General features: G+C 40.1%; 46 protein-coding genes (2 of these 46 only partly in view). 22 read left to right on the forward strand and 24 right to left on the reverse strand.

Going from position 1 to position 57,671, the window contains the following annotated elements; all coding sequences use genetic code 11:
- The 4 genes from C7972_RS08065 to C7972_RS08085 form a co-directional block, all read left to right on the forward strand.
- Nucleotides 1-176: the 3' portion of a hypothetical protein gene (locus C7972_RS08065; RefSeq protein ID WP_110355703.1), read on the forward strand. Its footprint begins 250 nt before the window's first position; 176 of the gene's 426 nt are visible here — the last part of the coding sequence; its start codon lies off the left edge, out of view; it ends in the stop codon at nucleotides 174-176.
- Nucleotides 177-282: 106 nt separating this feature from the next.
- The gene (locus C7972_RS08070) at nucleotides 283-1,413 is read left to right on the forward strand and encodes an OmpA family protein (protein ID WP_258364795.1); all 1,131 of its coding nucleotides are present in this window, start codon (nucleotides 283-285) and stop codon (nucleotides 1,411-1,413) included.
- Between the two features lie 125 nt (nucleotides 1,414-1,538).
- The gene (locus C7972_RS08075; RefSeq protein ID WP_031442744.1) at nucleotides 1,539-1,730 is read left to right on the forward strand and encodes a cold-shock protein; all 192 of its coding nucleotides are present in this window, start codon (nucleotides 1,539-1,541) and stop codon (nucleotides 1,728-1,730) included.
- Nucleotides 1,731-2,135: 405 nt separating this feature from the next.
- Nucleotides 2,136-2,852, forward strand: coding sequence for a sugar isomerase domain-containing protein (locus C7972_RS08085; protein ID WP_110355837.1), 717 nt, complete (start codon nucleotides 2,136-2,138; stop codon nucleotides 2,850-2,852).
- Between the two features lie 12 nt (nucleotides 2,853-2,864).
- Here the strand turns inward: C7972_RS08085 and C7972_RS08090 are convergent, their stop codons facing one another.
- The 12 genes from C7972_RS08090 to C7972_RS08145 all read right to left on the reverse strand — a co-directional run bounded on the left by C7972_RS08090 (nucleotide 2,865) and on the right by C7972_RS08145 (nucleotide 20,504).
- Nucleotides 2,865-4,142 (reverse strand): Nramp family divalent metal transporter, encoded by a 1,278-nt coding sequence (locus C7972_RS08090; protein ID WP_110355705.1) that lies wholly within the window; start codon nucleotides 4,140-4,142, stop codon nucleotides 2,865-2,867.
- A 3-nt stretch (nucleotides 4,143-4,145) separates the two neighbouring features.
- Nucleotides 4,146-4,814 carry a bifunctional 4-hydroxy-2-oxoglutarate aldolase/2-dehydro-3-deoxy-phosphogluconate aldolase gene (locus C7972_RS08095; RefSeq protein WP_110355706.1) on the reverse strand — a complete coding sequence of 223 codons (669 nt, stop codon included), beginning with the start codon at nucleotides 4,812-4,814 and terminating at the stop codon, nucleotides 4,146-4,148.
- A 6-nt stretch (nucleotides 4,815-4,820) separates the two neighbouring features.
- Nucleotides 4,821-6,044, reverse strand: a complete 1,224-nt coding sequence (locus tag C7972_RS08100) for a 6-phosphofructokinase (RefSeq protein ID WP_110355707.1) — start codon at nucleotides 6,042-6,044, stop codon at nucleotides 4,821-4,823.
- Nucleotides 6,045-6,355: 311 nt separating this feature from the next.
- Complete coding sequence (locus C7972_RS08105; protein ID WP_110355708.1) at nucleotides 6,356-7,120, reverse strand: SDR family NAD(P)-dependent oxidoreductase; 765 nt, start codon at nucleotides 7,118-7,120, stop codon at nucleotides 6,356-6,358.
- 29 nt (nucleotides 7,121-7,149) lie between these two features.
- Nucleotides 7,150-8,433, reverse strand: coding sequence for an MFS transporter (locus tag C7972_RS08110; RefSeq protein WP_110355709.1), 1,284 nt, complete (start codon nucleotides 8,431-8,433; stop codon nucleotides 7,150-7,152).
- A gap of 232 nt (nucleotides 8,434-8,665) precedes the next feature.
- Complete coding sequence (locus tag C7972_RS08115) at nucleotides 8,666-9,373, reverse strand: FadR/GntR family transcriptional regulator (protein ID WP_110355710.1); 708 nt, start codon at nucleotides 9,371-9,373, stop codon at nucleotides 8,666-8,668.
- 207 nt (nucleotides 9,374-9,580) lie between these two features.
- Entirely contained in the window at nucleotides 9,581-10,915 is a 1,335-nt protein-coding gene (locus C7972_RS08120; protein WP_220020880.1) for a RagB/SusD family nutrient uptake outer membrane protein, read from the reverse strand.
- Between the two features lie 10 nt (nucleotides 10,916-10,925).
- A complete protein-coding gene (locus tag C7972_RS08125) occupies nucleotides 10,926-14,108 on the reverse strand; it encodes a TonB-dependent receptor (RefSeq protein WP_110355711.1) in 3,183 nt (1,060 codons plus the stop codon).
- A gap of 463 nt (nucleotides 14,109-14,571) precedes the next feature.
- Nucleotides 14,572-15,324 (reverse strand): SDR family NAD(P)-dependent oxidoreductase, encoded by a 753-nt coding sequence (locus C7972_RS08130; RefSeq protein ID WP_110355712.1) that lies wholly within the window; start codon nucleotides 15,322-15,324, stop codon nucleotides 14,572-14,574.
- 51 nt (nucleotides 15,325-15,375) lie between these two features.
- Nucleotides 15,376-15,750, reverse strand: a complete 375-nt coding sequence (locus tag C7972_RS08135) for a cupin domain-containing protein (protein WP_110355713.1) — start codon at nucleotides 15,748-15,750, stop codon at nucleotides 15,376-15,378.
- Between the two features lie 71 nt (nucleotides 15,751-15,821).
- Nucleotides 15,822-17,876, reverse strand: a complete 2,055-nt coding sequence (locus C7972_RS24290) for a polysaccharide lyase family 7 protein (protein WP_309148919.1) — start codon at nucleotides 17,874-17,876, stop codon at nucleotides 15,822-15,824.
- 318 nt (nucleotides 17,877-18,194) lie between these two features.
- On the reverse strand, nucleotides 18,195-20,504 hold the full coding sequence (locus C7972_RS08145; RefSeq protein ID WP_110355714.1) for a chondroitinase-B domain-containing protein: 2,310 nt from the start codon (nucleotides 20,502-20,504) through the stop codon (nucleotides 18,195-18,197).
- Nucleotides 20,505-20,639: 135 nt separating this feature from the next.
- On the opposite strand from C7972_RS08145, the gene C7972_RS08150 reads away from it, so the two are divergent.
- From C7972_RS08150 to C7972_RS08195, 10 genes are all read left to right on the forward strand, one after another.
- Nucleotides 20,640-21,605: a sugar phosphate isomerase/epimerase gene (locus tag C7972_RS08150; RefSeq protein WP_110355715.1), complete on the forward strand. Its 966-nt coding sequence runs from the start codon at nucleotides 20,640-20,642 to the stop codon at nucleotides 21,603-21,605.
- A 25-nt stretch (nucleotides 21,606-21,630) separates the two neighbouring features.
- Nucleotides 21,631-22,353 carry a ribonuclease activity regulator RraA gene (locus C7972_RS08155; RefSeq protein ID WP_110355716.1) on the forward strand — a complete coding sequence of 241 codons (723 nt, stop codon included), beginning with the start codon at nucleotides 21,631-21,633 and terminating at the stop codon, nucleotides 22,351-22,353.
- Between the two features lie 431 nt (nucleotides 22,354-22,784).
- Complete coding sequence (locus C7972_RS08160; RefSeq protein WP_110355717.1) at nucleotides 22,785-23,816, forward strand: sialidase family protein; 1,032 nt, start codon at nucleotides 22,785-22,787, stop codon at nucleotides 23,814-23,816.
- A gap of 39 nt (nucleotides 23,817-23,855) precedes the next feature.
- Nucleotides 23,856-25,001, forward strand: a complete 1,146-nt coding sequence (locus C7972_RS08165; RefSeq protein WP_110355718.1) for a sialidase family protein — start codon at nucleotides 23,856-23,858, stop codon at nucleotides 24,999-25,001.
- 500 nt (nucleotides 25,002-25,501) lie between these two features.
- Nucleotides 25,502-25,942, forward strand: a complete 441-nt coding sequence (locus tag C7972_RS08170) for a hypothetical protein (RefSeq protein ID WP_146216284.1) — start codon at nucleotides 25,502-25,504, stop codon at nucleotides 25,940-25,942.
- 8 nt (nucleotides 25,943-25,950) lie between these two features.
- Entirely contained in the window at nucleotides 25,951-26,721 is a 771-nt protein-coding gene (locus C7972_RS08175; RefSeq protein WP_146216285.1) for a nucleoside deaminase, read from the forward strand.
- Nucleotides 26,711-28,030 (forward strand): TIR domain-containing protein, encoded by a 1,320-nt coding sequence (locus tag C7972_RS08180; RefSeq protein WP_110355721.1) that lies wholly within the window; start codon nucleotides 26,711-26,713, stop codon nucleotides 28,028-28,030. The genes C7972_RS08175 and C7972_RS08180 overlap by 11 nt, the downstream gene beginning before the upstream one ends.
- Before the next feature lie 47 nt (nucleotides 28,031-28,077).
- Entirely contained in the window at nucleotides 28,078-29,838 is a 1,761-nt protein-coding gene (locus C7972_RS08185; protein WP_110355722.1) for an arylsulfatase, read from the forward strand.
- Nucleotides 29,839-29,973: 135 nt separating this feature from the next.
- Complete coding sequence (locus C7972_RS08190) at nucleotides 29,974-30,576, forward strand: YkgJ family cysteine cluster protein (RefSeq protein WP_309148920.1); 603 nt, start codon at nucleotides 29,974-29,976, stop codon at nucleotides 30,574-30,576.
- Between the two features lie 203 nt (nucleotides 30,577-30,779).
- Nucleotides 30,780-31,649, forward strand: a complete 870-nt coding sequence (locus C7972_RS08195; RefSeq protein ID WP_258364796.1) for an alpha/beta hydrolase family protein — start codon at nucleotides 30,780-30,782, stop codon at nucleotides 31,647-31,649.
- Between the two features lie 62 nt (nucleotides 31,650-31,711).
- Here C7972_RS08195 and C7972_RS08200 read toward each other — a convergent pair whose 3' ends face one another.
- Nucleotides 31,712-33,349 carry an ABC-F family ATP-binding cassette domain-containing protein gene (locus tag C7972_RS08200; protein ID WP_110355724.1) on the reverse strand — a complete coding sequence of 546 codons (1,638 nt, stop codon included), beginning with the start codon at nucleotides 33,347-33,349 and terminating at the stop codon, nucleotides 31,712-31,714.
- A gap of 472 nt (nucleotides 33,350-33,821) precedes the next feature.
- A complete protein-coding gene (locus C7972_RS08205) occupies nucleotides 33,822-34,457 on the reverse strand; it encodes a hypothetical protein (RefSeq protein WP_146216286.1) in 636 nt (211 codons plus the stop codon).
- A 262-nt stretch (nucleotides 34,458-34,719) separates the two neighbouring features.
- On the opposite strand from C7972_RS08205, the gene C7972_RS08210 reads away from it, so the two are divergent.
- Complete coding sequence (locus tag C7972_RS08210; protein WP_110355726.1) at nucleotides 34,720-35,154, forward strand: hypothetical protein; 435 nt, start codon at nucleotides 34,720-34,722, stop codon at nucleotides 35,152-35,154.
- A gap of 86 nt (nucleotides 35,155-35,240) precedes the next feature.
- Here C7972_RS08210 and C7972_RS08215 read toward each other — a convergent pair whose 3' ends face one another.
- On the reverse strand, nucleotides 35,241-35,780 hold the full coding sequence (locus C7972_RS08215) for a DUF2911 domain-containing protein (RefSeq protein WP_110355727.1): 540 nt from the start codon (nucleotides 35,778-35,780) through the stop codon (nucleotides 35,241-35,243).
- 240 nt (nucleotides 35,781-36,020) lie between these two features.
- On the opposite strand from C7972_RS08215, the gene asnB reads away from it, so the two are divergent.
- The 3 genes from asnB (at nucleotide 36,021) to C7972_RS08235 (ending at nucleotide 41,274) form a co-directional block, all read left to right on the forward strand.
- The gene (gene asnB, locus C7972_RS08220) at nucleotides 36,021-37,691 is read left to right on the forward strand and encodes an asparagine synthase B (RefSeq protein ID WP_110355728.1); all 1,671 of its coding nucleotides are present in this window, start codon (nucleotides 36,021-36,023) and stop codon (nucleotides 37,689-37,691) included.
- A gap of 537 nt (nucleotides 37,692-38,228) precedes the next feature.
- The gene (gene gyrB / locus C7972_RS08230; RefSeq protein ID WP_110355730.1) at nucleotides 38,229-40,190 is read left to right on the forward strand and encodes a DNA topoisomerase (ATP-hydrolyzing) subunit B; all 1,962 of its coding nucleotides are present in this window, start codon (nucleotides 38,229-38,231) and stop codon (nucleotides 40,188-40,190) included.
- Nucleotides 40,191-40,263: 73 nt separating this feature from the next.
- A complete protein-coding gene (locus C7972_RS08235; RefSeq protein ID WP_110355731.1) occupies nucleotides 40,264-41,274 on the forward strand; it encodes a DUF6588 family protein in 1,011 nt (336 codons plus the stop codon).
- Between the two features lie 9 nt (nucleotides 41,275-41,283).
- Here the strand turns inward: C7972_RS08235 and C7972_RS08240 are convergent, their stop codons facing one another.
- Nucleotides 41,284-41,658 (reverse strand): hypothetical protein, encoded by a 375-nt coding sequence (locus tag C7972_RS08240; protein ID WP_110355732.1) that lies wholly within the window; start codon nucleotides 41,656-41,658, stop codon nucleotides 41,284-41,286.
- 298 nt (nucleotides 41,659-41,956) lie between these two features.
- Here C7972_RS08240 and mdh point away from each other — a divergent pair, with 298 nt between their 5' ends.
- On the forward strand, nucleotides 41,957-42,883 hold the full coding sequence (gene mdh / locus C7972_RS08245; RefSeq protein ID WP_110355733.1) for a malate dehydrogenase: 927 nt from the start codon (nucleotides 41,957-41,959) through the stop codon (nucleotides 42,881-42,883).
- Between the two features lie 172 nt (nucleotides 42,884-43,055).
- Entirely contained in the window at nucleotides 43,056-46,019 is a 2,964-nt protein-coding gene (secDF, locus tag C7972_RS08250; RefSeq protein ID WP_110355734.1) for a protein translocase subunit SecDF, read from the forward strand.
- 50 nt (nucleotides 46,020-46,069) lie between these two features.
- Here secDF and C7972_RS08255 read toward each other — a convergent pair whose 3' ends face one another.
- The 7 genes from C7972_RS08255 to folE all read right to left on the reverse strand — a co-directional run bounded on the left by C7972_RS08255 (nucleotide 46,070) and on the right by folE (nucleotide 53,877).
- Nucleotides 46,070-47,317, reverse strand: a complete 1,248-nt coding sequence (locus C7972_RS08255; RefSeq protein WP_110355735.1) for an ATP-binding cassette domain-containing protein — start codon at nucleotides 47,315-47,317, stop codon at nucleotides 46,070-46,072.
- 68 nt (nucleotides 47,318-47,385) lie between these two features.
- A complete protein-coding gene (locus C7972_RS08260) occupies nucleotides 47,386-49,569 on the reverse strand; it encodes a carbohydrate binding family 9 domain-containing protein (protein ID WP_110355736.1) in 2,184 nt (727 codons plus the stop codon).
- 109 nt (nucleotides 49,570-49,678) lie between these two features.
- Complete coding sequence (locus C7972_RS08265) at nucleotides 49,679-50,170, reverse strand: DUF192 domain-containing protein (RefSeq protein WP_110355737.1); 492 nt, start codon at nucleotides 50,168-50,170, stop codon at nucleotides 49,679-49,681.
- A gap of 46 nt (nucleotides 50,171-50,216) precedes the next feature.
- Nucleotides 50,217-51,182: a prolipoprotein diacylglyceryl transferase gene (lgt, locus tag C7972_RS08270; RefSeq protein WP_110355738.1), complete on the reverse strand. Its 966-nt coding sequence runs from the start codon at nucleotides 51,180-51,182 to the stop codon at nucleotides 50,217-50,219.
- 183 nt (nucleotides 51,183-51,365) lie between these two features.
- Nucleotides 51,366-51,587, reverse strand: a complete 222-nt coding sequence (gene yidD / locus C7972_RS08275; RefSeq protein WP_110355739.1) for a membrane protein insertion efficiency factor YidD — start codon at nucleotides 51,585-51,587, stop codon at nucleotides 51,366-51,368.
- 112 nt (nucleotides 51,588-51,699) lie between these two features.
- Nucleotides 51,700-53,181: a cysteine--tRNA ligase gene (gene cysS / locus C7972_RS08280; protein WP_110355740.1), complete on the reverse strand. Its 1,482-nt coding sequence runs from the start codon at nucleotides 53,179-53,181 to the stop codon at nucleotides 51,700-51,702.
- Between the two features lie 15 nt (nucleotides 53,182-53,196).
- The gene (folE, locus tag C7972_RS08285; RefSeq protein WP_110355841.1) at nucleotides 53,197-53,877 is read right to left on the reverse strand and encodes a GTP cyclohydrolase I FolE; all 681 of its coding nucleotides are present in this window, start codon (nucleotides 53,875-53,877) and stop codon (nucleotides 53,197-53,199) included.
- A 137-nt stretch (nucleotides 53,878-54,014) separates the two neighbouring features.
- On the opposite strand from folE, the gene C7972_RS08290 reads away from it, so the two are divergent.
- Nucleotides 54,015-55,820 (forward strand): T9SS type B sorting domain-containing protein, encoded by a 1,806-nt coding sequence (locus C7972_RS08290; protein WP_110355741.1) that lies wholly within the window; start codon nucleotides 54,015-54,017, stop codon nucleotides 55,818-55,820.
- Nucleotides 55,821-56,087: 267 nt separating this feature from the next.
- Nucleotides 56,088-57,494, forward strand: coding sequence for a T9SS type B sorting domain-containing protein (locus C7972_RS08295; RefSeq protein WP_258364797.1), 1,407 nt, complete (start codon nucleotides 56,088-56,090; stop codon nucleotides 57,492-57,494).
- A 69-nt stretch (nucleotides 57,495-57,563) separates the two neighbouring features.
- Here C7972_RS08295 and C7972_RS08300 read toward each other — a convergent pair whose 3' ends face one another.
- Nucleotides 57,564-57,671, reverse strand: partial view of an OmpP1/FadL family transporter gene (locus C7972_RS08300; RefSeq protein ID WP_110355742.1) — the end only. Its footprint extends 1,401 nt past the window's final position; the window shows 108 of its 1,509 coding nt (coding positions 1,402-1,509); the start codon falls outside the window, past its right edge; the stop codon is at nucleotides 57,564-57,566.

A 57,671-nucleotide genomic window follows, 5' to 3' on the forward strand; every position in this document is an offset into this window, starting at 1 on the left:
ATAATACCTTGACGGCTTCCGAGGTAAAAGTGAATGGGAATAAAGTAAACTTTGCGGTTTTTATAGAGGGTAGTAAGGTTCAAGTTTCCTTGCAGGTAGAGGACGATGTTATAAAGGGCAATGCCAATTCTATGGAAGGCTCATTCACATTGAAAGGTAAAAGAAATAAATCCTAAAGGTCAAGTAAACAGGTCAGTTGTATATTTGTCATTTATTACAAACATCCCCTTTTATGGGGATGTTTTTTTATTTTTGATAAAATGTACTTAAACTTTTTGCACAGTGGGGATTCCTTTTGCAGGAAGTTTTGCATACAATTTGGTTGGTATGGGGCACTTCATTGTAGGTTGTAGAAATTGGTTGTGGATTTTGTCCGTATTATGCCTTGGAGGGGCCATGTCCCAAAACCTTGTGGAAAATCCCAGTTTTGAATCTTTTTTGGATTGCCCGGATCATTTAGGGAACTTTGGGGAAGATCTAAAATATTGGTCCGTACCCACTTTGGGAACCACGGATTATTTTAACTCCTGTAGCCTTGGCATGGGCATACCCAAGAATTTTATGGGAGAGCAAATGGCAAAATTTGGGGAGGGCTATTCAGGATTCTATATGTATGCCCCCGAAGATTATAGGGAATATATCCAGGGTGGGTTAAAGGAGCCCCTGAAGAAGGGGGTTACCTATACCTTGTACTTTTATGTAAGCTTGGCCGAAAATTCGGATTATGTTGTTCGTGATTTCGATGTGTTATTATCCGCAAGGCCAATTGAGCTTACAATTAAAAAGGGACTTAGTAAATGGCAGCTTTCCAAAATTGAAGGTAATGAATTTACCCTGGTCGAAATTTTGGGCAACCAATTTATTTCTGATGATGCCAAGTGGACCAAGATATCCGCTACCTTCCTTGCCAATGGTGGTGAACAGTTTATAATTATCGGTAATTTTAAGAACAATGCCTCTACAAGGCGACAGCGATTGGCAAAGAAAAAAAATGTAAATGGGGCCTATTATTTCTTGGATATGGTATATGTTGGGGAAGGAATGCCGTCCTATGCCCTGGACGAGGTACATGTATTTGAGAATGTACGTTTTAATTTCGATGAGTTTCAACTAGGGGAAAAAGGTGAGCAGGAAATAAAACGCGTTTACCATTATTTGCAATCCGATAGTACTTTGAACATTGTAATAAATGGATATACAGACAAATTGGGTACCACTTCCTACAATAACACTCTTTCTGTTAAACGTGCAATGGCGGTAGCAAATAGATTGATCCAATTGGGTTTGGCCGTTCAAAGAATTACCTACAACGGTTTTGGAGCAGCGCAACCGTTAGGGAATAATGGGGATGAAGTGGGCAGGGCACGTAATAGAAGGGTGGAGTTTATAATTTCAAAAACCCCTGAAAAGTAAGCTTTTAAAGGGGCAAGCGATTTTTTTTTACAGTGGTTGGTAAAATTGTTGGCTATAAATGATTGTGGTTCAAACTTTTGGAACTATATTTGATTCACAATAAGTAATTAATTTAAATTTTAGTAATGAGTAGAGGAACAGTAAAATTTTTCAACGATGCCAAAGGATTTGGGTTCATCACAGAAGAAGGTTCTAACAAAGAACATTTTGTACACATCTCTGGTTTAATAGACGAAATTCGCGAAGGCGATGAAGTTGAGTTTGAACTAAAAGAAGGAAAAAAAGGATTAAACGCAGTAAACGTTAAAGTTATTTAATATATACTTTTTTAATTTCCTAAGACCTAAGGCCTATCATTTGATAGGCTTTTTTTTGTTCGTGAGACCCGTATTTCAAAAGCCGCGGGCGCATTGGAATACGATAGTCGAACGAACCCCGCCAAAAGGCAGGGTCTTTTGTTCTAATATCCAGATCGTTGGTTGGATTCCTTATAGGAAGCAAGTATTCGGTTAAGGTTTTAATACCAATTATTATGAAGTGAAGTTGTAAATTAACGTTTCCCCATGTGATAGGTGAAGTATTATTTTTGGACCATAGCTGGGCCAAGTTTTTATTCTCTATCTTGGTTTAAGAAACATTAATTGGTATTAGGGGTAAAGGAAAAGGCCAACCTAATATTAATGCCATTGGTTTCCATCCTTAACTTAAATTCTATAGTTCCTATGTTTGAATATTTGGATAAAATAAAATTGCTGATAGACAAAATGGCCATAGACCAGCAGGATCAATTGATCACTGCCTCAAAAATGGTAGCGGAGGTTATTAAGAACGATGGAATAATTCACACTATTGGTACAGGTCATTCCCAAATGATAGGCATGGAAATGTTCGGTAGAGCGTCCAATCTGGCCAATGTAAATGCCATTATGGATGACATGGTACTTATGTCCAGTGGGGCAAGGAGATCGGCCGCAATGGAGCAAATAGGTGGTCTTGCCGAAATTCTTTGGAACAAATATCAATTTAACAAAGGAGATGTATTGATCGTTGTATCGAACTCCGGTAGAAATGCATTGCCATTGGAAATGGCCATGAAGGCCAAGAAGGAAGGTTTAAGGACTATAGCGATCACTTCTTTGGAACAATCAGGAAAGTATGCTTCTAGGCATGAAAGTGGAAAGAAACTGTATCAGATTGCAGATTTGGTTATTGATAATTGTGTTCCGTCAGGGGACGGGGTTATTTCCATTAAAGATCTACTGATCGGTCCGGCTTCATCCGTACTTGGGATGATCATTGTAAACATAATTTCAACCGAAGCCATAAAGATTAATTTGGACAGGGGAGTGGATGTCGCTGTATTTCAAAGTCAGAACATAGATGAGGCGGACAACGAAGCACTTTATCAAAAATATGAATCCCGGGCAAAACATCTTTAGTACCCATTTGGGTTATCTAAAGAAGTCCAAAAGAGCTACGATTCCATTGTAAGAAATGATAATTGAAAAAATTAAGGCGGCATATAATCCTATATTTAGGAATTTACTTGCTTTGTGTTGCCCCATCAGCTTTTTATTGTTGATCAGTAAAATAATTCCAAGTATTACCAAGGGCAGGACAAATACGTTAAATACCTGGGATAAAATCTGCATTTCTATAGGGTTGGCACCAAAAATGGGCACAATAAGTGCAAACAGACATGCAATGGCCGTAATTATCTTAAATTGTTTGGAAGTGGTATCCAATTCCCCGGATTGATAATCGGCCAAAAGAATGGGAGCTATCAATAAACAGGGGAATATAGAAGATAATCCTGCACTTAAAGTTCCAAAGAAGAAAAGGGTCAAGGCGAATTTTCCGGCCACCGGTTCTAAGGTGTTCACCATATCCAAAACTTTGGTCACCGGCTGGCCTTGGTGAAACAAAGCTCCACTAGCTACGGCCATTACCGATGCACTAATTACAAAGACCAGACAGGCGGCTATTATGGAATCTTTTTTTTGCTGCTTTAGATGATTGATATTCCAGCCTTTGCCCTTTACGAATAAAGGTCGCGATAAGAAAGTAGCGGCGGCCATGGTGGTGCCTACAAAGGCGGCCACCATCATTTTACCCCCTTCCACCTTTGGTATGGACGGTATTAACCCTTTAGCGACCTCTATAGGCAAGGGGTAGACCATAAAAAGTGAGATAAAAAAGGATAGTCCCATAATGGTGACGAAAATGACCAATATTTTTTCAAAGAAGGCATACTTTCCTACTAGGAGGAATCCATACATGATTATAATGACCACAATGGCAATTAATAGAACAGACTCATATTGATAGCCCTTCAAATTGGGAAAATAGATAAGGAATATCTCAAATATAATGTTGGCTGAAATCCCTAGTATGCCCATAAGGGAATTCCATTGTCCAAATGAAATACCAATAATTATCATTAGGGCAATAAACTTCCCCCATCTTAGATGCTTTTTAAAAGCAAATAAGGCTGTTTCTCCCGTAACCAGGGCGTAATTACCATAGGAGAACATTAAGATTCCAGAGAAAATGCAACTCAGCATTAAAACCCATAACAATTGCATACCGTAGGTACTTCCTGCAACGATCATGGAGGTTACACTTCCTGTGCCAATAGTGTACCCAATGGCAAATATGCCTGGGCCAAAGGCCAATACCAGAGCCAAAATCTTTTTTAGAATTGATTTTTTAGTGGTCCGGATTTCCATATTTTATTTTCTTAGTTTTCTAATGGACACCAAAGTTTCTCGAACGGTATATTCCAATCCTATAAAATCTTTGTTGTCTAATATTTCCTTACTGATAAGTTGGGAGCCCAGCCCTACACAGGTTACACCAGCATCGAACCACGCTTTTAAATTGGAAGCATCCGTAGTAACTCCTCCTGTGGGCATGATACTTGTCCAAGGTTGTGGGCCTTTTATAGCCTTTACAAAAGAGGGGCCATAGGTAGCGCCGGGAAACAATTTTACGATTTCGCAACCCAATTCCTCGGCCTTGTTAATTTCGGTAAGGGAACCACATCCAGGGGACCAAAGGACCTTTCTTCTATTACAGGCAATCGCAATATCTTCCCTTAGGGACGGGGTTACAATAAAGTTAGCTCCCATTTTCATATATAGTGATGCCGCTGCAGCATCGGTTATGGAACCAACTCCCATCATCATTCCAGGAAGTTCTGTGATGGCAAATTTGTTAAGTGCCGAAAATACTTCGAAAGCGAAGTCGCCCCTAGCGGTAAATTCCATTAATTTAGCGCCCCCGTCGTAGCAAGCTTGCAACACTTTTTTGCCAAGTGCTATATCTGGATTGTAGAATAAGGGGACCATTCCGGTTTCCTTCATTGCTGTTGCTACTTCTATTCTTGAATATTGTGCCATTCTTTGTTACCCTTTGTTTAATATTTTGTTGAAATCATAGTCCGATGGATTGTCCAAATAAGGACTTGCCCGTTCATAATCCTTTTCTTCCAAATAGTGTAGATTTTGAAAACAAAGTCGGATAAATTCGGAATCGATATCAACCAATCGCGGAGCTATTTTTCCATCTTTGTCCTGTAGGTCCGTCAAAAAAAGAGGTGATACCTCTCCCCTCGAATTGGCGGTAACAATGCATCCACTTAGGCCTTCATCGTATAATTTTTTGACTCCCAAACCCAACAGGGTGCATAGGGTTAGGTCAAATCCAATGGGTCGGCAACACCTGAGCTCGTAGCCTAGCTCAACGGGTCTACTTTTAATGTGTATATCCAGTTCTTTCAATTGCCGTTGCACCAGCATATTAAAAATATGGGACTTGCTAACATTGCCCAATTCAGGATGACCGTGGTCATCGTAGGTGAAATTTATACCACAATGCTTGATTTCAGATTCTGGCATTATATGGAAAACACCTTCGCTAATGAGGGCTACACCATAATTTATATTTTCAATTTTTCTTTTGACCATCGAGGAGATAATCAGTCGGACTACCTTATCAAAGGTAATGCTGGTCTTGTTGAACATTTCAGGAATAACCATCATTGGAAAATGGCAGCTTGCCGCGATGCCTAGGGCCAAATGCCCTGCCGACCTTCCCATGGTGGACATTACAAACCAGTTTTCACTGGTACGTGCGTCTTCATAAGTAGTTGTGCCAATTCGCACTCCCTCGTCCTTTGCTGAATGAAAACCAAAAGTGGGATTCCTATCCGGTAAAGGCAGGTCATTGTCAATGGTCTTGGGAACATGAATGTTCGATATTGGAATGTTTTCTTTCTTTAAATAGCCCGTAATTCTATTGGCAGTTGAGGCAGTGTCGTCACCACCTATACTCACCAATAGTTTTACATTGTTTTTGGAAAAAAGGGTAGTGTTCAATTTTTCATTGCCAGGTTTGAACCTACTCATGATCAAAGTGGATCCACCTCGGCTAAAGATTCGATCTGCATGGGGGAAATCGAATTCTTTAATTTTGGGATGCTCTGAAAAGATTCCTTTAAAACCTTCATGTAGTCCAATTACCCTATATCCGTCTTTTAAAAAGATTTTGGCCACAGTGCCGATAACAGCATTGATACCGGGCGCAGGACCTCCTCCGCATATGATTAATATGGATTTTTTTTTGGTCATTTCGATCTTTTTTAGAACAGCGCTACAATTACAGGGACATTTTGACCCCATAATTTTTCAAAATTGAGACTACCCTTTTTAATGTGTATAATGATTAAGTGTTGGCCAAGTGCCCGCAAACTTTAATGACTTCAATTGGATTCCAGTAAAGAAAGAAGTCCCGCTGAAAGCCTGGTACAACCTTAAAACCACAACTGCCGTAGTGCCTTCTTAACTTTTTGAAAGTGTTCCGGCAGTTGCTTTAATTTCAACTCATAATCTATGAATAGTTATCATGGTATTTATAGACGATAAGCCTTGTTGCCGTTCCATTAAATACCTAAGCCCTGTCCTCCACCAATTTGGATGGTTTCGGCTGTAATGAAAGCGGCATCTTTACCAGCTAAAAATGAAATTACGGATGCTACCTCTTCAGGTTGTCCTAATCTTCCCAATAAAATATTGTTTTTCCAAGAAGCAAAAACTTCGGGCTTGGTAGATTTAATTTCGGTATGGAAAGGAGTATCAATGGTTCCTGGTGATACCGCATTTACTCTAATTCCATATTCGGCAAGGTCTTTGGCCAACGCCCTGGTAATGGCATGAACACCTGCTTTGGATGTTCCATAAATCCCTGCTCCGGGTCCACCGGCATTCCAACCCGCAATGGATGTATAATTAATGATGGTAGGTAGATCTCCTTTTTTTAGATAAGGTATGGCAGCTCTTGAAGCAAAGAATACAGAATCCAAGTTCAAGGCCATTACAAATCTGTAAAAATCCGTTGTCATTTCTTCAAACCTGGACCTACCTCCGAGTCCACCTGCATTGTTCACTAGGACATCAATTTTACCGTATTTCTTACCAATTTTATTAATGTTGGCTGTTACTTCGTCTTCCTTTGTAACATCAAATCCGTAATACTCGGCAGTGATACCTTCTGCCGTAAGCTCTTTAATTCTTTTGGCCCCTCCTTCATCATCTATACCGTTCAATACTACTGTGTATCCGTCCTTGCCCAATCTTTTTGCTACTTCGAAACCAATGCCCCCTGTGGCTCCGGTTATTACTGCTACTTTTCCCTTTGAATTACTCATATTCCAATTTTTATATTATTAATTTTAATTTATTCTACTGACTTTATATTATTTGCGAAATAATAGATAGATCCTACTCCAAGAGGTACAAAAATGGCTATGGCCACAAAAATGGGGGTATATGAAACTTTCGCGATAACTGGCACCAAAAAGTTCATGACAATAACTGAAAACACGCCTACCATACCACCTAAACCGGCCAATGACCCTACAGATTTACCGCTAAAAAAGTCGCTGGGCAGGGTTTGGATATTTCCAATGGCAAATTGAAATCCGAACAAGACAATAAATACGATCGCAACAAATTTTTCAGGCGTATCCGCAAATAAAATGGTTGCAATAAGGCCTAGGGCCATAATGACCCCGCCTATGAAAATGGTAGTTTTCCTACCTTTATCAATTGAATTTGTTCTGGAAATTATAACTCCAGAAACGTAGCCGCCTGCAATACTCCCTATGGCCGCACCTACATAAGGAACCCAAGCGAACATTCCAACCTCTTTTACATTAAAGCCATACACGTCAAATAGATATATGGGCATCCAACCTACGAATAGCCACCAGATAGGTTCCAGGAAAAATCTACTTGCAACGATGGCCCAGGATTCTTTATAGGAAAGTATCTCTTTAAGACTTAATCCTTTTTGATCCTCAGTAGCATTTTGATCGGCCAAACTTTGTCCTTCGGAAATATATTTTTGTTCTTCCTCTGTTATCCAAGGATGTTTTTTAGGTCCTGCCTTATTAATTATAAGCCAAGGAATAATCCATAAAAGCCCAATGGCCCCCACTATTATAAAGGTAACTTCCCAACCATAGGCCACAAATAGGAGGGCTATTAGGGGTGGGGCTATAACCGATCCAATGGAGGCACCGGCATTGAACAACCCTTGGGCAATGGCACGTTCTTTTATGGGAAACCATTCTGCATTACTTTTTACGGCACCAGGCCAGTTTCCTGCTTCTGACAATCCTAAAGTAGTTCTGAAAAAGGCCAATGATAAAAACCCTCTCACCGTGGAGTGCAATAAGGTGGATAGACTCCAAATACCTATGCTGATTACATATCCAATTCTGGTACCTACCTTATCGAACAGTTTGCCCGAAAATAATTGCCCCAAGGCATAAGCTACCATAAAAATGTTGAGGATGTAGCTATAGTGATCTTTGGTCAGGCCCAAGGAGTGGGATATGGAACCTTCAACATTTTCATTGCCCCACATAATGGACAAAGCACTTCTGTCTATATAATTAATAACAGTTGCTAAAAAGATAAGACCGATAATGAACCAACGTAATCCTTTAATTTTCATAGTATTTTGCTTTGTTATTATTGTTGCTATCTTATTTATAGGCCATAGAAGGTAAGCGGACGATATATCCGTGCTTTTTAATACTTGAATTAAAGCCGAAAATTTTGGGCGTATTTAATTGGAATTTTATATAACGCCTTCTTTTAGGGTATTGTTCTAAGTATTGGTTCCCTTCAGATTATTTTATAAAAAGTGATAAAAGTGTGCGATTTTACCACTTCTCAAGTTTAAATTAGTTTTTAATATTATAACAATATTGATAGAGCATTTTAAAATGTACTTTCATTTTTTCCTTGGCCAATTGGGGGTCCTGCTTCTTTATGGCCTCATATATATCCCTATGTTCTTGTATACCGATAAATGCAATATTCTTATCACATACATGATATTTGGTGAAATTGGTAATGATTTCCGGAGTTATGGTCAACATAAATGTGTTGATGGTACTGTTGCCACATGCCTTGGCAATTGCCAAGTGGAACAACAGATCTTCCTGTACGGCATTTTCCCCATTTTCCACCTTGGCAGAGTAGGCGTCCAAAGCCTCTTCAATTTGTTTTAAATCTTCATCGGTCCTCCTCAATGAGGCCAGCTTAACTGTCTTTAACTCCAATAATATCCTTGTTTCCACCAAAGATTTGAAATCTGCTTTTTCCAGTCTCAAAATATCGGTGATCATACCATTCATTGCCACGGGGCCAATATCGGCAATAAACGTACCGCTCTGTGGCTTTGATATTAGCAGTCCGTAAAATTCCAAGGTCTGTATAGCCTCCCTTACATTGCTTCTGCTCACTTCAAATTTTTCAGAAAGCTTTCTTTCCGAGGGCAACTTGTCTCCTGGTTCCAAGTTTTTATAATTAATAAAATCCCGGATTTTGGATATAATATCTTTCTGTATTACGTCGTTTTCGTTTTTAGGGAGAATGTCTATTTTCATTTCTATTTTATAAGTTCTAAATTGGTTAACCAAATTGGTTGATCAAAATTACACAAAAACAACAGCCGAAAGAAATTTTAAAAATTACGATTCCAAAATATGGGTTTATTTATTTCAGTTTTAAGAAATTTACCGGCCAGACCTTAAGCTGGTAAATTCCAATTAAAAAACCAACCGTAATACTTGTTTTTATTATCCTACTTATTTTTAGTAACCTTCATTTTGTGTTATAACCCCATCGCTTGCAAGAATTTCCGAGTTTGGTATAGGAAACACATTATAGTCACTGCTGATCGTTTCTCCCATTTCTATATTTACGGTACCCGTTCTCACCAAATCGAACCATCTATGTCCTTCAAGGGCCAACTCCACTCTTCTTTCGTCTGCTATTGCCTGTCTAACGTCGGCTTGCGAGCTTACGGTTCCGGTTAAACTATTTAAACCTGCCCTCGTGCGTATTGGATCCAATAATGGAAGTACAGTTGTTGCAGCAACGTTATTTTCGTTCAGTGCCTCAGCGTACATTAGAATTACATCGGACAATCTAAGGTCTATATAGTCTTGATCCAGGGCCCCGGTATATTTATTACTACCATTCATATTTTCCGTGTCAATGGTAAGCGCCTTTCTTAAATCCGTACCTCCACCGGCGGCACTACTGGCGTCAAAGGCGTCAATTAAGCGAGGATCCAAGGGCGTGAGCGATTTTGTATCGGCCCCGCTAAACCATCCTACAAAGGTGGTGGCAGATCCGTATGCGTTTGGAACCGAGGTTGATAATGGGGTAGCAAAAATGATTTCTGAATTACCATCCACTACCACGTTGGCAAAGTTGCTTTCCAAAGTAATCCCTGCAGCCGCTGCACTATTAACAACAGCTCCAAGCGTTGTTGCAGCTTCGGTAAAATTACCTCTATATAGGTATACTTTTCCGAGAAAAGCCTGAGCTGCTATTTTGGATGCGCGCCCACTGGTCAATCCAGAGTTATCCAATCCAGCTATAGCGTCTTGAAAGTCGGGAATGATTACATTATTGTACACATCTGCAGCTGGTTGCCTTGTTAAAATGGACAAATCGGATGGACTGGGGGCAGGGGATAAATTGACGGTGACATCACCAAAAACCATTACCAATTTGAAGTAGGACAAGGCCCTAAGAAATTTTGCCTCGGCTATCTCAGTGGCATCAGTTGAATTATCAATGACATTGTTGGTACTTAAGATCGCCTTGTATAAATTGCTATAGAAAGGTCTAAAGAATTGCTCTACCAAATCCAAACCACCCAAATCTGCATTGTATGTGTCAAATGCCGTATACGGGCTTTCCAGCATCAACATATTGTCGGCCCTGAAGTCGCCCATCACCCCTAGTGGTGTTGAACCACCGGATTGATAGTAATACGCTGCATTTAAAACGGGTCCAAATTCCTCCAAAGCACTGGATTCAAGTAATAAGGGCGGCGTTTGGTCCAAATCGTTGTCACAGGCTGTTATCAACAACACGGACACTATTGCTAGATATATAGTTTTCATTTTTTTCATGATTTCTTAATTAAAAATTTACATTTATACCCAAGGTAAAACTTCTTACTATAGGGCTTGCACCTTCCTGGTATCCGTAGGTGGTTGGACCCGCATAACCGGAATTTTCAATCTCTACACCTTCAGGGTTGAACGAGGTATAATTATCTGCCATTATATACAACAAATTGGTAGCTGCCAGGTAAATTCTCATAGAACTTAAGCCTATTTTATCGGTTAAATCCGAATTAAGGGTATATCCTAAAGTAAGGTTTCTCAAGGCTGCAAACGAGGCATCTTGGATCCCTGAACCATGTGCATTCCTGGTCTCCTGATAAAACTTGCCACTGGCATCGGCAATACCGTCATCATTGGCATCAAAACTGGATTTTAATCTCCCGCCAAATTGTGATTTCCAGTAAATTGGATCGATATTGTAAAGTTCTGCTCCCTGTGACCCTTGGAATTGGAAGGAGAAATCAAAATTCCTGATGTTCATTGAACTTGAAAGTCCCCAATAAAAATCAGGTGTTGCGGATCCCAACTTTACATAATCTTCCTCATAGGTAATTTCACCATCACCGTTTTGGTCTACAACATACCATTCCCCGCTACCGTATCCAACGCCTCTGGAGGGATCTGACATATGTATCGTTTCAACCTCACCAGTTACTTCATACCCCCACATTTCACCAATTTCACCTCCTACATAGTTTCTAAACTCTGGACCTCTACCACTTGGACCACCGTAAATTTGCCTGGGCAGTTCGGTCAGTTCCCCTAGACTGGTAATTTCCGATTTGGCAGTTGATACATTGGCATTGATATTCCAAGAGAAGTTTTCATTGGAAACTATTTTTGTATTAAGTTCAATTTCCAAACCGGAACTGGTTACATCACCACGATTAAGTTTTATGGCAGGAGTTCCAAGAACTTCTGAAACACTTTGATTGATCAACATATCTTTTACATCAGAGGTATAATAGTCTACACTCAATCTGATACGGTTATTTATAAACCCTGTATCAAGACCATAGTTGGTCTCTTTATTGGTTTGCCACGTTAAATCCGGGTTTGCGATATCCTCAGGAATTAGAAAACCTGTGCCATAAGCGGTGGGTGAGGTACCCAAAATGCTTAATGAATTATATGAACCCAAGAATGAAGCTGTTCCCAAAGAACCAGTACTAAACCTCAGTTTAAATAGGCTAAACGTATCACGATCTCCGAAGAAAGATTCATTGTGAATATTCCAGCCTAAGGATAGTGCTGGGAAAACTGCGTATTTTTCATTGGCTCCAAATCGTGAATCACCGTCCCTCCTAATGGATGCCGAGAGTAGATAACGATCATCAAATGCATAGGCTATTCTTCCAAAAAATCCATTTCTTGATTGGGTTTCATCAATCTCATTGGTTATAACATCTGCAGGGTCGAAAAAATCATAATTTAAAGGCAGGCCAAATGGTACATTTGTTCCATTGTTTACAATTCCCTTGTAATAGGTATTTACAAACTCCATTCCAGCAACGGCAGAGATGTCGTGCTTCTCTGCAAGTACTTTTGCATAACTCAGGGTAGTTGTACTTAATACGGTGGATTTTTTAATATTGGATATGTCCAACTCTGTTTGATTGGAACGTTGTTGACCATCCGATAATATTCCATGGTATTCGTAGGTCTGTGTGTCTTCCAGATCTGCTCCAAAAACTGTTTTTATATTCAGCCCATTTATAATTTCATATTGCAAATAAGAACTTACATTTCCAAAATAGGTCTTTTTCCATCTTCTGGAATTGTCAAACTTAGCGGCAACACCTGCATCTCCTGTTCCTCCAATACCGTTTTGATTTCGGCCGTATTGCCAATCGTGGACTACATCACCGGGTTGCAGGTCATAGATACTTGTAGGGTCCAGACCGATACCTCTATAATCCTGGTCAAACGATCTACCTATGTTATTTCCAGTAAATCCAGAATCGAATAAGGCCTGTCTATTACGATCCAATTGCTGAACGAAATCAATTGAGGCTTGCGTATGGTATATAGGACTAATGCTATATGATCTTAAAAGATCCCTCATTTCCCAAGGAACAATATCTTGTTTTCCATAATAACCATTCATGCTCAACCCGGCCTTTAACTTGGAACCCAAGTTGGCATCTAGGTTCATACGTCCGTTATACCTTTCATAGCCTTGCCCTTTTACGATACCATCGGTTTTTAAGTAACCAATTGAAGCAAAGGCCTTTAGGTTTTCGGACCCGCCGCTCACACTGAAATCATGATTGGTTGTACTACCATTTTTGAAAAGCCAGTCTTCTATACTTACCACATCGGGCGCATTGGCGTATGCATCCAGTCTGTAAGCCAATAACCCTGGGTCGGTTTCGGAAAGATCATAAGCACTGGTCTGTAACTCTTTGGCCCATTCTCCTGCTGTCTTAAGCATTTCGATGTCCTTCACATACTTGCTTGAGGTACTTGCATAGGAATTATAACTAAAATTAACTTTGCCCGATTTTCCTTTTTTGGTAGTTACCAGAATAACACCGTTGGCACCTAAAGAACCATAAATAGCGGCAGAAGCTGCATCTTTTAATACCTCTAGACTTTCTATATCGTTGGGGTTAACGGTGGCCAAATTGCCTGAAATTGGATAACCATCCACAACAATTAGTGGTCCCGAATCACCGGAAACAGAAGAGGCCGCCCTTATTTGGATTTTTGGATCCGCACCAGGTTCTCCACTTTGATTTTGAATCCTCACTCCAGATAACTTACCTGCCAAAGCATCATCCACACGGGCAACTTGAACAGCAGCAACTTCATCTCCACCTACTTTTGCCACCGCTCCGGTTAGGTGCGATTTTTTAATGGTACCATATCCAACTACCACTACCTCATCAAGTTGACTTGCGTCTTCTTGCAGGGTGATATTTAATTGTTCTTGATTTGTAATAGTTATGGATTGGGTAACATATCCCAAAGATGAAAATTGTAATACGTCCCCATTTTTTATCATAATTTGATAATTTCCATCAAAGTCGGTTGCCGTTCCAGTGGTAGTATTGGCAATAATTACGTTCACTCCGGGCACTGGGACCATGGCAGCATCGGTTACCGTTCCGGACAGCGTACGACCATCTTGGGCGAACAGTGCAATATTGAATAACAATACTACTGTTAGAATTAAATTAGTTTTGAATTTCATTAGTGATTTAATTAAGTTAGTAACAAGTGATTAAAAATGGCTCATTGTCCATTGGTTCCTAATTATGTGATTTTTTCACATTAAGTCCTTCAACTTACTTAAACACATTACTGCACTAATATTAAATGAAATTGTTTAGTTTTGCAGTAGATATGCTTATAGTAATATTTGCATGTTTGGGTATTACTTCCCTTCAGAACGAAGTAATCTTTTTACAAAAGGATGGGTGTGCGCCCGTCCTTTTTTTTGTCTAATCCTTTAATCTGTTTTTTAAGTGTTTTTCTATAAGCATGTTCCTATCGTTATTGGTTTTTTGGTAAACCAAACTGGTAAACCAAATTGGTTTACCAAATATATGTTATTTAATTGTTAATTAAAAATTTAATTACAATTTTAGAGTGTTAAAATTTTATATCTGCTAATTGTAGGTTGTAAAAATTGGCAATTTCGTAATTGGTCTCTTTTAAGAAAAGGCGAGTCCACCGTTAATATCGATGTTGGCCCCTGTAATAAAGGAAGTTTCTGAAGATGCAAGGCAAGCCACGGTATTGGCAATTTCCTCTGCCGATCCTTCCCTTCGAAGTGGGGTCATTCCTGCTACTTTCTCCCTTACGTCATCGGTAGTGAAGGTATCATGAAAGGTGGTGGCGATCATACCGGGACAAAGAGCATTTACCCGAATGTTTTTCGGGCCTACCTCTTTGGCCAGTCCCCTTGTAAAGGTCATGATGGCCCCTTTGGAGGTTGCATAGGCTATGGATCCTCCGCCTCCGCCATCCCTACCGGCCTGGGAGGCTATATTTACGATGGAGGCCCCAGATTTCATATGGGGCAACACTGCTTGTGTTACCAAGAAGGTAGAATTAAGATTTAACTTAATAACCTTGTCAAAAAAAGCTTCGTCCATCTCTGCTATTGTTTTTCGGGCAACCAGGCCGCCGGCATTGTTTACCAGTACGTCTATTGTATCACCATAAGTACTTGTCGCTTCCAGCACGAGTCTGTCTACTTCTGATTTTTTGGTCACATCGGCCTTGACTATTATGGCATCCCCTCCGGCCGATTTAATTGCGTTTAGGGTTTCTGTGGCATTGGCCTCATTGCTATAGTAATTTACTACCACCTTGGCACCTTCCTTGGCCAATTTAAGGGAAATGGCCTTTCCAATATCCCTGGTTCCACCTGTAACAATGGCTATTTTTCCTTTTAAATCCATATGTGTTGTTTATGACATAAAGTCTTCCCAAAAAGGGCGTTATATTTATAATTACTGTTTATCTCCAAAATAAGATACCTCCCCACCACTTAAGAAATCTTCTCTTACAGGACTAAATGTGTCAATTAGTATCCCTTCTTCCAAACAAACTGCACTATGCAGTAGATTAGGTTCAATATAAACTCCATCTCCGGCTTCCACAATTTTCTTTTCACCATCAATTTCGAATTCAAATTTACCTGCAACACAATAGGTAGCTTGTGTGTTAAAATGCTGATGCGGGGCACCTAATGCGCCTTTCTCAAATTTCACTTTTACCATCATAATTTGGTTATCGTAACCTAAAAACTTTCTTGACACTCCTCCTCCAAGTTCTTCCCATTTCATTTCTTTTGAGATGATGTACTTTTCACTAAATCGTTTCATTTTTTTATGATTTTAATATGTCTTTACTCTTTTTTAATAGCGATCAACTGCTTTATATGAATCAATAAGATCTACTTTGGAGGTGTACCAGGACCAACTGTTGCTTCCCTAAACCATACTTCCGTATAGCAACCATTTTCATATTGTTGGGCGATATCCCCTCCATAGGTTTCCGCACCTGCAAACCAAACCATGTTGCTTGCCGGACTTTTTCCATTGGTCTGGTTGTACGCACCTTGTTTAAAATAATTCAACTCTCCACTATAGGCAGTGGGACGTTCAGTTCCATCTTGCCCAATAGGGACAAATAAATACTTCATCTGTTCAGGAAAATCCGATTTTTTCACATATTCAGATGATATTAAATTTTTGGTAAAAGTTTTGGTTTCGTGATCTTTGCTTTTGAAGGTTAGATACATGATTCCCTTGTAGACATTTACTTCATAACTGAATTCTTCTCCCAATTCAATTCCATTCCTAGGCTCCGCGGGATAGTCGTTTTTACCTTTTCCAAGCACGGACATATCGTGCCCCCAAACCGCATTGGAAAATTCCCACCTACCAGAATTGTCATCACCTGCTGGATTTATTTCATAATTCCAAAAGACGGAACCTTTAGTGTGACCAGGAAATTTTTTGTAAAATATTTTTAGGGGTTCATTTTCGTGTCCTTCACCACTGTGAATTTGTCCTACAACAGTTGAATAAGAGGCGGCAACTCTGGCATCGCCGGAAATGGAGACCTGCATTACCTTGCAGGTACCTGTTAGCTTACCACCTTCTTCAGGCAGCCATTCCCTTTTTTCGTGTAGCTCGGTTCTGGTATTACTGGAGTTTTTTGAAGTGACACCGGAATTTGGGGTTTTGTAGACTACCCAACGTCTTGTACCGTCAATCACGGTGTAGAAGAAATCCTTATGTTCAAACTCCGTAATATCTTCCACCTCCGTACCGTTGCCCAACAATATTTTAAATTTATCCATAAAAGGAATCACCTCATTTGGATAAACCGTTTTCGTATTTAGGCCGTCATTCGCTTCAAAATAACCAGCATTGGAAATGGCATCATCGCTGATTGTGATATCTGCAGATTTAAACCATACCTCGGCGTAATTGCCATCTGCATATTGTTTTTGTAGATCACCACCATGGGTTTCGGCACCAGAGCACCAGACTTTATTAACCTTAGGGTCTTTTCCGTTCGTTTGGTTGTACGTACCCAATTTAAAAAAGAGGCCCTCACCGGTATACCCTTCCTTACGCTCGAGACCATCCTGACCTATGGGTACAAATAATTTCTTGGTTTGTTCTGGCATGTCTGAAGGATTTGTATATTCAGAGGAAATAAGATTTTTGGTGAATGTTTTGGTTTCATGGCCGTCACTAGTAAATGTTAGATGCATCATACCCTCCTTTATAACCACTTCATAACCGAACTCCTCGCCTAAGGCAATTCCATCTACTGGTTCTGGTGGATAGGTGTTTTCATCAGTTCCAACAACAGAAAAGTCATAGCCCCATATAGGATGGGAATAATCCCACCTTTTTGAATTATCATCACCGGCGGTATTGATTTCGTAATGCCAAAAGACAGAGCCCTTTTCGTGGCCAGGAAATTTTTTATAAAAGATTTTAAGAGGCTCGTTTTCGTGCCCATCTGCACTGTGAATCTGACCAACCACTACTGAATAGGTTGAAGCAACGCGGGCATCGCCCGTAGTGGACACGTTCATTACCTTTAGGGTGGCTTTCAATGTGGCCTCGGTCAGTGGTGACCATTTCTTTAATTGGGCCAATTCGGTTCTGGTATTATTCGAAGTACCATGGGTATTTCCTGCATTTGGAGTTTTGAATACCACCCAATCGCCATGGTCATCACTCTCGGTATAAAAGAAATTTTTGTTTTCATAGTCAATGGCCTGACCCACATTGGAACCGTCACCTAGGATCAAATTCCAATGTTGAAAGAAGGGAATGATGTCGTTTGCACTTGGACCAATCGCTACTTTTTCAGTTTTGTCCGTAAATTTTTGCTTTTTGTTTTCTTTACAGCTAATAAATAGCAAGATGGTACTCATCATGAATAAGTAGGGTACAGAAACCGAATTGAATACTTTAAAGCTCATATTGTATGGGTTATGGTTACTATAAAAACCGAATAAAGTCTATTTTTAACGGCACGGATTATTTCTTCAACAATCTAAACAGAATCTTTTGCCAGATGGTTTTACCCGTACTTCCATGACAACGGAAGCTACTCAAAAACAGGGCGAAAGTGAATTAACAAAAAAAATTGGTTTACCAGATTGGTTTACCAAAAATACGTAAATTTGTCGAACCACCAAATATTTAACAATAAATAGGCTTATTAAATTTCCTATTACTAATAAATGGAGGTGAAACCAATAATTCGGCAAATGTTTTATTTACGTTGGGCGATTGGTTTAATACATCAATTTCATTTGTAAATTCTCCTCAACCCTGATTTCTCCGGAATTGTGGAATTTATTGTCCGAATGCGAATTATTTTTGGCTCCCCAAAGCAAGGCTACTAGTTTAACCGGGTTATTGCTAAAGGTGTTTTTGGAAATATCCACATTTACAATGCCATGGGTGTTAAGTAGAATGCCATTTTTCTCCTGGGCTCCGCAATTGGTGAAGGTACTATTGGTAACCAACAGATTGCCTCCAATGGTAGATTCGTCATAACCCCCGCGATAGTAGTCTATCACATTTCCTTTAACATGCTGGAACCTGCAATTGTTTACGGTTAGATATTCAGCGTTATAATCTCCTTTATCGTTGGTTTCTTCGGATAATTCCAAGCCGTTTTCGCAATTGGATATGGAAGTATTTTTAAAACTTATGTGCTCTGCAAAGGACTCTTTATAGACTTTTAAGACATAATTAAAATCACTGATATCGCAATCGGACACAGTTAACCCAAAATGTGTAAACATATTTTCTTTTAAACTGGCGAATGCATACTGGGAATTGTTTCCTTTTATGGTTATATTTTTAAGGTTTAAAAATCCCTTAGGTCGAAGTTGGAATAGGGGTGATTTATCTTCTCCCAAATAGTTGAGCACCACTTTTGATGTATCCAAAGATTGAATGGTCAGCTTTTTACTGATTATCAGGGATTGCGGTATTTCATGAGTTCCTGCTTCCAGCGAAAGGATATCCCCATTATCCGCTTCATTGATTTTGGATTGAAGACTTTCAGCAGTGCCTACCATTATGGTTTTCGGTTCTCTTGCTTCTGCTTCAGCAGTATACCAGCTTGGACCATATTTGGACCTATCCAATATTTTCGGGTCTTTAAAATCCGTATAGGTGAATGCCCCAATGGAATTGTTGTCAGCTCTTGTATTTCCGACCAAATCCGTGGATATATTTTCAAATTCGAAGCCTTGATAAGGTTCAATAGTTATCTTGGTAGAAGGGATAAAAATATTTTCCCCAATTTTTTTAATATCAAAATTAACGGCCTCCAACCCGTCATAAGCTTTAAATTCCACACCTTGATTATGGATGGCATTGCTTTTAAAGCTAACACCATCGGCCTTATCGTGTTCAACAATCGGTGAAGCATCACCTATTTCATTATAAATTACGTTGTTGGCAATTATGGTCCTAATGGGTCTTGCCGAACGAATTTCCGAAGGAGGTAAAACATCTTCCTGACTTAAATTTTGACCAACTCCGAATTGCCAGGGGGAATCACAATTTACATAGGTATTGTAAGCAACCACTACATCAGTAACCTGATTGTATCTGTTTAAGGGCGATTTTGGAATTCCGTTCATCACGGCCAAGGCACTTCTAAAATTCTTCCCTTTTATATTGTAGAAGTAATTGTTGGTTACCCAATGGCCGGTATTGATTATTCTGATACCTCCTATATTCTCGTTTTTACCATCGCCTATAAAGTAATTGCCCTCAATGATGCAATAATTCCCGTGTCTTGTTACCAAAGACCCCTCGCTTTTGTAGAAGACGTTATTTCTGAATTCATTGAAGTTGGTTTTGCTGGAAATAATTTCGACTTCACCGTTGCACTCTTCAAATAAATTATTGGCAACTCTTGTATAACTTGGGGACATAGAGGAGTAGCTATTGCCAATTTGAATGGTCTCCCCACTAGCACCCCCTTTGGGAGGTCTTGGTCCAAAGTGGTTGTTAATGATTTTGTGGTAATTGTTTATGCTCTCATTGCCTTCCACGTCCACCCTAATAGTTGGCCCGCGATTTGTTTTTCCAGCAATGTAGTTGTTGCTCAAGGTATTGTGCCTTCCCCAGAATTGAACCCACAGATCCGTGTCGTCACGCTGCATTTTATTAAAATCCTCAATAACACAATTGGTAATGGTGCAGTAGTTTCCAATTGTTTGTTCGTCCACTCGAAATTCCAATACAGCTTCACTGGGTGAAAAACCATTCCTAAAGTGCAGACCCTCGACCACTAGATACTCTCCACCAAATTTTAAATCGGATACCCCTTCAATAAAAACTTTACCAGGTGTTTCAGCTTTAATTGTAATGGGCTTATCTTCCGTGCCTTCACCCATAAATTTAATCTGTACATCTCTCCATACACCATTGGCCAGCACAATGTTATCACCGGCCTTTACATTTTTTATGGCTACTGCCAATTCTTCTGGTGTACTTACAATTTTAGTATGCGGATTGGTCTTATCCCCACACGCACCTAAAAAAAATAAAAAGCACAGTATCGTTACTATTCTTGTCATAACTAGAAACTCTAAGGAAACACTAATAATTATTAATTGGTTAACCAATCTGGTTAACCAAAAATACGTATATTTGTTGGACTAACAAATTTTTAACATAAAAACTGGGTAATAATCTATAAAGCAACCTGTAAAATGAAGAAAAGGACAATTTACGAAAGAAGGGATTTTATTAAACTTGCCGCAATGGCTGGTGCCGCCATCCCATTGATGGGATTTGATGAATACATGGTTAACCCTATTTCCAAATGGGGCGGGAATCTGGAGGTACATTTGTTTTCCAAACACCTTCAGTTCCTTAACTATAAGGATATGTCCGAGGCTGCGGCGGAAATGGGCTTTAACGGATTGGATTTGACGGTAAGGCCAGAGGGGCACGTATTGCCAGATCGCGTATCCGAAGATTTACCTAATGCGGTCGAGGCCATGAAAAAGTATGGTCTAAACCCTAGACTGATGACCACCAACGTTATTGATGTTCAAAACAAGGAACACAAATCCGTATTGGAAACGGCCAGCAAAAGTGGTTTTTCCCATTATCGTACTGCTTGGCTAAGTTATCCTGAGAATAGGGGGATACCAGAAAGTCAGGCAATCTATGGCCAACAGTTGAAAAATTTGGAAGTATTGAATAAACAGCTGGGTCTTATTGGTTGTTATCAAAATCATGCAGGCAATCATGTAGGGGCGCCTATATGGGATTTAATGCCAATTCTTCAGGCCACCAAAAACGAAAATATTGGTTGCCAATATGATATAAGACACGCCGTTGTGGAAGGGGGTAGCTGTTGGGAACTTGGATTACGACTTATTGGACCTTTTATTAAGACTATAGTCATTAAAGATTTTAAATGGGGCACAGTGAATGGACAGTGGAAGCCCATCAATACTCCGTTGGGGGAGGGGATGGTAGATTTTGACCGCTACTTTTCATTGCTTAAAAAGTATAACATAAACGTGCCTGTATCCCTGCACTTGGAGTATGGCTTGGGTGGCGCTGAACACGGAGCTGCCAAAATTAGCATTGACAAAAAAGAAGTCTTTGCACAAATGAAAAAGGATTTGACCTTCCTTCAGGAAGCTTGGCAAAGAGCCGAATAATTAGGGAGAACCAAAGAATAACAAAATGGACCACACAACAAATTCTACAAAAGAGAAATTAAGAAAAGTCAGTACCGCCACCATTGCCACCTGTCTTTTTAAAAAAGGATTGAAAAATCAATTTATTCAAGACATTAAACCTTTAAAATTGGCCAAGCCTACTATGGTAGGGGAGGCCTATACCCTGCGTTATATACCGGCACGTGAGGATTTAAATACTATTGAAGTGTTCAAGGACCCTAAACATCTACAGCGGGTAGCGGTGGAAGAGTGCCCTATAGGCGCTATTTTGGTCATTGATAGTAGACAGGATGCCCGCGCCGCTTCCGCGGGTTCCATATTGGTTACCCGATTGATGGTAAGAGGGGTCTCGGGAATTGTAACGGATGGCGGTTTCCGGGATTCGGCTGAAATTGCCGAGTTGCATATTCCCTCATATCACCATAGACCATCGGCCCCCACCAATCTTACCCTGCATCAGGCCATCGCCATTAACGAACCCATTGGATGTGGCGGTGTGGCTGTCTTTCCTGGAGATATTTTAGTGGGGGACGATGATGGGGTTATGGTGGTCCCTGCCGGCATTGCCGATGAGGTTGCCAACGAGTGTTTACAGATGACCTTATTCGAGGAATTCGTGATGGAAAATGTACAAAATGGACGATCAATTGTAGGACTATACCCTTTGGTGGATAATAATATTGCCGAAGAATACGGGAAATGGAAAGTTGATAAACAAGGTCTGTAAACCTATAATGTATATATTTCGTGTTCCCTCCCCTTTTTTTCCATCTTAAAAATTTTTGACAGGTTGCCATTGTGGGATAATTTGTCCAGGAACAAAACAGCCTTATCCACTAGTAGGTTGTGATGTATGATTCTTGGTATTTCCAGAAGTCTATGTTAGGGTATTTAATATTTATCCGTCCCATAAAATCAATTTTTATGTGTAATAATGCCACTTAGGGGATTTCCTTTTAGGTGGTGGAACAATTGAATGGTTTTTTCTTTTTTAATAACGCCTTTATTTTATAAATTAGGAAGTTCATACCGTAGCTAGATGTTAGCTGTCTATGGTCCGTAGCATTTTTCCGATTTAAGTGATAAGGTGTGGGGAAGCGATTTTTACAAACCAACATTTAATTCATTGCAACCTTAATCCAGTCCAAACCCATAAAAATGAAAAATACACTAGTTGGCATTACCATATCACTTTTATTCCTTTTTGTTACGTTTAAGGGCATATCGCAGACCCTACCAAAGGGAATCAAAGTTTCTAAAATTTATTCCGATGAAAATTACAATGCCTTTACATCTTTAATAAGGTTCCATGGAGCCTTTTATTGTGCATTTCGCTCAGGGGAAAGGCATGTGTATGGAAAGGATGGAGTAATAACAATTATAGCCTCCAAAGATGGTAAGGTTTGGAAAGAAATAGATCAAATTGCTCTCAAGGGGTTCGATCTAAGGGATCCCAAATTATCAGTGACCCCGGAAGGGCTCATAATGGCCACTATGGGAGGATCTATTTATGAAGGTAAGACCCTGTTGGGAGGAATACCCCATGTAGCATTCTCCAATCTTAACGGGACCAAATTTTCCCCTCCACAGCCTATTAAATATGATGCCAATCTAAAATCGAAGTTCGATTGGTTATGGAGCTTAACCTGGCATGAGGGTACTGGATATGGGGGCATGTATTCCAGAAAGGAAAATGAGGCAGGTGAATATGGGACGAGCATAAAATTGGTCAAAACCACCAACGGAGTGGATTATCAGTTGGTTGCCGATCTGGGAATTGAAGGGAATCCCAATGAATCCACAATTCGCTTTTTGCCCAATGGCGAAATGTTAATGCTGATAAGACGGGAAAAGGGCAACAAAAGAGCCTATTTGGGGAAAAGTAGCCCTCCATATACCGACTGGAACTTTACCGAATCGCCATACTTTATTGGTGGTCCCGACTTTGTAGCGATAGACGGGGGTAAATTTATTGGAGGGGGAAGGATTAATAGGGAGTATACCGGATTGGTTTCCTTTGGTGAAAATGGAGATTTTAAAGAGGTGTTGAAATTGCCTTCAAATTCCGATAGCAGTTATCCCGGTTTCGTTTTTGAAAATGATATCCTGTACATGAGCTACTACTCTTCACACGAGACCAAAAAAACTTCTATTTATTTTGCTGAAATTCCCTTGGATGAACTTAAATGAATTCTATAGCATAAGTTCATTTTATATAAATGTCCAACAATGAATATGAAATTACTTTTTAGTCCCAAACTTTTCTGGGTATTCCTGCTACTTGCTTCTTCTTGTAAAAGCAATAAGGCTAGCAACAAATTAACGGACTCCAAAGGGCCTGAAACCGTTTTGAGCCTAAAACCTTCGTCGGACAATCCTCGAAACAGTGAAGGGGATTTTATCAGGCTAAAAAATGGGAATTTATTATTTGTATACACCCATTATACACAGGGCACAGGGTCTGATCATGACCCTGCACATCTGGCAAGTAGATATTCCGTGGACAATGGACGTACTTGGAGTATGCAGGATAAGGTGGTGCTACCCAATGAAGGTGGAATGAATGTGATGTCGGTTTCCCTGTTGCGACTTCAAAATGGCGCTATAGCTTTATTTTACCTGAGGAAAAATAGTACAGAGGACTGTATTCCCATGATGCGAATTTCTACGGATGAAGCCAAGAGCTGGAGTTCACCAATTCCTTGTATCACCGATAAAAGCGGATATTTTGTTTTAAACAATGATAGGGTTATTCAATTGCAGGATGGGCGTTTAATGTTTGCTGTGGCCGAACACCCCACAACCGAAGAGGGTTTTAGGGCCAAGGGCAATTTATTTTCTTATTACTCAGATGATGATGGTACTACCTGGACTTCTAGTCAAATGGTTCCAAATACTTCTGAAACTATTACCCAGGAACCTGGCCTTATAGAGATGTCCGATGGCCGTATCATGATGTATATTAGAGCTAGCGGAGGTGTACAACAGTTGTCTTTTTCAACAGATCGAGGGGCAACATGGAGCCCTATAGAGCCTAGTTCCATTTATTCTCCCCTTTCGCCAGCTACCATAGAGAAAATCCCCGGAACTAAGGATTGGGTCATGGTGTGGAACAATAACGATGGTTCCGATGTAACTATAAAAGGTAAAAGAACCCCTTTAACGGTAGCTATTTCCAAGGATGAGGGGAAAACATGGAGCAATATTAAAAATATTGCAACCGATCCTGACGGCTGGTATTGTTATACCGCCTTGTATTTTACAGATCCGCAAAATCTTATTTTGGGTCATTGTGCCGGCAACAGGGTGCAGGGAACAGGGCTGGAGGTGACCAATATTACGACTTTGAATAGGGATTGGATTACTAATCATTAGATATGGGAATAGGGCTTAGTATATTTCCTTTGAATTTTTTTTGGATTAATAGGGAATTAGGTGTTTTAGCTTCCTTTTCATAATGTTTTAAATACTTATCAACGCCATTTACAAGTATGCACGGTCTATTGTTCCCTCGTATTTATTTGTATATGCTATGGTGAAAAGGCCCAACCAAAGCTACGGGACACTATTGTATTTGCCGATTTCCATTTTGACGCGCTAATCAATTATATCATAATGTTTTATAGAGATGCTTATTTGGCGGTTATTAAAATCGGATCTTTTATTGGATTGTTATAGTTAAAAATTTTGCTACTAGTTCTTAAGTATTAAAAATTATTCCAGTAAATGGCATCCGAGAGAAATAGATATTGATAAATAATGAAGTTCGGTTGAAATACAATTTCTTATCTTGTATTGCCAAACCTTAACTAAACTAAAGCCTACCATTTAGGTATAAAAATTTACTTTAATTTTCAGGGATATACATTATGGAAATGGAAAAGCATGACAATTTACACAAGGAATTGGATTTGATACAATCCGTAATAAATAGAATGGCCAACAATTCATTTTTAATCAAAGGATGGGCAATGACCTTAATGTCGGCCTTAGCTGCATTTGGTAAGGATACCATATTGGGTAGTGCTAGCGGTATTTACTATTTATTATTGATGATAGGAATATTAATTCCTTTTTGGTGGTTGGATGCCTACTATTTAAAACAGGAGCGGTTATTTAGACAGATTTATAATACCGCAATCTCCGACCCGAAATCCTTAAATCGAACACAATATGATTTAACGCCTGCCAACATGGGAAGGGACGGAAAAAATGTGCTCAAAGGGATGTGGGCAAAGGCCTTAAGCTGGTTTTATTTTCCATTTATCTTATTACTTTTTGTTGGAATATTATTTAAAGTATTCGGATTGCTTTAAATTTATAAGTGAAACTTAAACATGGATTTAGACAGGTACAATTTAAGATAATGGGCAAAGGCATTCAAAAAAATGATATTGTTAAAGAGGTTGAAAAAGGAAATTCATTAGAAATCCAACAGGAAATAGACGCTATATTTAGTCTTCTGGCTTATGCAATTGTGGCCAAAGATTGGCAACCCGATTCTATTGAGCGTAGTAAAAGAAGAGGTTATAATATTGGTGCCTTGCTGGTAAATGAAAACAATAATCCAGTACATTTTGGTTTAAATTGTATTAATTCTACGGATAACGCTACCCAGCATGGGGAGGTAAGGACTATTATTGGTTATCTGGATAAAACCAAGCGATTTGATTTAACCGATTTTACCATGTATACTACTTTGGAGCCTTGTATTATGTGTGCCGGGATGATGACCATGACTTCTATTAAACGAATAGTCTATGGCCAAAAGGATGTGGTTTATAGTAAAGCCTTTGAAAGATTGGCTTTTGATTCAAGTTCTATTGGTGGATATCCCCCATATCCACGTCAGGTAGAAGTGGATGTCTCAAAAACTGAATTCAGAGAGGCTTTGGATATGGGATATCAAAAATTCCTTAAAGAGGACAAAGAAAAATATTTAGCCAAATATTTAGCTTCCCAAGAGGCAAAAGATATTTTTGAAGAGGCAAAAAACACCTTCCTTCATTATAAGGTGATATTTTCAAGTAATCAAGAAATACTGGAAAAAGCCCAATTATTTTTTAATCAAATTCACATAGGGAATGGAAATTAGGGAGGAATTTAGAAATCAAAGACCCCATCAGGTTTTGCAAAAGGGAACGGTCAAAGAACTTGAACAAAAAATCAGAAATTTTGAACTAGGTAAACCCAGTATTTTCATTGGATCCTCAAGGGAATCTTTGTATATCGCGGAAAAGGTTAAATCGCTTTTTGGAGACACTCTTTTTGAAGTTGATATATGGGATGAAGGAGTTTTTGGAAAAACACCTTCCAGTGAACGGGGCGAAGACCCAGTTACGGGGAGGGCATTGTCCAATGTGGAATGGCTTAAAAACTTTACGGATATCTATGATTATGCGATGTTTTTATTTGTTCCCGAAGACAAGATTGTTAGTGAGACCAGGGTAGTGAAAAATGACCAAGGTAAGGAAATTGTACCTATGACCTTGGGGACCAGACACAATGTGGTATTTGAATTTGGCATGTTCCTAGGGCGTATTGGAGCGAAGAAGACCTTTGTGCTTTTTGATAAAGGAACTACAGATTTTATTAAATTATTTTTTACAGATATAATTGAAAACCTGTTAGATCCATACGACAGTAGTTATTTGGACCCTAGCGCTAATTATATTTCCCTGTATCCTTACGAAAGTGATTCCAGTTTAGGTAGCCAGGGAGCCTCCGCTATTTTGGATCGTAATTTAAAAATAGCAGTTGAAAAAATCAAAAAAGAAATCCTATTGAATCTTGAAACCATAGAAATCACCTTTTTGCCTTCAACTACTTTGGCGATCGGCTATTTCAATAATTTTATAAAGATATTTGTGGAGAATATTAATTTCTTACGAGGGTTCTCTTTATTGGATTCTTTGGAGCAAAAAAACAAACTGGAAGAAATTATGTCAAAGGAAGCTTTGAACAGAGAATTAAGAATAATCAATTCCCTAATTAAGGCCAAAGGGAATATTATGTTGAAAATAGTAATTCCCAATTCTTTGGACGGAGCCGTTCAAAATCAGTTTACACCAAAATTCAATAAAGAAATATTTAAACAGGAAGAAATTTTTGGGGTCAATAGAAATTTAACGATAGATAGGTTGAGAAATTCTGAAAAAGTACTGCATGACAGTTTAATTTTTTATGATGTGCCAACCACAATGAACTCTTCCATAGAGGCTTTGGAAATAATTAATCCCCATAAGGATATCAAAGAGTTGTTGTCTGAAAAAGAGCGTCAAAATTTTAAAAAAGTTCTGGATTTTAAAATTGCGGAATGCGAAAGGAGCTACCCGGAAATAAGAAAGAATGTTGAAATAATTTCATGGAGCCAATTCTTAACGGAAATCGGACAAGTGGGATAATGGAAATTTTTGATTTTCACAATTAACTCAAACTAAAATAGTATTCAATGAAGGTTAAAATTGTATTTATCTTACTGCCAATAGTACTTTTTGTTTCAACTTTTTATGGTTTGGCCCAGTCTAACCAACGCCCCAATGTAATCTTGGTGATTACGGATGATCAAGGGTACGGGGACTTGGGGTTTACTGGAAATCCACATGTAAAAACCCCTGTCATAGACGCCTTGGCACGTGAAAGCGTTAGGTTCAATAGTTTTTACGTTTCCCCGGTTTGTGCACCTACTAGATCCAGTTTGATGACGGGACGTTATTCATTACGGACGGGTATGAGGGACACTTACAATGGGGGAGCCATAATGGCTTCCAATGAGGTTACCATTGCCGAGATGTTGAAGCAGGCAAATTACACGACCGGTGCTTTTGGTAAATGGCATTTAGGGGATAATTATCCAAGTAGGCCCAGTGACCAAGGTTTTGACGAGTCCGTGATTCATCTTTCGGGAGGAATGGGGCAGGTGGGTGATATTACTACATATTTTAAAGGGGATAGAAGTTATTTTGATCCTGTCCTTTGGCACAACAACCAGCAGGAATCCTATGATGGCTATTGCTCCGATGTTTTTACCGATCAAGCCATCAATTTTATTGAAAAAAATAAGGAAACCCCTTTTTTCTGCTATTTGGCGTTTAATGCCCCGCATACCCCCTTACAGGTACCGGATTCCTATTATCAAAAGTATAAGGACATAGACCCTACTGCTGGGTTTGGAAAGGACGGAAGGCCTTTTTCGGAAATGAGCGAAAAGGATAAGGAGGATGCTAGAAAGGTCTACGCCATGGTAAATAATATAGATGATAACCTCGGGAAACTTTTTAAGAAACTGAATGCCTTGGGACTGTCGGAAAATACACTTGTAATATTTATGACCGATAACGGCCCACAACAGACCAGATATGTGAGTGGTATGCGGGGACGTAAGGGAGATGTATACAACGGTGGGATTAGGGTGCCTTTTTATTTGAAGTGCCCATCACTTTTTAAAGGGAACAAAGATGTGGAAACCATGACCGCCCATTTGGATGTCCTGCCTACCTTATCCGAAATTTGCAATGTGGAAATGCCCAAAGACAGGATAGTGGATGGTAAAAGTTTAGTGCCTCTAATAAATGGGCAACCAGTGGAGTGGGCCGATCGTTCCTTATTTTTTTATTGGTCCAGACGGTATCCCGAGTTGTACAATAATATGGCCATTCAAAAAGAAGGCTATAAACTGGTGGGAAAAACGGACTATAACGCCACTATTGAAGACTTTGAATTGTATCAACTTGGCAAGGATCCATATGAACAAACCAATGTGGTAAAGGAGAATAAGTCATTGGCCATAGATCTTAAAAAAGAATTGGATAAAATATATAATGAATTGATTATTTCTGAAAATCTAGTGAATCCGCCTAAAATTTTGGTCGGTACCCCAAACGAGAATCCCATCATTTTAAATAGGAATGATGCTGGTGGGGAACGGGGTATTTGGAATCAAGAGGAAATTTATGGTTATTGGGATACCGATATTGAAGAAGGTTTCTACAATATAACATTTAAGTTTGTTAACCCGGTAGTGGCCCATGGCAAAATGGTTTTGGAAGCCAATACCCTTGTTAGACAAGTGGTGAATAAAAATGGAAATACCGATATAATCCGGATGGAGAAGGTATACTTTCCAAAAATGACGGGCAAGCTTTTACCATTTTACGCGGTAAATAATAAAAACATCTTTCCATTTTGGATGGAAATGGAAAAGGTGGATTAAGATCCAGTGTTCTTTATCACTCATTTTTTAGGAAAAGGGATGATTTCTTTTGGGCTGGCTTCCCCTAGTGTGGCATATTAAATAATTGTTGTACGATTCCTTTATTGGCGTACATTCGCGTAAAAATTAATGTCCATGGAAAGTAGGGTTAAGGCAGTTGAGACATTATTCGATGGTTTGGATAGGGAGATAGCTATTTTTCAATCCCAAACCGGACTTGGTTGTAAAGCAGGCTGCGGCAAATGTTGTACCCACCCGGATATTGATGCTTCCCCTTTGGAATTTTTGCCATGGGCTTTCAATCTTTTTTTAAATGGGAAGGCAGAATCTACCTTGGAGGAATTAAGGGCCAATAGCAGTTCTCTATGCCATTTGTACAGGCCACTTTCTGTATTGGATAGTAATAGCGGCAGCTGTGGTGATTACAAGTATCGAGGACTAATATGCCGACTGTTTGGATATGGGGCAAGTAGGGACAAGTTGGGGCAACTCCGTTTGGCTACCTGTAAAATTATTAAAGAGAATCAGGCCGAGCGTTATGTGAATGCTCAGGAAGCTATGAAAAATGGACTCTATGTGCCTATTTTTACAGACTATTACATGAATCTGAATCAAATAGATTTTAGGATGGGCAATAGTATTCTTCCTATCAACAAGGCCATGAAGGCTGCCATTGAGGAAGTGCTCCAATATTATGCCTACCGTCCCTTCCCCGAAGGGCATAAGGTTATTGCCTAATAATTTGGGAAAACTTCACCAAAATTGAATTCAATTGTTAATTTCAGTCTACATAGTCCATTGTGGTTGAAAATCCATTATTGTCATCCTAGACTCATTTTGTCCGGTTTACTACGGGTGTTTTTGTCTTTTTTACCTAGTTTTGAAAATGGTGTCCATGGGGACATTTATTAGAAAGATAAAATGCGTTTTTCTTAAAGCCAATGAACATCTTCAAGATAAAAAGAGGTAACTGGAACTTAAAGGATAATTATAAAGTGATGAAACAATTATTTACAACACTGTTTGTTATTGGTGCCGTACTAAGTACATTCGCATCCCGGGTAGATACCTTGAACGTAAAGAGTAGGTCTATGAATAAATCCATAGCCAACTTGGTAATTTTACCGGATAGTTATGCCGTGAACAAACAAAACTTCCCAGTACTTTATCTGTTACATGGAGCAGGAGGGGACTATACGGATTGGGTGACCAGGGTATCGGCCATAAAGGAGTATGCAGATAGCTATAATATGATCATTGTCTGCCCTGATGGAGGTAGAACCAGTTGGTATTTGGACAGCCCTGTAGATTTGGCCATGCGCTATGAGACCTATGTTTCCGAAGAACTTGTTCAGGCCGTGGATAAGAAATACAACACTATGGAGAATAGGAATTCTAGGGCTATTACCGGTTTAAGTATGGGTGGCCATGGGGCATTTTACCTGGCCTTTAAGCATCAAGAGGTATGGGGTGCTGCCGGAAGTATGAGCGGGGGGCTGGATATCCGCCCCTTTCCAGAAAATTGGGATTTGGCCAAACGCTTGGGCCAATATGCCGAAAATTGGGGCCATTGGGAAGAGAATACGGTAATCAACATGGTGCATTTGTTGAAAAAAGACCATTTAAAACTCATTTTTGATTGTGGAATTAATGATTTCTTTTATGACGCCAATAAAAGAATGCACCAAAAACTGATGGAAAGAAATATACCACATGATTATATTGAACGCCCTGGCAGCCATAATTGGGAATATTGGGCAAATGCCATCCAATACCAACTATTGTTTTTTGATAATTTCTTTAAATCCTAATGTGGAATTATATTCAACGCATACCAAACTATGAAACCAATGCCCAAGTAATAATGTGGGGATTAGGCCTTCAAATCTATTTCCTTTAGGTTTTCAATTCTGTTGCGTACCAAGAAGGCATCTATGGTTTCAAAATGCTCTATGACGCGTTTGTCTTTAAATTCGAACACCTTTTGGGAAAGTCCTTGCAAAAAATCCCTATCGTGGGAGACCAAAATCAGTGTGCCGTCAAAGGCTAGTAGTGCCTCTTTAAGTACGTCCTTTGATTTTAGGTCCAAATGATTGGTGGGCTCATCCAAGATTAACAGATTAACCGGTTCCAAAAGTAATTTCACCATTGCCAAACGGGTTTTTTCCCCTCCCGAAAGTACACTTACCTTTTTTTCCAAGTCATCACCGCCAAACATAAACCTGCCCAGGATATTTTTGATCTGCGTACGTACATCCCCTTCGGCTACTTCATCCACGGTCTGGAAGATAGTGAGTTCTGGGTCTAACAAGGAGGCTTGATTTTGGGCAAAATAACCCACTTTAACATTGTGCCCCAAACTGCATTTGCCCTCTACTTCAATTTCGCCCAAAATGGCCTTGATCATCGTAGATTTTCCTTCCCCGTTCCTCCCTACAAAAGAAACTTTTTCGCCACGTGAGATAGAGAGATTGGCCTCTTTGAAAACCACATAGTCACCGTAGCTTTTGGAAAGCCCTTCGGCCGTAACCGGGTAGTCGCCCGAACGTATGGAGGGAGGAAACCTTAACTTTAAGGCTGTTGTATCCACTTCATCGATTTCGATAATCTTTAGTTTTTCCAACATCCGTTCACGGGAGGTTACCTGGTTGGTCTTGGAATAGGTGCCTTTAAATCGGTCTATAAAAGCCTGATTGTCCGCAATAAATTTTTGTTGTTCCTGATAGGCCTTTATCTGGTGGCTTCGTCTGTCTTCCCTTAGTTGAAGATAATGGCTGTAATTGGCCTTGTAATCATAGATCCTGCCCATGGTCACTTCTATGGTCCTATTGGTAATATTGTCTATAAAGGTTTTGTCGTGGGAGATGACCACGACTGCCTTTGCTTTGTTCAATAGGAAATCCTCCAACCATATTACGGATTCTATATCTACGTGGTTGGTGGGCTCATCCAAAAGGATTAAGTCTGGCTTTTGCAACAATATCTTGGCAAGTTCTATCCTCATTCGCCATCCACCGCTAAATTCGCTGGTAAGACGATGAAAATCTTCGCGCTTAAAGCCTAGTCCCCTCAATGCCTTTTCTACTTCTGCTTCATAATTTATTTCTTCCAGGGCATAGAATTTCTCCCCCAAATCGGACACTTTTTCAATAATGGACATATAGGCGTCCGATTCATAATCGGTACGGCTTTCCAATTCCTTGTTCAGGCGTTCCATTTCATCGCGCATACTAAAGATTTCCTTGAAGGCTTTGGAGGCCTCCTCGAAAACCGTACAGCTGTCATCGGTCAATAAATGCTGTGGCAAATAAGCAATTACGGCGTCTTTAGGATAACGAATATGACCACGGGTGGCTTTTTGCTCCCCGGCAATTATTTTCATCATGGTAGATTTCCCAGCCCCGTTTTTTCCCATTAGGGCAATCTTATCGTTTTCATTGATAACAAAGGAAACATCACTAAACAAGATGTCGCCACTAAACTCTACGGCTATTGCGTCTACAGAAATCATATTCCAATTTTAAGTCTGCAAAACTATAAAAAAGCGGGATACCGATCGCATTTTATTGGGGCATTTGGGACAATGTTTTTTATTAGTGAAACTAAATTTTGAGAAGTCGGTAAGACGCACTTAAAATTGCAAGTTGAACCAATCCCGCCTTTTCGGCGGGATATAGGTTCAATACCTCGACCCTAGGGTCGATTCCTATTATTGGGTTCAGGGCCTGCCTTTGTCGGCAGACAGGCCTGTCTGCCGACAAAGGCAGGCCTGCCCTGAGGTTTAATACCTTTTATTTGGTTCTATTGTGCGGGCTTTTTTGACACGGCTATGGCGGTATAAAACTTTATTTTTATTCCTTTTTTTGGTGTTTGTACAGGGGATGCGACCAATTTAATAACTGTACTTTAGCGATGGTGTTAAAGTCTGCAAACAATATGCTTTTCAAGGAATTTATAGGGAAGGGACAATTAATTGTGGAACACTATTTCAACCTTGTGCGCTTATGCAGTTTCATGAGTCGGTCTTTGTAGTATGCCTTTAATTCATCCAAAAAGTTCATTGGATTTTCGTACTCCATCAATACTTTGTATGTCTGCCTATTTTTGACCTCGGCCAATTCCTTTTGGACTTTTTTAAGCTCCATTCTTAAGTATGTAAGTTCAGGGCCTTTTGAAGGTTCTTGTTTCTCGAGAGGCTTTATTAAGGTGTTGCCGCTAAAAATGTGGGCATGATAGGCCTTTAGGGCTGCCAAATCTCCGGATCGGTATATTTCTATGAGCTGGGTAGTGATCGAGGTGGCCAAGTCCAATTTGTCGGTTTGCATAGAAAATTTGTCGGGATGTACATATAGCATTGCCTCACGGTACAATTGTTTTTTATGTTGTTGTTCCCTGGAATGATTTTCTGGAATAGGTTTGGGGTGGTTGTGGGTTAGGACCCCAGTTTGATCAAACTTCCTTCCCTGCCTTTTCTGTGCCAAGCGCTTTGCTTTTTTCGCTTTTTTCTGTTGCTTATAGAGCAGTGAAAGTTCTTGTTCCTCAATTAATTCATTTTCAAGTTGGGAGCGTAGAAGGTTTTCAAAAGTGGATGTTTTTTGAATTATTTCGTTGATTTCCATTTGCAGACGGTTAATCTCCGCCTGTAGGAGTCCTATTTGGGTTGGGAGTTGGCTGGGTAGGTGATTGTTACTCATGGGTTCCAAGGCAATGGCAATCTTATTTAGAGGGCAATTTAAACAATAAAAATTGCCCAAACGGAGTTTTAATGATGATACGATCCAATAAGAATGGGGTAATAATATATTACGGGCATTCCTTTGAGCGTGTTTTAGTATATATTTTGACGTTTGTACAACGATTCTGATTCATAAAAAAATAGTCATGGAAAATTTAAAAGGTTTTGTCAAGTTTGGATTTGTACTGTACGCCGTGTTATCGGGATTTTCTTCCTTTGCTTCCGCAAGCATTACTCCATTCTGTGTTGCAGTTCATAATGGCCCCTCGCTGTATGGTGAGGAGAATTTGTTGGGCAATTGGAAATATTCTGCTGAAAATGTGCCTTATGAGTATGCCAAAGGCATATTGTTCATTTCCAAGGAAGAAGGTAAACTTACAGTCGTTGTGGCTTTACGAGGAGGCAAACGAAAGGCTCAGGATGTTAAGATCGAAGGGAATACTTTGACATTTAACCTTAAGCTGGATGGACCAATTGTATCCGTAAGTATTACTGCAGAAGGCGATAGAATAAGTGGAAAGGCCAGTTCTGAGGACGGTATTTTCCAGTTAACAGGGGAAAGGCGTTTGGATCCTGAATAGGATTAGGTTTTAAATTTTTTGTAATTTAAGTCATAAAAAAAACCGAAGTTGGGAACTTCGGTTTTTTAGTATAAAAGTGTTTTTCCTTAAAAGGTAATTGGTAAGGAGACTCTTGTAGTTCCCCATCCCAATACCATATGGGTTCCATTGTCTACATCCTTGTAAGCTATGGAAAAGGCATCCAAAGATTCTGAAGCATTGCTAACGCTGGCAGGTACGCGTATTACATCGGCATCTTCCTGGTAGGAATAGGCACCCCATTGATTTAAGTTTTTGTTCAATATTACGGTCCACTCCTTATTGCCAGGGATGGTGAATAGGGAATAAGTACCGGCGGCAACAGATTTCCCACCTACCGTGGCATCCTTATAAAAAATAATTTCAGGGGCCTCATTGGCACCAGTTCTCCATACCTTTCCAGCTGGGGCAAGTTCTGAAATTGAACGTCCTTTTAGTTGTGGGCGACTATAAGTTACGCGAACCAATTTATCGGAAACTTTATAATCGGTAGGGTAGGAGGCAATGTCTGCTGGACTCTTGTCCAATCCGCTGAATTTCTGGGCCATAGCCTCTGAGCTAAAGGCCAAAGCAATAACCATAAGTGCAATCGTAAATAAATTTTTCATTTTTTTAGTTTTAGAGATTGTCAAATTTAAGTAGTATTCCTATTAATCTGAATTAAAAGTCGGTAAATTTTGGACACCTTACAAAATAGTGGGTTGCTGTAAGTGAATTTATTTATATCATGACGATATTGTGGTATTTTCGTGTTTTTAGTTATAGATTATAATCAATTATGCATTTTACATTTTATAATATAAATATTAACTTGATATTTGCTTTAAAATTGACATAAATATTATTGTATGTGTGGAATTGTATGTGCCTTTGATGTAAAAGAAAGTACCGAGGTTTTAAGGCCTCAATTATTGGAAATGTCCAAGAAAATTAGACATAGGGGACCGGACTGGAGTGGGATATTTGCCGATGATAGGGCTATCTTGGCTCATGAGCGTTTGGCGATCGTTGATCCGGCATCGGGAAAACAACCTTTGTTCAGTCCTGATAATAAATTGGTGTTGGCGGCCAATGGTGAAATATATAACCATAGGGAATTACGTAAGCAGTTTGCTGGCACCTATGATTTTCAGACGGAGTCTGACTGTGAGGTGATTTTGGCCCTTTATCAGGAGAAGGGGGTTGATTTTTTGGATGAATTGAACGGTATTTTCGGTTTTGCCATCTACGATTCTGAAAAGGATGAATATTTTATAGCGCGTGATCATATGGGGATCATACCACTCTATGTAGGTTGGGACATCAATGGTACCTTTTATGTAGCGTCCGAGCTAAAGGCCTTGGAAGGGACCTGTACCAAGATTCAGTTGTTTCCTCCAGGTCATTATTTGCACAGTAAGGATGGGGAGTTTAAAAGATGGTATTCCCGGGATTGGATGGAATACGATGCGGTAAAGGACAATGAGACCAGCATACAGGCCGTTAAGGAGGCGTTGGAGGCTGCGGTACATAGACAATTAATGTCCGACGTGCCTTATGGGGTTTTGCTCTCTGGTGGATTGGATTCCTCGGTTACCTCTGCCATAGCAAAAAAATATGCCCAGAAGAGAATAGAGTCCGATGACACTACGGATGCATGGTGGCCACAATTACATTCATTTTCGGTGGGATTGGAAGGTTCTCCTGATTTGGCAGCTGCGCAAAAGGTGGCCAAGCATATCGGAACCGTACACCATGAAATAAAATTTACCATTCAAGAAGGCTTGGATGCCATAAAGGATGTAATATACAACCTGGAGACCTACGATATAACCACGATTAGGGCTTCTACCCCCATGTACCTAATGGCCAGGGTTATAAAGTCTATGGGTATTAAAATGGTATTGTCGGGCGAAGGGGCCGATGAGCTTTTCGGTGGCTATTTGTATTTCCATAAGGCACCAAGTGCAAAGGATTTCCATGAGGAAACCGTTCGGAAGTTGGATAAACTTCATATGTACGATTGTTTAAGGGCCAATAAATCCTTGGCTGCTTGGGGTATAGAAGGAAGGGTTCCATTTTTGGACAAGGAATTTATGGACGTGGCTATGAGAATCAACCCTCAGGACAAGATGATCAACGGGGAACGTATGGAGAAATGGGTAGTACGTAAGGCTTTTGAGGATATGTTGCCTGAAAGTGTTGCATGGAGACAAAAGGAACAATTTTCGGATGGAGTTGGTTACAGTTGGATCGATACCTTAAAGGAAATTGTTCAGAAGGAAGTTACGGATGATCAATTGGCAAATGCCAAATACAGATTTCCATTGCAAACACCTACTTCCAAGGAAGAGTTTTATTACCGTTCCATATTTGAAGAGCATTTTCCGTCCGATGCAGCGGCCTTATGTGTTCCGCAGGAACCTTCAGTGGCATGTAGCACCAAAATTGCCTTGGAATGGGACGAGGCTTTTAAAAACATGAACGATCCGTCCGGTAGGGCTGTATCCAAAGTGCACTCCGATGCTTATGTAAAGTAGTGCCGTAGGATAGCGCCATAAGAATTTTATAGATCAAGTTTTTAGTTTATTAGTGTAAATGAGGCATTCTTTAATGGATGCCTTTTTTTGTATGGCTTATTTGTAAATGGTAAAAACATACGGGTACCCATCCCATCACTTTGGATATTTCTAATTAGAAGGGGCGAAGTCCTTTAAAAGGTCTGTCCGGTATTACGGGAATATGGAGTTTGCGGTTCCTTTGGTGCAGAGATTTGGAAAACGGTAGGGTTTAAAAGTTTAAGAGAACCCATTGCAGTTTACAATTTCATACTTTAATGCATTATGGTTGGCGTTGTAAAGAGGCTGGTTGCTGTTTAATTTTGTTGATTTACCTCGTAGCACTCGGCGTGGTACAGGATGTATGTACCCACTTTGTTATTTTTTATATCGATTGGTATTTTTCCACAATTTTTGTTGATAACTTAGTAACTTATATTGGCTACCAACCCTATATTTCATGGGGTATTGCGTATATTTGTAGGATTGCTAAAATTATAATGAATTAAGTATTTATTTATGAGCGAAGAAGCAAATAAGGACGAGCAAAAAAAGAACAATTATTCCGCGGATAGCATCCAGGCCTTAGAGGGTATGGAGCATGTACGCATGAGGCCTTCCATGTATATAGGTGATGTAGGGGTACGTGGTTTGCACCATTTGGTTTATGAGGTAGTGGATAACTCCATAGATGAGGCTATGGGCGGCCATTGCGATGAGATTAAGGTAACCATTAATGAAGATAATTCTATTACTACCCAGGATAACGGTAGGGGTATTCCAGTGGACCTTCACAAAAAGGAAGGTGTTTCGGCTTTGGAGGTCGTTATGACCAAAATTGGTGCCGGGGGTAAGTTTGACAAGGATTCCTATAAAGTTTCAGGTGGTCTGCACGGTGTAGGGGTGTCTTGTGTCAACGCGCTCTCCAAACACCTGAAAGCTACCGTTCATAGGGATGGCAAGATATGGGAACAGGAATATAGTAAAGGTAAGGCCCTTTATCCGGTAAAAAGTATTGGGGAAACCGATATGAGGGGGACCATTGTCACCTTTACGCCTGACGATACGATTTTTACCCAGACTGTAGAATACAGTTATGAGACCTTGGCGAATAGAATGCGCGAGCTTTCTTTCTTGAACAAAGGGGTTGCCATTACATTAATGGATAAGAGGCAAAAGGATAAGGACAGTGAAAGTGGTTTTGTAACCGAACGCTTTTATTCCGAAGAAGGATTAAAAGAGTTTATCAAGTTTTTGGATGGTAACCGTGAACCTCTTATACGCAGTGTCATTTCCATGGAAGGGGAGAAGAACGATATTCCTGTGGAAGTGGCCATGGTCTACAATACTTCTTATACAGAGAACCTACATTCTTATGTGAATAATATCAATACCCATGAGGGTGGTACGCATTTGGCGGGTTTTAGAAGGGGCTTGACCTCTACATTGAAGAAGTACGCGGATGCCTCGGGAATGTTGGAAAAATTGAAATTCGAAGTTCAGGGAGACGACTTTAGGGAAGGTTTAACGGCTATTATCTCCGTAAAGGTAGCAGAGCCTCAGTTTGAGGGACAAACCAAAACCAAATTGGGGAACAGGGAAGTGTCTTCGGCAGTAAGTCAGGCAGTATCTGAAATGTTGACCAATTACTTGGAGGAGAATCCAGATGACGCCAAAATTATTGTCCAAAAAGTAATTCTAGCGGCCCAAGCCCGTCATGCGGCTACCAAGGCCCGTGAAATGGTGCAGCGTAAAACGGTTATGAGCATTGGTGGTCTGCCTGGAAAACTATCGGATTGTTCAGAACAGGACCCCACGTTGTGCGAAGTGTTTCTGGTTGAGGGGGATTCTGCGGGAGGTACTGCCAAACAAGGAAGGGACAGGGCTTTTCAAGCCATTCTTCCTTTAAGGGGTAAAATCCTTAACGTGGAAAAAGCTATGACCCATAAGGTCTTCGAGAATGAGGAGATCAAAAATATATATACGGCCCTGGGTGTTACTATTGGTACCGACGATGACAGTAAGGCGTTGAACCTGGATAAACTGCGCTATCACAAAGTTGTTATTATGTGTGATGCGGATGTGGATGGTAGCCATATTGAGACGTTGATATTGACCTTCTTCTTTAGATATATGCGTGAACTGATAGAGGGAGGGCATGTTTATATTGCAACCCCACCGCTTTATTTGGTGAAAAAAGGTAGTAAGAAAAGATATGCTTGGACCGATAAGGAAAGGGATGAGATTGCAGAGAGTTTTAACGGAAGCGTGGGTATTCAGCGCTATAAGGGTCTAGGGGAGATGAATGCCGAACAATTATGGGATACTACCATGAATCCGGAATTTAGGACCTTAAGGCAGATAACCATAGACAATGCAACGGAGACCGATAGAGTGTTCTCCATGTTGATGGGGGATGAAGTGCCACCTCGAAGGGAGTTTATTGAGAAAAATGCGGTATATGCGAACATTGATGCATAAAAAATAGTGTTTACACAACAAAAACTCGCACCACTGGTGCGAGTTTTTTAGTTTTAACAAAAATCTAAGAGTTATGAGATATTTGTTATTAACCGCATTTTTGTTTTTTAACGCAGTGGGATTTTCGCAATCCAACGTCAATGAACTATTTGCTGCTGGGATCAACGACGCGGAAAAATTTACCGATAGTTATTTCGGCCCGGTCTCCGAGGGCGCTATTTATGGTTTGTCCAATGGGTGGTACAATTCTGCCGATTCCAAGCCTTTGGCTGGTTTTGAGATTTCCATAATCGGTAATATGACCTCTTTTAAAAATAAGGAAGACAAAAAGACTTTTGTTCTAAATACAGCGGATTATGAAAATCTGCAGTTCGTGGATGGCAGCTCTTCCCAGGCGGTTTCAACGGCTCTGGGGGATATGGAAGGTATAATGGTATTTGTGGAAGGTGAGGCTGGTTCTTTACCACTTCGGGAGGAATTTGAATTACCAACCGGACTGGCTTCGGAAAACATCAACTTTATTCCGTCGGCCTTTTTGCAGCTAAGTGTAGGGTTGATCAAAGGATTGGAAGTGAAGGCCAGGTTTTTGCCTAAAATTGATACTGATGATGTGGCCGTGGGATTGTATGGTCTTGGTTTGCAATATGACTTCTCAAAATTGTTGCCTGCAGATAAAATATTGCCAATTGCCCTTTCTGCCGTGGCCGGGTATACGCATTTGAATGCCTCCTATGATTTTACGGACAGTAATATTGTAGATGGTAGCGATCAGCAGATAGAGGTGGATATGAATGTTTTAACAGTTCAGGCCGTGGCCTCCACTAAGCTTCCGGTCATCAATTTTTACGGGGCTATAGGATATGTTTCCGGAAAATCCACAACTGATGTCTTAGGGACCTATCAAGTACAATCAGGTCCATTTCAGGAAACCTATGAAGATCCTTTTTCTTTGACCAGAAAGGCCAGTGGCGTCTCAGGAACCTTAGGTGCCAAGTTAAAACTTGGTTTCTTTAGGTTGCATGCGGATTATTCCTTGGCCGAATTTAATAACCTAACAGTAGGGGTAAATTTTGGATTTAGATAAATCCAAAATTTATTCCCTTATGGCCAATATGTTGCCTTCAGAATCGGCCAAAATTATTCCATTGTCGGACTCTGTCATGAGAACTATGTCTTCCTCCTTGTCTAGGCCGGGATAAGAAATGACATATACACTATCCTTATGAACCCATTTGAAGTCCGAAATAATCGTTAAATCTTTGTTGTGATAGGTGTGGTATCTGCCTAAGTAAGCATCATTAAAGATCCACTCCTGCCTAACGGTGATATCCTGCTTTTGGGTAACACCTCCATCCTTTGAAATATGGGACCATATTCCGATAACCGGATCGTTGTTCTCTGTTATTCTAGTACAATTGCTGGCCAGTAGGATGCCAACAATTGCCAAGAATGATAATAATTTCTTCATTTTGTAGGAATTTTCTTAGATTTGGTACTAAGTATTGAACGTACGGTTTCGTCTTTCTATTATATTAATTCGATGTATGGGACATTATTTTAACTTTTTTCGATAAAAGGTCTTTTTAATACGTTCAGTATAAAATACGATACGACTTCTTTAGCCGTTACTTTTTCCATGGCCGATAAAAAAAAAGGCAAATTCTTCATCCTAATAAAATTTCCTTGGTTTCTATGGGTGCGGTGGTATTGTTCTGTTAAAAATCAGTACTTTTGGAGGATAAAATTTAACTTAAAATAACCTTATAATGAAAGTTACCGTTGTTGGAGCAGGTGCTGTTGGCGCAAGTTGTGCAGAGTACATTGCTATAAAGAATTTTGCATCTGAAGTAGTTGTGTTGGATATTAAGGAGGGTTTTGCTGAAGGCAAGGCCATGGATTTAATGCAAACAGCTTCATTGAATGGTTTTGATACCAAAATAACAGGAATTACCAATGATTATAGCAAAACTGCGGGAAGCGATGTCGCTATTATCACTTCTGGTATTCCGCGTAAGCCGGGAATGACCCGTGAGGAGTTGATCGGGATTAATGCAGGGATTGTAAAAGCGGTCTCCTCCAGTCTATTGGAACATTCTCCCAACGTAATTTTGATCGTAGTTAGTAATCCAATGGATACCATGACCTATTTGGTACACAAAACTACGGGTTTACCCAAGAATAGAATTATAGGTATGGGTGGTGCTCTGGATAGCGCAAGGTTTAAGTACAGATTGGCCGAGGCACTGGAGGCTCCAATTTCCGATGTGGATGGTATGGTCATTGGTGGTCATAGTGATACAGGTATGGTGCCCCTAACTGCACATGCAACAAGGAATAGTATCAAGGTATCCGAATTTTTGTCCGAAGAGCGCCTTGCTCAAGTGTCGGAGGATACCAAAGTAGGTGGTGCCACCCTTACAAAATTGTTGGGCACTAGTGCTTGGTATGCCCCGGGTGCTGCCGTTTCTTCTATGGTACAGGCCATTGCCTGCGATCAGAAGAAGATGTTCCCGTGTTCTGCATTTTTGGAAGGTGAGTACGGACTTAACGATATTTGCATTGGTGTTCCGGTACTTTTGGGTAAAAATGGTATCGAGAAAATTGTAAAAATAGAATTGACCGAGGCTGAAAAGGCAAAAATGAAGGAAAGCGCTGAGGGCGTAAGAAAAACGAATGGTTTATTGACCCTATAGTTTATTGGGGTTGACAATTATTAAGGGCATCCGTCCCATTTGTTTCCGAGAACCATCGGAACGGGGCGGGTGCCCTTATTTTATAAAACTGATAAATATATTGTTAGTTCCTATGGGAAATAATATATTTGCACGCTATTTAAGAATACCATTTTAAATTAATATATAACCAATGCAAAATAAAGGACTTATAAAGCTTTTCGCTTTTTTGTTTGGACTAGTCAGTATTTATCAGCTATCCTACACATTTATTACCAATAAAGTAGAAAAGGATGCAACTGTCTTTGCTACCAATAAAATTTCAGAATCTGAAGAGGATTACCTTGAAAAGAGGGAAGCACTGGAGGCAAGGTATTTAGACTCCATAGGGGGGAATTCCATTTTAGGGTTTACCAACTATGATGAAGCCAAGAAAAAGGAACTTAATAAAGGTCTGGATTTAAAAGGTGGGATAAATGTTACCCTTCAAATTTCTGTAAAGGATATTTTAAAAGGTCTTGCCAATAATACCAAGAACCCAGTTTTCAACAAGGCCTTGGCCGATGCCGATGCCGCTTCTAAAAATAGTGATGCTACTTATATAGATCTGTTCTTTGAATCTTTTGACAAAATAAAGGGAGATACCAAATTGGCCTCTCCGGATATTTTCGCAAATAAAGGTTTGAGCGATGTCATTAACTTTCAAATGACCGATGATCAGGTAAAACCAATTATTAGGACTAAGATTGATGAGTCCATCGTTTCTGCTTTTGAAGTACTACGTGAACGGATAGATGGTTTTGGGGTAACACAGCCCAATATTCAACGTGAAGGTAATTCTGGTCGAATTTTGGTGGAATTGCCCGGTGCCAGGGATATTGGACGCGCACAAGATCTTTTATCGAGTACGGCCCAATTGGAATTTTGGGAAACCTACAAACAAAGTAATCCTAGTTTAAGTACCTTTTTGCAGGCGGCCAACGAGAAGTTGAAAACTTTGGTGGAGGTTGAAAAACCAGAAGAAGTTGTTAAGCCGGAATCGGAGTTGGATTCCTTATTATCCGATGTTGCCCAGGATTCCTTGGATTTTTCACAAGAGATAAATCCTCTTTTCAGTTTGCTTATTCCAGCAAATCCCAATGGGAACGCTTTGGTAAGTGCTGCTATTAAGGATACGGCAAAAATTGGGGAATATCTAAGAATGAAGGAAATTCGCAGATTGATTCCAGCGGATATTCAGTTTGTGAAATTTGTTTGGGAACGTCCAACCGAAGGTTCGGAAGTAGTTGAGTTGTACGCCTTAAAATCCAATAGGGACAATACGCCAAGAATTAGTGGGGATGTTGTTTCCGATGCTTCGGATACTTTTGATCAATATAACAAGCCTGCGGTTACCATGACCATGAATACCAAAGGTGCCAAGGAGTGGGAAAAACTAACAGGGGATGCCTTTAATAATCAGACCGGTATTGCCATTGTTTTGGACAATAAGGTATATACGGCACCTGGAGTTTCTTCAGGACCTATTTCCGGTGGTCGTTCCGAGATTACAGGTAACTTTACCATTAATGAGACCAAGGATATTGCCAACGTATTAAGAGCTGGTAAGCTTCCTGCTTCAGCGGAAATTATTCAATCTGAAATTGTAGGGCCTTCCTTGGGTCAGGAAGCAATCAATAGTGGTTTCTTCTCCTTTATGATCGCTATGGCCATTGTTTTGGTATGGATGGTATTTTACTATGGGAAAGCTGGTATTTTTGCCGATATCGCTTTGCTTCTAAATATCCTGTTGATCTTTGGGGTGCTGGTTAGTTTAAATGCGGTACTTACCTTACCGGGAATTGCTGGTATTGTATTGACCATAGGTATGTCCGTGGATGCCAATGTACTTATTTTTGAACGTATTAAAGAGGAATTGGCAAAAGGAAAAGGGCAGAGCCAAGCTATTGCAGATGGTTTTGGAAACGCACTTTCTTCTATCTTGGATGCCAACATTACTACCGGTCTAACGGCCCTTATTTTGTTCGTATTTGGTTCAGGACCTATTAAAGGGTTTGCCACTACTTTATTGATAGGTATAGTTACCTCATTGTTTACAGCTATATTCATTACAAGACTTTTGGTTGACTGGTATGTGAGTGGAAAAGGAAGAAAATTGGACTTCTCAACAGCCATGACCAAGAACTTGTTCAAGAATATCAATATCGATTTCTTGTCCAAAAGAAAGATCGCCTATATAGCTTCCACCATTTTGGTGGCAATTGGCCTATTTTCATTGTTGACCCAAGGGTTGCAACAGGGTGTGGATTTTGTTGGAGGTCGTTCCTATACAGTTAGATTCGAGAAGATGGTAAATCCATCGGAAATTGCTTCGGAATTGAATACTGTTTTTGGTAGTGGTACCAATGTAAAGACTTACGGAGAGGCCAATCAAATAAAAATAACTACTCCTTACAAAGTGGATGTTGAAGGAATTGAGGTGGATAATGAAATTCAAAATAAACTCTACACTTCCCTTCAGAAATATCTACCGGATGGTACCAGCTTTGAGAATTTCACCATAGGTAGTGGTGAAAAGTCCATCGGGATCCTCCAGTCGGTTAAAGTGGGACCCACCATTGCGGATGATATTAAAAAGAATGCCTTCTTGGCCATCATTGGTTCCTTGGCGGTAGTTTTCCTTTATATCCTATTTAGGTTCCGCAAATGGCAGTTCTCTCTGGGTGCAGTTGCCGCAGTATTCCATGATATCTTGATCGTCTTGGGTGTATTCTCCATCTTTGGTAAGCTTATGCCTTTTAATATGGAGATTGACCAGGCCTTTATCGCGGCAATTCTAACGGTTATTGGTTACTCGTTAAATGATACGGTGGTAGTTTTTGACCGTATTAGGGAAATTATAGCTGAAAAAGGATGGAAAGCTGGTGAGAATACCAACTTGGCACTGAACAGTACTTTGAGTAGAACTTTGAATACGTCCATGACTACCTTGGTGGTGCTATTGGCCATTTTCATATTTGGGGGTGAATCCTTGAGAGGGTTTATGTTTGCCATGATCATTGGTATCATTGTTGGTACATATTCCTCTTTGTTCATAGCAACTCCAGTAATGTTCGATACTTTGAAGAAGAAAACACAAATAGGGAAAGAAGATTAATTATTTTCTTACCGTCTATAATTTAAAAGGCCGCTGTTCAGCGGCCTTTTTTATATTGTTTTTCCATGGGATCCCTGAGGGGATATCTGCAGCTCGTAATTGTATTGGGGTTCCAATCCTGGTTCTTTCCTATGGGATACAAAGATGATGGCCGACTTGCTTTCCTTGGCAATTTTATTTACAAGGGATATAAAAAGCTGGGCGCTTTCATCATCCAGTCCGGCGGTAGGTTCATCCAAAATTAGTAGAGGAGGGTGTTTTATCATTGCTCTGGCGGTCATGACCATACGCTGTTGTCCTGCAGATAGGTCGGCAAAAAGGACGTCCCTTAGGTGCCACATATCCAATATTTGGAGCCATTCTTTGGCCAGGGCCTTCTGGTTTTCCGTAGCCCTTAAATAGAGTCCCACAGAATCGTTCATCCCAGAGATAATCATGTTGAGACAGGAGTGGAGACCCGAAAATTTATCAGTCATGGCCGGGGTGTAGTATCCAATTCTTTTCTTGATGTCCCAGACGCTTTCGCCTGTTCCCTTGCGTTGGCCAAAAAGGTAAAGTTGCTGTCCGTAGCCTTTGTGGTTATCACCTGTAATCATGGAGAGTAGTGTTGACTTTCCACTACCGTTGGGACCTATTAGTTGCCAAAACTCCCCTTTTTTGATAGTCCAGTTAATTCTATCCAGCACTTTTTTGTCTCCATAGGTTACGCTTATGTCCTTGCAGTCTATTAAAATGGATTCTTTATAATCCGTAGGTGCAAATGGCTTGGGAATTGTACCGGTAAAGGAGGTACTTGTGGATGTCTTTTTATGTGCAGCTTGTTTGGATCTTCCGGGAAGCTGTTTTATAGTAGCTCCTTCCAAAATCATCTCATGGGTAATAAAAGGTAAAAGATCGGCCTTTCTACTTATGAGCTGAATAATATAGGTGCTTTTCGAAATATGTTCCAAGGAGGCTTTTAGGTCCTTTTGGGCGTCTTTGTCCAAATTGTCAAAGGGATTATCCAAAACAATAAAATCTGGCTTTAAATTGAATATATACTTCAATAGCGCCTTTTTTTGCTCCCCGCTAGACATCGTCTTGAGCAATTGCGTTGAATTTTTATTGATAATCTGGATACCGTGCCTTTCCTCCTCGTCAATAAACTGGTTCAGTGTTATTTTGGAAAATAGGGCCCCGTCCAAGTCCCCTAGAATTTCAAATCCTGCAGGTAGGGGACCTTCCATTACATTTGTTATAAACTGCTCCTTATGGGAGTCGTTGTTGATAAATACGGCCCAATGTATTCTATTCTTCATGTAAAATGTCTTTTTATGGAATTCAAAAGAAAATAATTTATGGATAGGATTCTGTTGGATTACTAATTTTATTTATTGAACCAGTAAGTGAATTTAAGGGTCAAGGCCCAATTTCTCCCTTCAAACGGTTCAATAAGGTAGTTGTTGCTGTAGACTAGGAATAAGTCGGAGGCAGGCTTATAGCGCCATTGAAAACGGGAGTTTAGGTTAAAGTTTTTCGATTGTTCATTGTATTGGAACAAGGTGGCAAAGAATAATTTGTTGGTAAAGGTAATATCTACCTCCGAACCAATAAGCCAAAATTCCGTATCGTTCCAAGGGGCTGGTAAGCTTATGTTATTGTAACTCAAATTGGTACTTAAGCTAACAAAGGGTTGAAAACGATAGCCTAATTCGTTGATCAGACTAGTTCTGTGGCCTCCGGAATAATATCCTCCAAAGCGGCCGCCCAAGGAATAGGTAAACATACTTTGTGGTTTTGAAAGAAAATCCACTGTAAAGGCATTCCATTGGTGCTTGGTTCCAATGTCCAAGGATTCCTTACCTGATCTTGTGGGGTCAAAGGGCGATAGCAGTTCTACATATTCATCGGCTACGCCAAAGTTTAATTTGGAACGGTCCCTAAAGTCCAAGAGGTACTCAAAAAGATTGATATTGTCTGTTCGCTCCAATTTTTCATTAAAAAAATAGCTTGTACTGAATTTGGGGCCATGGCTCAATACCGTACTTTCCTTTGGAAAGAATAGGTGGCCTAAATAGGAGGTTATATTGACATATCCATTTCTGGGAACAAAACCAACTTCGGCGGTATAATCGTCCTCAACCGATTCTTCCTGTATGCGCCAATTCCATTTACGACTTTTATATTCCAAATGGGCCGCCTGGGTAAAACCATTGCCGTTCTTGTTGGGAGCGAAGGATTTTAGGAAAAATGCTTTCCCTGTCCATTGATTATTGGGGGATGCCAAATTGTATTCCAGTCCTATATTTCGGTTAAACTTTGGGAAAACTGTTTTTAGGGAATCGGTATTTTGAGGGTAATTTATAGATTCCTTATTTACAAACATCAGCCCAATACTAGATCTGGCAAAAATTTTTCTTTGTAGCGAGAGTACTCCAAAATTCTGGCTTGGCAACCCTGTTTCTTCAATGCTGGCCGTTTGCATATCCATAAGCCCCAAACGCCATTTTTTATTTAGGTTTCCACTAACCCTGGCTCCGGCTCTTATGGGGACGCCCAGGCCTATTCTTCTTGAAAAGAAGGGACGTATGGTGGCATATCCAAAGTTGGCAAATAGATCCCCGTTCTCCAAAAAGAACTGTCTTTTTTCAGGGAAAAACAGTTCAAATCGGTCAAGGTTGGTTACCTGACGATCTACCTCTACCTGCGAGAAATCCGGATTTACTGTCAAGTCCAAATTCAAAGAGGTGCTTAGACTGAACTTAACATCACCTCCAATTTTCTTGTCATACTGGGTATCGGTGCTATTTTCCAGATTTCGATTAACACCTCCCAGCACATAGGGGATAATCGAAAAATTGCTCCTAGGGGTGGGAGGAGGGGAATCCCAGACCAAGGTTCCCGTATAGGCTAGGGAGGCCGTGGGGAATTGTCGGGGAATGGGTGTCCAACTCGATTTTTCGCCCGATTTTAAATCCAGCCGGCTAAAATTTATGCCCCATTGCGTTACGCCATCTTCATAACGAATGGATTTAAAGGGGATGGCCATTTCAAAGACCCATTTCTCCTCATCACTAGTTACTGCGGAGACCCATTTGCTATCCCAATTTAAATCTACGCTTCCCCCACTATGCATGGTGCCGTCCCATTGGGCACCTGCCGCGTTGGAGCCAAAGGAATAACCGGTGGTTTGGTTATTGAAGGGATCCATAAACAACAAAAAGTTGTCATTTTTTCCAAATATAAAATCGCGACGCAATGATTCTACATAGTAAGGTCCTTTGGTGGCGTTGTAAAAAGTAGCTAATAGGTAGAGATTGTTATCGTCATAGGTCATTCGGATTTCGGAAGGTTCATTTGCCATTCCGGTATCCATGGGCAGTACCATGTAAAAGTTGGTGGCTACATCCGTATCTTTCCAGGCCAAATCGTTGCCAATTCCATCTATTTCTACCGCTGTGGCTGTCTTGCGAATATTTAATTGAAAGGATTCATTTTTTTTCTGGGACGCAAGGGGTAAGGCCAAAACAATGGCTAAAATAGTTAGGGGCACTTTTTTATAGGCAGACAAAGGATGGGTCTTTTGTTGGTTGAGCTTACTAAAATAGGCATTTTATAAGGATATGAGCTGTTTGGTATGCGTAACTTGCAACCCTAAAAATAACAACCCCTCCCGCCGGTTATGGTGCTTTACTATATACTATGGAATCCCCTACGGCTAAAGACCATTTATCCGCCAAACCGGCATTTACTTCAAGAACATATTTTACGGGAACTTTGGAGGGTAGGCTGTTTTCCTTAAGCGGTTGTGCATTTTTTTGAAAACTGGCGATTTTCATTTGGTCGTCCACAAAAATAAGGTCTAAGGGGAACTCCGTATTTTTCATATAAAAGTAATGCATGGCAACATCCTCAAAAACAAACAACATGCCCTGATTAGGCTCCATGGAACTACGGTACATGAGCCCTGTTTCCCTTTCGTAGTCGCTATCCGCTATCTCTATATCCAAAACGGTTAGAAGGGAATCCGATTCCTTTTGCAGGATACGCAGATCTCCTTCTTTTTTAAAGGTAATCGGCGCCGTTTTTATCGCTTTTTTAGCTTCTTCCTTACAGGAAAGTTGAATGACAAAACACACAACAAAGAGTAGATAGATTTTATTGTTCCTCATGTTACAATTTCTGTTGGTGAAGGCACCTTTAATCTTTCCAATCGGATTATTTGGTGGTACCCGATTTTGGTCTTAGCATATAATAGAGGCCAACTAAAATAAAGGGTATGCTCAGCCATTGGCCGGTGGATAGCAAACCAAGTGACTCCTCAAATCCACCCTGACTTTTCTTTACGTATTCCACAAAGAAGCGAACCGTCCATAAAAGCACTAGGAACACCCCAAAAATGTACCCAAGTTTATCTTTTTTATCAGTTTTCCAATATAGAAAATACAAAATGGCAAAGACAAAAATATAACAGACCCCTTCATATAATTGGGCTGGGTGCCTATATGGAATGGCCTCTAAATACTCGGCAAACCGAGGATCTTTTTCAATAAGGTTATAGGCTGCATTTACCGTTTTTTCCTTGGTAATGGACAGGGCCTTGTATGCAGGCATATCGTCGGAATCGCGCACGAACCTGGTGGCCAGCGCAAAAGATTCCTCAACAGGTTTCCCGTTGATTTCCGAATTGAAGAAATTTCCCAGTCGAACACAAAAAGCACCTATGGATACGGGAATGACGATACGATCCAGAATCCAAAGAATTTTAAATTCAGGGTATTTTCTGGTGTAGAGGTACATGCCAATGATGATTCCAATGGCAGCACCGTGACTTGCCAGACCGGTAAATCCTGTGAACTCGTAACCATTGATAAACCCAAAAAGGGTGCTATCGGCACTTTCCCTAATAGGTAGCAATATCTCCAATAAATGGTTTTGGTAATATGCCCAATCATAAAAGAACACATGACCCAATCTAGCTCCCAACATAGTAGCCAAAACGGTATATATGAAAAGGGAGTCCAATTGCTCCAAGGATTTTTTTTCTTTTAAAAATATCTTCTTCATAAGGTACCAGCCCAATGCGAAAGCGATTATCCAAAGAAGATTGTAATATTTTATCTGTATTACCCCAATTTTAAAAAGGGTATCGGCGGGATTCCAAGTAAAGCCTAAAAAGTACATCTACATATTTTTAAGGGACTAAGATAAGTAAATACTGTAAAGAATAGTGGAGTGAAATGGGTTAATTTTGATATACGGGCATGATTATATTTGGAAATTTGCAAAAGTTTAGAAGCCTTGTACTTTTGTTTGTGCCAATATTGACTTAATTAAATCGTATTACAACAAAGCTGGGAATAAAAACTATGGAATCGGGTCATAACCACTTCCTCCCCAAGGGTGACAGCTAAAAATTCTCTTTAAGGCCAGCCATCCACCTTTGAACAGGCCATGCTTTTGCAGGGCTTCCAAAGTGTACTGCGAACAGGTGGGGGAATAGCGACATGAGGCAGGGGTAAGAGGGGAGATAAAGCTTTGGTAAAATTTCACCAATAATACAAAAGGGGCTATTAAAATCTTTTTCATCTATTTAAGAATTTTGTATTAATCTGAAAATGAGCTTAATATAAAATTATAACTTAGATTGTGCGCCTCAATTTCGTATAAAAGCCAATTCAGCAATTGTTAAACCTCCAATCTAGCTGAGGCTAAAGGTAGTACCATCTTTGCCATCATTCAATTGAATGCCCATTCCTGCCAATTGGTCCCTTATTTTGTCCGATGTGGAGAAATCCTTATTGGCCCGTGCTTCATTTCGCAATTGGATCAAAAGACCAACTACACTGCTTAATTTATCGGAATTAAGCATAGCGTTATTTTGATTTTCCAAACCTAATATATCAAAAACAAAACTGTGCATGGTCTCTATAAAAAGTTCCTTGTCCTTTTCGGTAATGGTCTCCTTGCCTTCCTTTATTAAATTGATGCGTTTCACAGCTTCAAATAAATTGGCCGTTAGCATAGGAGTGTTGAAATCGTCGTTCATGGCATCGTAACCCTTTTGTTTCCATTCCGCTACATTAAAACTAGATGACGAACTGGTAGTTAGTTTTTCCATGCTTGCAATGGCGTCCATCAATTTTTGATAGCCTTTTTCAGATGCAGAAAGTGCTTCATCGCTTAGGTCCAATATACTGGTGTAATGTGCCTGCATCATAAAAAAGCGTACTACCGATGGGGTGTATGGCTTGCTCAGAATACTGTTCTCGCCAGAGAACATTTCATTGGGCAAGATATTGTTTCCGGTAGACTTGGCCATTTTTTTGCCGTTCAAGGTTAGCATATTGGCGTGTAACCAATATTTTACCGGTGCATGACCGTTGCAGGCCTCGGCCTGGGCTATTTCACATTCATGATGTGGAAATTTAAGGTCCATACCGCCACCGTGTATGTCAAAAGTTTCACCTAGATACTTGGTGCTCATGGCAGTACATTCCAAATGCCAACCAGGAAAACCATCACCCCAGGGGGAAGGCCATCGCATTATATGTTGGGCTTCCGCTTTTTTCCACAGTGCAAAGTCCTGGGGACTCTTTTTTTCGTCCTGAGCTGCCAATTCACGGGTGTTGGCAATCATATCCTCCAATTTTCTCCCGCTAAGTTTACCGTACTCATGGGTTTTGTTGAATTTTTCTACATCGAAATAAACAGACCCGTTAATTTCGTAGGCATAACCTTTTTCGAGAATGTTCTTTATGATTTCAATTTGCTCAATAATATGTCCGGTCGCCGTAGGTTCAATACTGGGAGGTAAAAAATTGAATTTTTGCAGTATGCTGTGGAAATCCAAAGTATATTGTTGTACTACTTCCATAGGCTCCAACTGTTCCAGTCGGGCTTTCTTTGCAATCTTGTCCTCCCCGTCTTCCGCATCATTTTCCAAATGTCCCGCATCGGTAATATTCCGGACATATCTCACCTTATAACCCAAATGTTTTAAATACCTGAAGATCATGTCGAAGGACATAAAGGTTCGGCAGTTGCCCAAGTGTACATTGCTGTAGACGGTTGGTCCACAGACGTACATACCAACGTGACCTTCATTTAACGGTTCAAAATCTTCTTTTTTTCCTGAAAGGGAATTGTAAACTTTTAATTTTTGAGTTTGGTACAAAGACATTGGTAAGTGGGACAATTAGAATTTAGTATCGATGTTTATATAGTCCAAAAATTCTCGTCTGACGGCCTCTTCTTTAAATTTTCCGCCGTATTCTGCCGTAACGGTACTGCTTTCAATGTCGCGTATACCTCGGGAATTTACACATAAATGTTTGGCGTCTATAACACAGGCAACATCTTCGGTACCCAAAACCTCTTGTAGTTCCCTAACGATCTGAATATTCAATCGTTCTTGGACCTGTGGTCTTTTGGCGTAATAATCCACTATCCTGTTCATTTTGGACAAGCCAACAACAGTGCCTTTGGAAATATAGGCCACGTGGGCCTTCCCTACTATAGGCAATAAATGATGTTCACAAGTGGAATATAAAGTAATGTTCTTTTCCACTAACATTTCGCCGTACTTGTATTTATTATCGAAGGTGGATGATTTGGGCCGTCGTTTTGGATTTAAGCCCCCGAAAATCTCATTGACGAACATTTTGGCCACCCTATTGGGGGTCCCCTTTAAACTGTCGTCCTCGAGGTCGAGGCCCAAAGTCAGCATTATTTCGTTTACACTGCCCCTGATTCGGGCTATTTTTTCTTCATCACTTAGCACAAATGCATCCTTACGTAAAGGTGTGTCCTCAGCAGCGGAAACGTGATCGTCCCCTAACTCTTCAAAATGCTTTTCCAATGCGTTGTCGATTTTCATTAAAATATTGCTTTTTAAGGCAGCAAAGATATACATTATATGCCACTTTATACCATGTTTGCCTTGTTACACAACATAAATTAGTGTTAACTAAATCTCGGACTTACTTTTGAAATTCCCCAATTTTATAGGTATTCATGAACAGGTTGATCGTCCTTTTTGGTGTTTTTTGGTGTCTAGGTACTACTTTGGCCAGGACCCAAGTGGCTCCGGATTGTTCAAATGCGGTACCTATTTGTAACAATACTCCGGTAAACGGGGGTACAAATGGCTTTGGTGCGGATGACTTTAATGGAGCCGGTAAATCAGGTTGTTTGGAAAAAACTCCTTCGGGTTCCATTGAATCCAATGCTGCTTGGTATAGATTTAGAACGGGGGCCTCGGGACAATTAGGATTTAATATTGGTTTCGATTCCAACGAAGATTGGGATTTTGCCCTTTATAAGGCCAGTGATTGCAATTCCCTCGGAGAGCCTGTTCGCTGTAATTTTTTTGATAATAGGGATGCCAGTAGTTTTATTGGTGTAGGGGAGGACCCGCAAGGTGCAACGGATAATGTTCAATACGAAGAATGGTTGGAGGTTTTGCCCGGAGAGGATTACTACTTGTTGGTGAATAATTTTAGTAATATCAATTCTGGCTTTTCAATTCAGTTCACAGGTCAAATCTTTGTAACCAATCCTTATGACGCATTGGATTGTGCAATTATAAATAATCTTTTGGGACCCCCGATTGCAGCTTGTGACAATGAAAACGTTGTTTTGGACGCCACTATTTCCGATGTGGTAAGTTATACCTGGTATAAGGATGTAGGAAGTGGTTATACCGTTATTCCGGGGGAGGCCTCTGCTACCTTAAATGTTCTGGAAGCTGCTTTTTACCGGGTGGAGGTAATCACCCAGTCCCAAAATAATATTATTAGCGATGTGCAGGTTGGATTTTCCCAAGCACCATCAACTTCTCCTGTAGCGGATGAGCACTTATGCTTGGATTCAGGTAAATATTATTTAGACCAAAAGGATCAACAGGCTTTGGGCGGACAATCTGCGAGCGAGGTAATTTTATCTTATCATAATAGTTTAACCGAGGCTGAAGCAGGAGTAAATGCCCTTCCTTTGGAGTATAAATTGCAGCCAGGGGAACAGCGGATTTACATTAGGGCCAGCTCGGTACAGAATCCTAGGTGCTATGACGTTTCAGAGGATTTTATAATAACGGTCCATGAGCCATTGGTTCCCGATTTTCCCTTGGAGGTTTTTCTCTGTGAAGGGGAGGTTAATGCCGTAATAGGGGAAATGGACCCAGATCCAGCATATAATTATGTTTGGAGTACTGGCGAGTTAACTTCCAATATTACCGTGGTCCAAGGCGGGGAATATACCTTGACAATAACCGATAAGCTTGGTGTTTCGCCTTGTAACAATACTTTTAACATTAAGGTCTTTGCTTCAAAAACACCTCACATAAAGGAGGTGGTAATAGAGGATCTGCAGGATAGCAATACCATTGCCATAATGCCCGATCGGGAGGGGGATTTTGAATATAGTTTGGATGAAGGGGCCTATCAGTCAGATAACAAATTTTATAAGGTACTTCCTGGTGTGCACAATGTTACATTGAACGATTTGAATGGCTGCGGAACAGCTACGGAAAGCATTGTTGTGGTAGGGTTTCCTAAGTTTTTCACCCCCAATGGGGACGGTTTAAACGATGTTTGGAATATAGTTGGGATTTCCAGCTTGGAAGAACCTTTATTAACGGTTTACAACAGGTATGGTAAGCTGCTTGCACAATTGTCGCAAAATAGTGTGGGATGGGATGGTACCTATAATGGTGTGGCATTGCCTTCGGACGATTATTGGTTTAAGCTAAGTTTTAAGGATCAAGATGGTCAGCGTATAGTGGCCAAGTACATCAATAATCATTTTTCCTTAAAACGATAATCTTAAATTGGTAAGGGGCTATTCTTGGATTCTATCCTGATATTCCCAGTAGGCATTATAGGCGCAATTAAATAAACCAATTGTATACAAATCAAGGGTAGTGGTCGTTGCCCAAGGCACCTGGGAATAAGTATGGAGAGGTCTAAGTTTTTGTGATAAAATATACCTCTTATATACTAAATCATTTTCATAAGAGTTATTATACTTGATTTAAGTATGTATTTAGCCCCAATTTCTATGCGGACACTTATCTGTTCTATATGTGTTATGTTACTGTTTGTCAGTAATATAGTTGCGCAAAATTCACCTGATTGTAGGAGTGCCATTCCTGTTTGTGCAGATGGCCAGCCAATTATGCCAATTGTTGATGGCGGTGGTGATATAGACGACTTTGATCCTGAGGTAATTCGGCAAAGTGGTTGTTTGGAGAAAGGAAGTGTAAGTTCTGCGAATATCGAAAACAACACCTCTTGGTTCGTTTTTAGAGCAGGTACAGGCGGTCAGCTAGGTTTTGACATAGAGGCTTTGCCGGTAACGGGTACTACAATAACAGCGGAGTGGGACTTTGCGGTTTATGGTCCTTATGATCAGACCAGTGGACAGAATTTCTGTTCGATTATAGGAAGTGGATCAGAACCTATCCGTTGTAATTATGAAGCCAATAATACGCGTTTCACGGGAATAGGTATCAATCCGGAGAATGGGGATGTGGGTGCTCCTTTTTTAAAGCAAAGCCAAAACACATATGACGAATGGTTAAATGTACTCCCAGGAGAAATCTACTATATTTTCATTAATAATTTCAACACCAATTTCGATGATGATGCTGAGCAATTTTCATTGACTTTTACAGGTAGTTCGGTTGATGCCGATCAAGATAATGCGTTGGATTGTACCTTACGTGACGAATTTTTGGGATTGGATATAATTGCCTGTGAGGATGATCCGGACATCACCCTATCTGCACTTAATTCTCCTTTTGGACCTGATATTACAAGTGTGGTATGGACTGTGGATTATGAGGACGATGGCGTTATTGATGCCACCTTGCCGGGATCCGGGCCTTCCAATGCCGAATTGGTGGTGAGCAGCCCCAATTCTGGACGCTATTTTGTTGAACTAACCAACAGTTTTGGAAATGATGTAGGTGATGATATACTGATCACCTTTTTTGGAACCCCAGTTTTACAGGAAGTAATCGTTAGGGACGACCTTTCTGATAATAATATTGTAGAAATAGTAGTGGCCAACCCGGACGGTAATTACGAATATGCCATTAACGGTGGTGAGTTTCAGGATGATCCTGTTTTTAATAATGTGCCACCAGGGGTTAACACGGTGATTATAAATGATAAAAATGGCTGCGGTACTTCGGAGCCACAAGAATTCTTGGTGGTGGGTTACCCCAAATTCTTTACACCCAATGCCGATGGTATCCATGATAGATGGAATGTATATGGAATCTCCACCTTGATAGATCCGGTGGTATATATATTTGATCGTTATGGTAAATTGCTTAAACAGATTGATGAAACCACAATAGGTTGGGACGGCACTTTTAATGGAAGGCCAATGCCTTCATCGGATTATTGGTTTAGGATGGATTATTCACGGGACGAAGGCGGAATCATTGTAGCGCGTTCCGTTAGGACCCACTTTACGTTAAAGCGATAATTACAATTTGTACTAAAAACAAAAAAGACGGGTTTTACCCGTCTTTTTTGTTTTTAAATATGGTATTTATTAGAAATTTAGGGTGTAACCTAAACTTATTACGGAGTTTTTATTGGTTATGCTGGCCGGTGTTGGTAGGCCTACATCAAACAATAGTTTATTTATGTCCTGTGTGGA

This window comes from Arenibacter sp. ARW7G5Y1 (assembly GCF_003201775.1).
Taxonomy (GTDB): Bacteria; Bacteroidota; Bacteroidia; order Flavobacteriales; family Flavobacteriaceae; genus Arenibacter.

Excerpts from the sequence above, each read along its gene's own strand:
- C7972_RS08075 (WP_031442744.1), top strand. The coding sequence starts at position 1,539 with ATGAGTAGAGGAACAGTAAAATTTTTCAACGATGCCAAAGGATTTGGG.
- C7972_RS08085 (WP_110355837.1), top strand. The coding sequence starts at position 2,136 with ATGTTTGAATATTTGGATAAAATAAAATTGCTGATAGACAAAATGGCC.
- C7972_RS08090 (WP_110355705.1), bottom strand. The coding sequence starts at position 4,142 with ATGGAAATCCGGACCACTAAAAAATCAATTCTAAAAAAGATTTTGGCT.
- C7972_RS08095 (WP_110355706.1), bottom strand. The coding sequence starts at position 4,814 with ATGGCACAATATTCAAGAATAGAAGTAGCAACAGCAATGAAGGAAACC.
- C7972_RS08100 (WP_110355707.1), bottom strand. The coding sequence starts at position 6,044 with ATGACCAAAAAAAAATCCATATTAATCATATGCGGAGGAGGTCCTGCG.
- C7972_RS08105 (WP_110355708.1), bottom strand. The coding sequence starts at position 7,120 with ATGAGTAATTCAAAGGGAAAAGTAGCAGTAATAACCGGAGCCACAGGG.
- C7972_RS08110 (WP_110355709.1), bottom strand. The coding sequence starts at position 8,433 with ATGAAAATTAAAGGATTACGTTGGTTCATTATCGGTCTTATCTTTTTA.
- C7972_RS08115 (WP_110355710.1), bottom strand. The coding sequence starts at position 9,373 with ATGAAAATAGACATTCTCCCTAAAAACGAAAACGACGTAATACAGAAA.
- C7972_RS08120 (WP_220020880.1), bottom strand. The coding sequence starts at position 10,915 with ATGAAAAAAATGAAAACTATATATCTAGCAATAGTGTCCGTGTTGTTG.
- C7972_RS08125 (WP_110355711.1), bottom strand. The coding sequence starts at position 14,108 with ATGAAATTCAAAACTAATTTAATTCTAACAGTAGTATTGTTATTCAAT.
- C7972_RS08130 (WP_110355712.1), bottom strand. The coding sequence starts at position 15,324 with ATGGATTTAAAAGGAAAAATAGCCATTGTTACAGGTGGAACCAGGGAT.
- C7972_RS08135 (WP_110355713.1), bottom strand. The coding sequence starts at position 15,750 with ATGAAACGATTTAGTGAAAAGTACATCATCTCAAAAGAAATGAAATGG.
- C7972_RS24290 (WP_309148919.1), bottom strand. The coding sequence starts at position 17,876 with ATGAGCTTTAAAGTATTCAATTCGGTTTCTGTACCCTACTTATTCATG.
- C7972_RS08145 (WP_110355714.1), bottom strand. The coding sequence starts at position 20,504 with ATGACAAGAATAGTAACGATACTGTGCTTTTTATTTTTTTTAGGTGCG.
- C7972_RS08150 (WP_110355715.1), top strand. The coding sequence starts at position 20,640 with ATGAAGAAAAGGACAATTTACGAAAGAAGGGATTTTATTAAACTTGCC.
- C7972_RS08155 (WP_110355716.1), top strand. The coding sequence starts at position 21,631 with ATGGACCACACAACAAATTCTACAAAAGAGAAATTAAGAAAAGTCAGT.
- C7972_RS08160 (WP_110355717.1), top strand. The coding sequence starts at position 22,785 with ATGAAAAATACACTAGTTGGCATTACCATATCACTTTTATTCCTTTTT.
- C7972_RS08165 (WP_110355718.1), top strand. The coding sequence starts at position 23,856 with ATGAATATGAAATTACTTTTTAGTCCCAAACTTTTCTGGGTATTCCTG.
- C7972_RS08170 (WP_146216284.1), top strand. The coding sequence starts at position 25,502 with ATGGAAAAGCATGACAATTTACACAAGGAATTGGATTTGATACAATCC.
- C7972_RS08180 (WP_110355721.1), top strand. The coding sequence starts at position 26,711 with ATGGAAATTAGGGAGGAATTTAGAAATCAAAGACCCCATCAGGTTTTG.
- C7972_RS08185 (WP_110355722.1), top strand. The coding sequence starts at position 28,078 with ATGAAGGTTAAAATTGTATTTATCTTACTGCCAATAGTACTTTTTGTT.
- C7972_RS08190 (WP_309148920.1), top strand. The coding sequence starts at position 29,974 with ATGGAAAGTAGGGTTAAGGCAGTTGAGACATTATTCGATGGTTTGGAT.
- C7972_RS08195 (WP_258364796.1), top strand. The coding sequence starts at position 30,780 with ATGAACATCTTCAAGATAAAAAGAGGTAACTGGAACTTAAAGGATAAT.
- C7972_RS08200 (WP_110355724.1), bottom strand. The coding sequence starts at position 33,349 with ATGATTTCTGTAGACGCAATAGCCGTAGAGTTTAGTGGCGACATCTTG.
- C7972_RS08205 (WP_146216286.1), bottom strand. The coding sequence starts at position 34,457 with ATGGAAATCAACGAAATAATTCAAAAAACATCCACTTTTGAAAACCTT.
- C7972_RS08210 (WP_110355726.1), top strand. The coding sequence starts at position 34,720 with ATGGAAAATTTAAAAGGTTTTGTCAAGTTTGGATTTGTACTGTACGCC.
- C7972_RS08215 (WP_110355727.1), bottom strand. The coding sequence starts at position 35,780 with ATGAAAAATTTATTTACGATTGCACTTATGGTTATTGCTTTGGCCTTT.
- asnB (WP_110355728.1), top strand. The coding sequence starts at position 36,021 with ATGTGTGGAATTGTATGTGCCTTTGATGTAAAAGAAAGTACCGAGGTT.
- gyrB (WP_110355730.1), top strand. The coding sequence starts at position 38,229 with ATGAGCGAAGAAGCAAATAAGGACGAGCAAAAAAAGAACAATTATTCC.
- C7972_RS08235 (WP_110355731.1), top strand. The coding sequence starts at position 40,264 with ATGAGATATTTGTTATTAACCGCATTTTTGTTTTTTAACGCAGTGGGA.
- C7972_RS08240 (WP_110355732.1), bottom strand. The coding sequence starts at position 41,658 with ATGAAGAAATTATTATCATTCTTGGCAATTGTTGGCATCCTACTGGCC.
- mdh (WP_110355733.1), top strand. The coding sequence starts at position 41,957 with ATGAAAGTTACCGTTGTTGGAGCAGGTGCTGTTGGCGCAAGTTGTGCA.
- secDF (WP_110355734.1), top strand. The coding sequence starts at position 43,056 with ATGCAAAATAAAGGACTTATAAAGCTTTTCGCTTTTTTGTTTGGACTA.
- C7972_RS08255 (WP_110355735.1), bottom strand. The coding sequence starts at position 47,317 with ATGAAGAATAGAATACATTGGGCCGTATTTATCAACAACGACTCCCAT.
- C7972_RS08265 (WP_110355737.1), bottom strand. The coding sequence starts at position 50,170 with ATGAGGAACAATAAAATCTATCTACTCTTTGTTGTGTGTTTTGTCATT.
- lgt (WP_110355738.1), bottom strand. The coding sequence starts at position 51,182 with ATGTACTTTTTAGGCTTTACTTGGAATCCCGCCGATACCCTTTTTAAA.
- yidD (WP_110355739.1), bottom strand. The coding sequence starts at position 51,587 with ATGAAAAAGATTTTAATAGCCCCTTTTGTATTATTGGTGAAATTTTAC.
- cysS (WP_110355740.1), bottom strand. The coding sequence starts at position 53,181 with ATGTCTTTGTACCAAACTCAAAAATTAAAAGTTTACAATTCCCTTTCA.
- folE (WP_110355841.1), bottom strand. The coding sequence starts at position 53,877 with ATGAAAATCGACAACGCATTGGAAAAGCATTTTGAAGAGTTAGGGGAC.
- C7972_RS08290 (WP_110355741.1), top strand. The coding sequence starts at position 54,015 with ATGAACAGGTTGATCGTCCTTTTTGGTGTTTTTTGGTGTCTAGGTACT.
- C7972_RS08295 (WP_258364797.1), top strand. The coding sequence starts at position 56,088 with ATGTTACTGTTTGTCAGTAATATAGTTGCGCAAAATTCACCTGATTGT.